The sequence below is a fragment of the Bacteroidales bacterium genome, from assembly GCA_021648725.1.
GTDB lineage: Bacteria > Bacteroidota > Bacteroidia > Bacteroidales > JAADGE01 > JAADGE01.
This window is the reverse complement of the sequence record JAKISF010000014.1, coordinates 1-57,671: the sequence shown is the minus strand read 5'-3', so window position 1 is coordinate 57,671 and position 57,671 is coordinate 1. Positions and strand designations below refer to the sequence as shown.

General features: G+C 31.4%; 45 protein-coding genes (1 of these 45 running past the window's edge). 25 read left to right on the top strand and 20 right to left on the bottom strand.

The features are described from left to right. Together L3J35_07065 and L3J35_07060 are read left to right on the top strand one after the other, a co-directional pair. On the top strand, nt 1–1,006 hold the 3' portion of the coding sequence (locus L3J35_07065) for an SLC13 family permease (GenBank protein MCF6365950.1). 506 nt of this gene lie to the left of the window's left edge; the window shows 1,006 of its 1,512 coding nt (coding positions 507–1,512); the start codon falls outside the window, past its left edge; the stop codon is at nt 1,004–1,006. 114 nt (nt 1,007–1,120) lie between these two features. Continuing rightward, nucleotides 1,121–4,045 (top strand): DEAD/DEAH box helicase, encoded by a 2,925-nt coding sequence (locus tag L3J35_07060; protein MCF6365949.1) that lies wholly within the window; start codon nt 1,121–1,123, stop codon nt 4,043–4,045. 26 nt (nt 4,046–4,071) lie between these two features. Here L3J35_07060 and L3J35_07055 read toward each other — a convergent pair whose 3' ends face one another. Next, a complete protein-coding gene (locus L3J35_07055) occupies nt 4,072–4,428 on the bottom strand; it encodes a CoA-binding protein (GenBank protein ID MCF6365948.1) in 357 nt (118 codons plus the stop codon). Nucleotides 4,429–4,529: 101 nt separating this feature from the next. Here L3J35_07055 and L3J35_07050 point away from each other — a divergent pair, with 101 nt between their 5' ends. Beyond that, nucleotides 4,530–5,033: a peptidylprolyl isomerase gene (locus tag L3J35_07050; GenBank protein ID MCF6365947.1), complete on the top strand. Its 504-nt coding sequence runs from the start codon at nt 4,530–4,532 to the stop codon at nt 5,031–5,033. Between the two features lie 521 nt (nt 5,034–5,554). Here the strand turns inward: L3J35_07050 and L3J35_07045 are convergent. Then, entirely contained in the window at nt 5,555–8,005 is a 2,451-nt protein-coding gene (locus L3J35_07045; GenBank protein ID MCF6365946.1) for a TonB-dependent receptor, read from the bottom strand. A gap of 333 nt (nt 8,006–8,338) precedes the next feature. Beyond that, nucleotides 8,339–9,277 (bottom strand): aminodeoxychorismate synthase component I, encoded by a 939-nt coding sequence (locus tag L3J35_07040; GenBank protein ID MCF6365945.1) that lies wholly within the window; start codon nt 9,275–9,277, stop codon nt 8,339–8,341. 36 nt (nt 9,278–9,313) lie between these two features. Here L3J35_07040 and L3J35_07035 point away from each other — a divergent pair, with 36 nt between their 5' ends. Further along, the gene (locus L3J35_07035) at nt 9,314–9,886 is read left to right on the top strand and encodes an aminodeoxychorismate/anthranilate synthase component II (GenBank protein ID MCF6365944.1); all 573 of its coding nucleotides are present in this window, start codon (nt 9,314–9,316) and stop codon (nt 9,884–9,886) included. A gap of 208 nt (nt 9,887–10,094) precedes the next feature. Then, the gene (gene dnaN, locus L3J35_07030) at nt 10,095–11,225 is read left to right on the top strand and encodes a DNA polymerase III subunit beta (GenBank protein ID MCF6365943.1); all 1,131 of its coding nucleotides are present in this window, start codon (nt 10,095–10,097) and stop codon (nt 11,223–11,225) included. 76 nt (nt 11,226–11,301) lie between these two features. Here dnaN and L3J35_07025 read toward each other — a convergent pair whose 3' ends face one another. The 5 genes from L3J35_07025 to L3J35_07005 form a co-directional block, all read right to left on the bottom strand. Beyond that, nucleotides 11,302–12,453: a DUF1573 domain-containing protein gene (locus tag L3J35_07025; GenBank protein ID MCF6365942.1), complete on the bottom strand. Its 1,152-nt coding sequence runs from the start codon at nt 12,451–12,453 to the stop codon at nt 11,302–11,304. A gap of 238 nt (nt 12,454–12,691) precedes the next feature. Further along, complete coding sequence (locus tag L3J35_07020; protein ID MCF6365941.1) at nt 12,692–13,696, bottom strand: iron ABC transporter permease; 1,005 nt, start codon at nt 13,694–13,696, stop codon at nt 12,692–12,694. An 18-nt stretch (nt 13,697–13,714) separates the two neighbouring features. Further along, entirely contained in the window at nt 13,715–13,918 is a 204-nt protein-coding gene (locus tag L3J35_07015) for a hypothetical protein (protein MCF6365940.1), read from the bottom strand. Between the two features lies 1 nt (nt 13,919). Next, nucleotides 13,920–15,038, bottom strand: a complete 1,119-nt coding sequence (locus L3J35_07010; GenBank protein MCF6365939.1) for a tetratricopeptide repeat protein — start codon at nt 15,036–15,038, stop codon at nt 13,920–13,922. An 82-nt stretch (nt 15,039–15,120) separates the two neighbouring features. Then, nucleotides 15,121–16,017 carry a DMT family transporter gene (locus L3J35_07005; protein MCF6365938.1) on the bottom strand — a complete coding sequence of 299 codons (897 nt, stop codon included), beginning with the start codon at nt 16,015–16,017 and terminating at the stop codon, nt 15,121–15,123. Between the two features lie 140 nt (nt 16,018–16,157). Between L3J35_07005 and L3J35_07000 the strand changes: the two genes are divergently transcribed. Together L3J35_07000 and L3J35_06995 are read left to right on the top strand one after the other, a co-directional pair. After that, nucleotides 16,158–16,886 carry a hypothetical protein gene (locus L3J35_07000; GenBank protein ID MCF6365937.1) on the top strand — a complete coding sequence of 243 codons (729 nt, stop codon included), beginning with the start codon at nt 16,158–16,160 and terminating at the stop codon, nt 16,884–16,886. A gap of 1 nt (nt 16,887) precedes the next feature. Beyond that, a complete protein-coding gene (locus L3J35_06995) occupies nt 16,888–17,493 on the top strand; it encodes a ribonuclease HII (GenBank protein MCF6365936.1) in 606 nt (201 codons plus the stop codon). Here the strand turns inward: L3J35_06995 and L3J35_06990 are convergent. The 3 genes from L3J35_06990 to L3J35_06980 all read right to left on the bottom strand — a co-directional run bounded on the left by L3J35_06990 (nt 17,486) and on the right by L3J35_06980 (nt 20,752). Further along, nucleotides 17,486–18,268: an immunity 53 family protein gene (locus L3J35_06990; GenBank protein ID MCF6365935.1), complete on the bottom strand. Its 783-nt coding sequence runs from the start codon at nt 18,266–18,268 to the stop codon at nt 17,486–17,488. The genes L3J35_06995 and L3J35_06990 overlap by 8 nt on opposite strands. Before the next feature lie 76 nt (nt 18,269–18,344). Continuing rightward, nucleotides 18,345–19,346, bottom strand: coding sequence for a hypothetical protein (locus L3J35_06985; protein MCF6365934.1), 1,002 nt, complete (start codon nt 19,344–19,346; stop codon nt 18,345–18,347). Nucleotides 19,347–19,360: 14 nt separating this feature from the next. Continuing rightward, nucleotides 19,361–20,752, bottom strand: coding sequence for an ATP-binding protein (locus tag L3J35_06980; GenBank protein MCF6365933.1), 1,392 nt, complete (start codon nt 20,750–20,752; stop codon nt 19,361–19,363). A 158-nt stretch (nt 20,753–20,910) separates the two neighbouring features. On the opposite strand from L3J35_06980, the gene L3J35_06975 reads away from it, so the two are divergent. Beyond that, a complete protein-coding gene (locus tag L3J35_06975) occupies nt 20,911–23,094 on the top strand; it encodes a tetratricopeptide repeat protein (GenBank protein MCF6365932.1) in 2,184 nt (727 codons plus the stop codon). A 32-nt stretch (nt 23,095–23,126) separates the two neighbouring features. Here L3J35_06975 and L3J35_06970 read toward each other — a convergent pair whose 3' ends face one another. The 3 genes from L3J35_06970 to L3J35_06960 are packed head-to-tail and all read right to left on the bottom strand — an operon-like array spanning nt 23,127 to nt 25,403. After that, entirely contained in the window at nt 23,127–23,759 is a 633-nt protein-coding gene (locus L3J35_06970; GenBank protein ID MCF6365931.1) for an ATP-binding protein, read from the bottom strand. 39 nt (nt 23,760–23,798) lie between these two features. Next, complete coding sequence (locus L3J35_06965; protein MCF6365930.1) at nt 23,799–24,554, bottom strand: NAD-dependent deacylase; 756 nt, start codon at nt 24,552–24,554, stop codon at nt 23,799–23,801. Nucleotides 24,555–24,581: 27 nt separating this feature from the next. Continuing rightward, nucleotides 24,582–25,403 carry a hypothetical protein gene (locus L3J35_06960; GenBank protein ID MCF6365929.1) on the bottom strand — a complete coding sequence of 274 codons (822 nt, stop codon included), beginning with the start codon at nt 25,401–25,403 and terminating at the stop codon, nt 24,582–24,584. A gap of 206 nt (nt 25,404–25,609) precedes the next feature. On the opposite strand from L3J35_06960, the gene L3J35_06955 reads away from it, so the two are divergent. From L3J35_06955 to L3J35_06945, 3 genes are all read left to right on the top strand, one after another. Continuing rightward, nucleotides 25,610–28,195: an AAA family ATPase gene (locus tag L3J35_06955; GenBank protein ID MCF6365928.1), complete on the top strand. Its 2,586-nt coding sequence runs from the start codon at nt 25,610–25,612 to the stop codon at nt 28,193–28,195. A 48-nt stretch (nt 28,196–28,243) separates the two neighbouring features. Further along, nucleotides 28,244–29,098, top strand: a complete 855-nt coding sequence (locus tag L3J35_06950; GenBank protein MCF6365927.1) for an RNA polymerase sigma factor RpoD/SigA — start codon at nt 28,244–28,246, stop codon at nt 29,096–29,098. Nucleotides 29,099–29,247: 149 nt separating this feature from the next. Further along, the gene (locus L3J35_06945; GenBank protein MCF6365926.1) at nt 29,248–30,360 is read left to right on the top strand and encodes an SPFH domain-containing protein; all 1,113 of its coding nucleotides are present in this window, start codon (nt 29,248–29,250) and stop codon (nt 30,358–30,360) included. Nucleotides 30,361–30,436: 76 nt separating this feature from the next. On the opposite strand, the gene L3J35_06940 is transcribed toward L3J35_06945, so the two are convergent. Further along, nucleotides 30,437–33,445, bottom strand: coding sequence for a putative Ig domain-containing protein (locus L3J35_06940; GenBank protein MCF6365925.1), 3,009 nt, complete (start codon nt 33,443–33,445; stop codon nt 30,437–30,439). A 308-nt stretch (nt 33,446–33,753) separates the two neighbouring features. Between L3J35_06940 and L3J35_06935 the strand changes: the two genes are divergently transcribed. Both L3J35_06935 and L3J35_06930 read left to right on the top strand, forming a co-directional pair. Continuing rightward, complete coding sequence (locus tag L3J35_06935; protein ID MCF6365924.1) at nt 33,754–35,913, top strand: elongation factor G; 2,160 nt, start codon at nt 33,754–33,756, stop codon at nt 35,911–35,913. Between the two features lie 153 nt (nt 35,914–36,066). Beyond that, on the top strand, nt 36,067–37,143 hold the full coding sequence (locus tag L3J35_06930; protein ID MCF6365923.1) for an LptF/LptG family permease: 1,077 nt from the start codon (nt 36,067–36,069) through the stop codon (nt 37,141–37,143). A gap of 1 nt (nt 37,144) precedes the next feature. Here the strand turns inward: L3J35_06930 and eno are convergent, their stop codons facing one another. The 4 genes from eno to tgt all read right to left on the bottom strand — a co-directional run bounded on the left by eno (nt 37,145) and on the right by tgt (nt 41,932). Beyond that, nucleotides 37,145–38,413: a phosphopyruvate hydratase gene (gene eno, locus L3J35_06925; protein MCF6365922.1), complete on the bottom strand. Its 1,269-nt coding sequence runs from the start codon at nt 38,411–38,413 to the stop codon at nt 37,145–37,147. 42 nt (nt 38,414–38,455) lie between these two features. After that, nucleotides 38,456–39,157 (bottom strand): response regulator transcription factor, encoded by a 702-nt coding sequence (locus L3J35_06920; protein MCF6365921.1) that lies wholly within the window; start codon nt 39,155–39,157, stop codon nt 38,456–38,458. Nucleotides 39,158–39,250: 93 nt separating this feature from the next. Continuing rightward, nucleotides 39,251–40,777: a HAMP domain-containing histidine kinase gene (locus L3J35_06915; protein ID MCF6365920.1), complete on the bottom strand. Its 1,527-nt coding sequence runs from the start codon at nt 40,775–40,777 to the stop codon at nt 39,251–39,253. Nucleotides 40,778–40,801: 24 nt separating this feature from the next. Then, entirely contained in the window at nt 40,802–41,932 is a 1,131-nt protein-coding gene (gene tgt, locus L3J35_06910) for a tRNA guanosine(34) transglycosylase Tgt (GenBank protein ID MCF6365919.1), read from the bottom strand. 57 nt (nt 41,933–41,989) lie between these two features. On the opposite strand from tgt, the gene L3J35_06905 reads away from it, so the two are divergent. Further along, nucleotides 41,990–42,670 (top strand): rhomboid family intramembrane serine protease, encoded by a 681-nt coding sequence (locus L3J35_06905; protein MCF6365918.1) that lies wholly within the window; start codon nt 41,990–41,992, stop codon nt 42,668–42,670. 47 nt (nt 42,671–42,717) lie between these two features. Here L3J35_06905 and L3J35_06900 read toward each other — a convergent pair whose 3' ends face one another. Next, entirely contained in the window at nt 42,718–44,817 is a 2,100-nt protein-coding gene (locus L3J35_06900) for a SurA N-terminal domain-containing protein (GenBank protein ID MCF6365917.1), read from the bottom strand. Between the two features lie 139 nt (nt 44,818–44,956). On the opposite strand from L3J35_06900, the gene L3J35_06895 reads away from it, so the two are divergent. The 11 genes from L3J35_06895 (at nt 44,957) to L3J35_06845 (ending at nt 57,281) form a co-directional block, all read left to right on the top strand. After that, on the top strand, nt 44,957–45,715 hold the full coding sequence (locus L3J35_06895; protein MCF6365916.1) for an MBL fold metallo-hydrolase: 759 nt from the start codon (nt 44,957–44,959) through the stop codon (nt 45,713–45,715). 139 nt (nt 45,716–45,854) lie between these two features. Further along, nucleotides 45,855–46,274 (top strand): transcriptional repressor, encoded by a 420-nt coding sequence (locus L3J35_06890; GenBank protein ID MCF6365915.1) that lies wholly within the window; start codon nt 45,855–45,857, stop codon nt 46,272–46,274. A gap of 12 nt (nt 46,275–46,286) precedes the next feature. Then, the gene (locus L3J35_06885) at nt 46,287–46,946 is read left to right on the top strand and encodes a flavin reductase (GenBank protein MCF6365914.1); all 660 of its coding nucleotides are present in this window, start codon (nt 46,287–46,289) and stop codon (nt 46,944–46,946) included. Nucleotides 46,947–46,976: 30 nt separating this feature from the next. Next, nucleotides 46,977–47,552: a rubrerythrin family protein gene (locus tag L3J35_06880; GenBank protein MCF6365913.1), complete on the top strand. Its 576-nt coding sequence runs from the start codon at nt 46,977–46,979 to the stop codon at nt 47,550–47,552. Between the two features lie 118 nt (nt 47,553–47,670). After that, entirely contained in the window at nt 47,671–52,011 is a 4,341-nt protein-coding gene (locus L3J35_06875; protein MCF6365912.1) for a CusA/CzcA family heavy metal efflux RND transporter, read from the top strand. Between the two features lie 12 nt (nt 52,012–52,023). After that, complete coding sequence (locus L3J35_06870) at nt 52,024–53,157, top strand: efflux RND transporter periplasmic adaptor subunit (GenBank protein MCF6365911.1); 1,134 nt, start codon at nt 52,024–52,026, stop codon at nt 53,155–53,157. A 53-nt stretch (nt 53,158–53,210) separates the two neighbouring features. Then, entirely contained in the window at nt 53,211–54,203 is a 993-nt protein-coding gene (locus L3J35_06865) for an acyltransferase (protein MCF6365910.1), read from the top strand. Nucleotides 54,204–54,250: 47 nt separating this feature from the next. Next, a complete protein-coding gene (locus L3J35_06860) occupies nt 54,251–55,030 on the top strand; it encodes an enoyl-CoA hydratase-related protein (protein ID MCF6365909.1) in 780 nt (259 codons plus the stop codon). Between the two features lie 240 nt (nt 55,031–55,270). After that, a complete protein-coding gene (locus L3J35_06855) occupies nt 55,271–56,050 on the top strand; it encodes a radical SAM protein (protein MCF6365908.1) in 780 nt (259 codons plus the stop codon). 65 nt (nt 56,051–56,115) lie between these two features. Continuing rightward, the gene (locus L3J35_06850) at nt 56,116–56,853 is read left to right on the top strand and encodes a hypothetical protein (GenBank protein MCF6365907.1); all 738 of its coding nucleotides are present in this window, start codon (nt 56,116–56,118) and stop codon (nt 56,851–56,853) included. After that, nucleotides 56,850–57,281: a hypothetical protein gene (locus tag L3J35_06845; protein MCF6365906.1), complete on the top strand. Its 432-nt coding sequence runs from the start codon at nt 56,850–56,852 to the stop codon at nt 57,279–57,281. The genes L3J35_06850 and L3J35_06845 overlap by 4 nt, the downstream gene beginning before the upstream one ends. The last annotated feature ends 390 nt before the right edge of the window (nt 57,282–57,671 follow it).

Here is a 57,671-nt window from a genome sequence, read left to right as displayed (position 1 = left end):
TTCTTTAAGTTTGTTGCTCGGTATTGCTTATGCAGCATCAGTCGGCGGAATTGCAACACTAATAGGTACACCGCCGAATTTATCATTTTCAAGAATTTTTGCGATTATTTTCCCGAATGCACCCGAAATTTCATTTTCGCAATGGTTTGTGTTTGCTTTGCCTGTAAGTTTGTTTATGCTTTTTGCTGCATGGTCGGTTTTATATTTAATGTATCGAACAAGTTCGAAATCAATAAATATTGGAAAAGATTTTTTCAGAAAACAATACAAAGAACTCGGAAAAGCAAGCTTTGAGGAAAATGTTGTTTTTACAGCATTTGTTACATTAGCATTATTGTGGATTTTTCGCTCAGGAATAACAATTGAAAGTTTTACGATTCCCGGATGGTCATCACTTTTTAAAAATCCGAAGTTTATAAATGACGGAACGGTTGCAATAGTAATTGCTGTTATTTTGTTTATAGTTCCTTCAAAATCAAAAAAAGGAGAAAGGATATTAGAGGCAGATTCTATACGAAAACTGCCTTGGCATATTGTTTTGCTTTTCGGCGGCGGATTTGCTTTGGCACAAGGTTTTGCCGAGAGCGGTTTTGCTGTTTGGTTCGGTGAGCAAATGAAAGGATTGGCAGAAGTTCATCCCTTAATTTTAATATTGTCGATAACATTTTTTATGTCATTTTTAACTGAGTTGACTTCAAATACAGCAACTACGGAAATGATTTTACCTATTCTTGCAGGCTTAGCTATGTCAGTTAAAATAAATCCTTTAATTTTTATGATTCCTGCAACAATGGCTGCATCTTTAGCTTTTATGCTGCCGGTTGCAACGCCTCCCAATGCTATTGTTTTCGGCACAAACAAAATCCGCATTAAAGATATGATGCGAACCGGATTTATTCTGAACATAATAGGTGTAATAATCGTTACGCTTGCAATGTATTACTGGGGGCAATCTGTTTTTGATATTGACATGAATGTTTTTCCGGAATGGGCAGATGCTAATTAAGTTGTTTTTTTAGCTCAATTGCAATTATGAAAAAAATGAAAATAAGCTTGATTTTTTCTGCTTTGATTTATAAACTTTCTTTAACTTTACCGGTTAAATTTGTCAAAAAACATAATGTCTGAATTGATAATACTTTTAAGAGAACATTATACTTTCGGGTTTGTGTTTTCTGCCCATTTTACGGAAAAGAAAAATAAACATTTTATCGAAATTGCCGAAAATGTATCTTTTCCTGATGTTGAACGCCAGCCTGAACGATATACGGAAGAAGAAAAAGGGATAATTAAAACAATTGAAAGTTATTCAGATCAGAATCTTGCAAGAATTTTTTCAAAAAAGAAAAAGGCTTTAGAATTTGTTAAGTCAGTTTCAAAATACGATATTGAAAAACGCATAAGACCGTTTATTGAAAAGCGTTTGATAACAATTATTGAGAAGTTAAGCGAGGCAGATATTCCTATGTATCTGAAAAAAGATAAATTCAATACATTATATAAGGAAGATTTAATTACCATACAAAAAGAGCCTGCGAAAACGGTTTTTAATATTGAAAAAGAAGAAGCAGGAACAAAATATTTTTTATCTGTAAAACATGAGGAAAAAGAAATTAATTTGTTCGGTAAATCAGTTGTGATAATAAGTAATGAGCCGTGTAATTTGATTTTAGACAGTAAGTTATATTCTTTTGCCGATATTGACGGAAAAAAACTGAAACCTTTTTTTGACAAAACGCATATAAGCATTCCGAAATCGGCAGAAAGAAAGTGGTTTGAAGCCTTCGGAATAAATGCAATTAAAAAATTTGAAGTCAGTTCTAAAGGTTTTTTGATAAAAGAAAAAAGAATTGATGCAACCGCAGAACTTGTTCTTGAAAAAGATTGGAAAGGAGATTTAGCTTTTATGCTTTATTTTCATTATGAAAATGAAACCTTCCATTCAGGAAAAAAATTTGAAACCAAATTAGAGTTTGACGAAATAAACTTTGAATTCACAAAACTCAGCAGAAATGAAAGTTGGGAGAAAAAGATTATAAAAAAAATACAAAATACAGGATTAATATTGCAAGCTGATAATAACTTCAAAGTTAATGCAAAAACCAAAGCAAGAGAATTGCAATATCAAGAAACTGTTGAATGGCTGAGTGAGAATAAGCACAAATTTACAGAAATCGGAGTAAGTTTTAAGCAAGATTTATACAGAAAAGAGTATTTCATTCAGAAAATTTCATCAAATATTAAAATAAGCAAGAAAAAAGACTGGTTTGATATCTACGGAACAGTATCTTTCGGTAAATTTGAGATTCCCTTTATAAATCTAAGAAATCACATTCTAAAAGAGAAAAGAGAATTTGTTTTGCCCGATAAAACAATTGCAATAATTCCTGATGAATGGTTTGCAAAATATTCTGAAATATTTATGTTTGGTGAAAAAAATTCGGATAAATTAAAACTCGGGAAAACACATTTTGACGCACTTAAAAAATCAGAAATAAAAGGAATTGACAAGCAGTTTAAAAAAAGCATTTCAAAATTAATTCACTTTAATGAATTTGAAACGGAAGTTCCGGAAGATATAAAAGCAGAATTACGACCTTATCAAAAAGACGGCTTAAAGTGGATGTATTTTTTACAGGAAAACAACTTCGGAGGTTGCCTTGCCGATGATATGGGCTTGGGAAAAACATTGCAAACAATAACTTTGCTGCAAAAAACAATAAACAGCAGAATTAAAGAATCGATTGAAACCAAACAGCAATCTCAATTAAATCTTTTCGTAGAGAAGGCTTCTGAACCTGCTGAATTTCAGAGAAAAGCAAGTTTAATTGTAATGCCGATTTCATTAATCCATAATTGGAAAAATGAAATAAAAAAGTTTGCTCCGAAGTTAAAAGTTTTAGTTTATAAAGGCAGCAACAGGCATCGAAACATTAATCGTTTTAATGAATATGATATAATACTTGCCGGCTATGCATTAATTCGAAATGATATTGATTTATTAAAGAATCATGAATTTTTATATGTGGTTTTAGACGAAAGTCAATTTATAAAAAATTCTAATTCAAAAACTTACAAGGCTGTTTTGGAATTAGACTCGGAATACAGATTAGTTTTAACCGGCACACCGATAGAAAACTCTCTGACAGATTTATGGTCGCAAATGAACTTTATAAACAACGGAATGTTGGGGAATGAAAACTTTTTTAATCAAACTTTTATAAAGCCGATTGAAAAACAAGCTAATGAAATTCAAGAGGAAAAGTTAAAAAGAATTATTAATCCTTTTTTATTAAGACGTACAAAAAACGAAGTTGCAAAAGACTTGCCTCCGCTTACGGAACAAACAATTTATTGCAAGCAAGATGAGGAACAAAAAAGTTATTACGAGAAAGAAAAATCAAAAATAAGAAATAAAATTATCGGACTGATTGAAAGCGGAGAAAAAAAATCACTTTCGGTTGAGGTTTTGGGTGCATTAACAAAGTTAAGGCAAATTTCAAATCATCCGGTTTTAGTTGATGAAAAATATGAAGGGGAATCCGGGAAGTTTAATGAAATTATCAGAAATATTGAAAGTTTAACTTCCGAAAATCATAAAGTATTAATTTTTTCATCGTTTGTAAAGCATTTAGATTTATTAGCCGCTTATTTTGAAAAAAACAATATAAAATATTCAAAGCTTACGGGGCAAACAAAAAAAAGAGAAGAAGTTATTTCAGAATTTCAAGATAATACTGATAATCGTGTTTTTCTTATATCAATAAAAGCAGGCGGAACAGGCTTAAACTTAACTGAAGCCGATTATGTTTTTATTATCGACCCATGGTGGAATCCGGCAGTAGAAAAACAAGCCGTTAACAGGGCACACAGGATAGGACAAGACAAAAAAGTTATGGTTTACAGGTATATTAGCGAAAATACGATTGAAGAAAAAATTTCAAAATTGCAAGAGAAAAAAAGCAAACTTGCCGATACTTTTATTAACAACAACAATCCTTTAAAGAATATGACAAAAACAAATATTTTGGAACTTTTTAAATAATTCAGATTATAAAGTTGATATTATTTTCAAAATAAACCTGAATTAAGCATTACTAAAGTACAATTTACGACAGTTTTAATATCATTTTCTTTTGCAATTTTTATAAATTCTTCATTTTCGGTTCCCGGATTAAAAATTATTCTTTCAGGTTTTAAAGATAAAATATAATCGTAATAATCTGCTTGTTTTTCCGCACCTACATATAATGTTACTGTGTGAATATCTGCGATTTGTGGCTTTCCTAAAGTAATTTCTTGATTTTCAATTTCCCCTTTTTTTATACCTACGGGAACAACTTTATGGTTATACATTTTTAATAATCTTACTGCTTTGTAAGAATACCTTGAAGGATTCGGGCTTGCTCCCAATACTAATGTTTTCATCTTCTTTTTTTCCCAATAATACAATAAATTTATGAATATTTTCCTGTTTCTGCACACCTTAAATAAAAAAACTATATTTGCCGCTTATAAAAATTAAAAATATGAAAACAGAAAAAAATAAAGTAGTAGCAGTAAGTTACGAATTAAGGATTGAGGAAAAAAGTGAAGAAATTATTGATTTAGCTTATGAAGAAAAACCCTTAGAATTTTTATTCGGAAACGGAATGATGCTTCAAAAGTTTGAAGATAATTTAGCAGGATTATCAATAGGCGATACTTTTAACTTTAAATTAACAAGTGAAGAAGGGTACGGAGTAAGAAATGAAGAAAATATATCTGAAATACCCAAAAATGTATTTGAACAAAACGGAAAAATTGAAGCCGGTTTATTGGATATAGGAAATGTTATTCCGCTTCAAGATGATAAAGGAAACCGGTTTAACGGACAAGTTATTTCGGTAACCGGCGAACTTGTAAAATTAGATTTCAACCATCCGCTTGCAGGAGAAGACCTGTTCTTTACAGGAAAAATTGTAAATATAAGAGAAGCAACCGAGCAAGAGCTGGAACACAAACACGTTCATTCTCACGGACACGATCATTAAACTTCCCGGAATATAATTTTTACTGAAAAGTCATTAAATTGCCTATTTGTACCAACCTGCATTTAGCTGCTTAGTGACTTTTTATAGTTTTCACAATAAGGAAACAATTAATCGCCCGATAAAACTTATGAAATTTAAGGTTTAATGGTCAAAAATATTAAACTTCTCGGAGGAAAAATACATCTTAGGGCTTGCTGAAAAACGCTAAACGTACTGCAATTCAATACTTTATGCTTGTGTTTTTTTGATAAAGTGCAAGGTTTCTGAATGAAACACCTTGAACCCCTTGCACTTATTTTAATAAAACTACCAAATTTTTGCTGCTCAGTTGCACATCTCTTTTGTATTTTGTTCAATTTGAAGTATTTATATACATCTACTTCTCACAAAATCCAAAATAGACGCACATCTGAGCTTTTCAGCAAGCCCCAACTTAAATCCGAAAAAGGTAAAGGCTCAAGCTTTACCTTTGAAGTTCCGGTTACAATGGTGTAATTTATATCGAAATCAGATTATCAAGTTTACATTCCGCCTTCATTCATTTCTTCCGTGTCTCCTCTGTTCCCGCGTTTTTGTTTATAATTATTTATTTTGTAACTCAAGCTTAAAGTAAAAACGGGAGCTTCTCGCAACATTTCATCATGTGAAGAAAAACCTACACCTTCCGAATCAAAAATATAATTTGCGGTTTTGAACATATCTCGAACATTAAAAGTAACGGATAACTTTCTTTTGAAAAATTCATGCTTGTAAGCAGCTCCGAAATAATAAAAACCGTCACGTGTTCCCTGCGATGTAACGCTTGGTGCATTATACATTCCGGTTATTTGCAATCTGCTGTTTTTGGCAAACATAAATGTTGAGTTTATACGAAAATCATAATTTGTACTTTTTGTGCCTGTTTCAATTCCTGCAATTTCTCCTTCGAGGTTGTACCTGTAAATATTTGCATTTGCATACAGCATCCACCAACTAAAAAAATTAATATTACCTGAAAGCTCAGAACCGTATGCAAACTCTTTATCCAAATTATCAAAAGTATTTAATATTCTTCCGTCATTCATAAGTTCCTGCACACGATTAATTTTGTTATTTGTTTGTCTGAAGTATGCTTCAATATTGAAAAACGACTTTTTAATTCGTTTATTGAACGATAATTCATAAGAATCAATATACTCCGGAAGCAATGCCGGATTTCCGACTCTTTCGGAATAAGCATCTGAATATCCGGGAAAAGGATTCATGTACCAATGTCTCGGGCGATTTACTCGTTTGCTGTATGATGCCTGAATTTGTTGGGTTTTTGAAAGTTCTTTTGTTAAATGAACGCTCGGAAAAAAATCAAATCGTTGCAAAGGGTAACTTTCGCCGCTTGTAATTTGTTCAATTAATCGGTCGGTATATTCGCCCCTTAATCCTAACATATATTGTAATCCGAGAAGTTCTCCCGACAAAGAAGAATATAAAGAATGAATATTTCTTGTAAAAATTAATTCGTTGCTGTAAGTTTCATCTAAAACCCAATCTCCCGAAATATAATCTTCAAGTATGTAATTCCCGGATGCATCTCTTATTCTTGATTGGTAGCCGGTTTCAAATTTCATTTTTTCATTAACCGGGTATGTATAATCTACCTTTAAGGTTAATACATTTCGCCCTCTGTCTTGGAAGGTTTTATATTTTTCGTAACTAAATGTATTTGTAAAATCTTCATTAGTGGCATTCTCAATAACAATATTTTCAATTCCGCCGCTTCTTGATGAATATTGTGTTAATACGGTAATTTCATGACCTTTTTTGTTGAATTTATGAGTATAATCAAAATTTAAACTGTAAAAGTCACCGCCTATCGTAAAAGTTCCTTCGTTAAACGAATAAATATTTTCGGAAACAGGAAAAGTATAATCATAATTTTTTGAATTTCTTTCCATTCCGAAACCGAAATACCCGTATTTGCCGGAAAATGAAACAGTGTTTTTATCGTTTAAAAATAAATCAACACCGCCTTTAACCGAATAATAATTTCTTTGATGGCTTCTTTCGGAAACGGAACTTAAAAAGTATGTTGAATCATTTAAATATGTTTCACGCAAAGAACTTCCGGTTCCTGAAAAAGTTCGGTCGCCGTAATTTGCTCCTATATAATAATTTACTTTTTTTGCTCTGTAATTAAACAGAAAATCAGCTGAATATTTATCGCCTGTTCCTACGGAAGTATTAACAACACCGCTGAAACCGCTTTTCTTGCCTTTTTTCATTATAATGTTAATAATGCCGGTTGTACCGTCGGGGTCATATTTTACGGAAGGGTTTGTAATAATCTCAATATTCTCTACCGAAGAGGCAGGAATTTGGCGTAAAATATCATTTGCATCTAAAACGGTAGGTTTTCCGTCAATTAATACTATGAAATTTGAACTTCCTCGCATTGTAACATTTCCGTCAATATCAACTTGTATTGAAGGTGCATTTTCCAAAGCTTCAATAATTGTTTCTCCGGTTGCGTTTATATTTTTGCTGATATTTAAAACTTTTCTGTCAATTTTATACTCAACAAAATTACGTTCTCCTATTATTTCAACTTCTTCAATGTTTTCGGCAGATTGTTTCAATAAAACTGTTCCTAAATCGCTTGTTTTATTTCTCGGATGAACTTTCAAATCTGAAATTGTTTTTTTATAATAGCCGATAAAGTCAACAATTAAATAATATCTTCCGTATTTAAGTTCGCTCAATTCAAAATTTCCTTCTTCATCACAAACAGCTCCTGCAACAACCGAAGAATCACGCATACTGAATAATGCGGCATTCGCAAATTTTACTGATTTATTTGTTTGCTCATCAACAACTTTTCCTCTGATAATTCCGTCATTAGGCATATCTCCTCTGTTCATTCCTCCTCCGGGATGCCCGCCTTGTGCAAATATTTGTGTTATTTGAAAAAAGAATACTAGTATTAATATTTGTTTCATGTGTGTTTTTTATTGTTTTTAATTATCACATAGGAACACCAGCGTGTGGGCATTTTGTCATTCTGAAAGGTTCTGTTTGTGCATTAGGTCAACCTCGTGTGTTAAAATTTAGAATGGTGTTTCATGTGTTTACTTTTAAATACTGTTCGACTTATAAAAACCGAAAAGGTTTAAATAAAATTTTGTCGAAATTATTTAAATATTGCAATTAATCGGGGAGTTTAGTCCGAACAACGTTTAATTAATTACAAAATACAAGTTATTGCAGTTTTTAATTTACTTATCCGTAAATATTCGTAAGTGTCCTTATAAAGTTGCTGAAATGCTGAATTATTACACCGGAATATAAATCTTATCAATCATCTCTCTGTACTCTGATTTAAGTTTACTCATACTCGTAATTCCGCCTCCGCTTTTAAAGAATAATTCATTTCCTTGCTTTTCTATAAATCTTATCATTACAAAACTGTCTAAATTTTTTCCGTCGAAATAACCGGCAATACCGGTATAAAAATTTCGGCTGTAATTTTCTACATATTTTATAATTTCAATTGTTTTCTTTTTCGGAGCACCGCTTATTGAACCTGCAGGCAGTAACTTCTCAAATATATTTCCGATTTGCTCATTATAATTTTCGGGTAAATTACCGCTGATTTCAGAACTTACTTGCAATAAATTTTTCTGATTAGTTTGTATCTTATCAATATAACGAAATTTTTCAACTTTTACATTTTTTGCAATCATATTCAAGTCATTACGGATTAAATCTACAATTGTATTGTGCTCGGCTGATTCTTTTCTGTCGCTTAAAATTTTCAGTTCGGCATTCGGAATATCGGCATCAATTGTTCCTTTCATCGGATACGAAAATATTTTATTGTTTTGTATTTTAATAAATGTTTCGGGCGAAAAAACAACAAATTCCCCATTAAAATATAGTTTATACTTAGCTTTGCTGTGACGGAAAATATCTTTTAGTCCAAGATTTGTTTCTATTTTTGCGGGAAAGGATAAATTAAGAAGATAAGTGTTGCCTGCATTTATTTCTTTTTGTACTTTATCGTAAGCAATTTGGAAATTGTATAATGATGTCGGGAATTTCTTAAAATCGATATTCTTTTTTTTAATTTTTTGTTTGCTGTTTGAAAATTTGTTAAAAGAAAACTTAATTTTGTAAGGGTCTAAAAAATCTTTTGTCAGAATAACAGCGTTATTAAATTCAAAATCAATAATGAATAAAAAAGCTTCTTGGTTTTTTCCGAGCTTATTCATTAGATTTACGGCACTATTTCTGTCAATTGTTTTAATATGAAAAAAGTTTTATTAATAGACAATTACGATTCATTTACTTATAATTTAGCACAATTGCTTGATGAGAGTACTATGTGTAACTTTCAAATAATAAAAAATGATATTGTAAAAATAGGAGAAATTTCCGAATTTGATAAAATTTTAATTTCTCCCGGTCCGGGTTTACCCGAAAATGCAGGGAAACTTCCGGAAATAATTGCAAAATATCATAAAACTAAATCAATTCTCGGAATATGTTTGGGAATGCAAGGGATTGCCGAGTTTTTCGGTGCCGAACTTTATAATCTTGAAAAAGTATATCACGGTATTAAAGCCAATGCACATATAATTGACAGCGATGAAGTTATTTTCACGGGTTTGCCCGAAAGAATCGAAGTCGGGCTGTATCATTCTTGGGCAGTTTATAAAGATTTAAAAGATACAGATTTAAAAATTACCGCAATTTCTCAAAGAAATATAATAATGGGAATAAGTCATAAAGAATATGATATTAAAGGTATTCAGTTTCATCCGGAATCAATTATGACAAAATACGGACAAAATATTATTGAAAATTGGCTTTCCTGTTAAGTTACTTTTTCATTTAAAAACACTGTTTTCGACAAATTATACCAGAGATTGTTAAATAGATGTTAGTATCATGTTAAATAACTGTTAAGAAGTAAATTATTAAATGTCAATAAGAAAAATTAAAAAAAGCTTTGCGGTCATATTGTTTTGTAATATAAAATTGTCTATTTTAGCGGACTATTCAAAAGATTAATAAAAAACTATATCAATGAAATTTATTGTTTCCAGTTCAGAATTATTATCACACCTTCAAAGTGTAAGCAAAGCAATAAGCGGAAAATCTACGATTCCGATATTAGACAGCTTTTTATTTGACCTAAAAAGCAGAGAATTAACGATTACGGCTTCAGACTTAGAATCGACTTTAATAACAAGTCTTTCGCTTGAAAACAGCGACGGAGACGGAAGAGTTGCTTTGGAGGCAAAAAGATTATTAGATATTTTAAGAGAATTTCCGGAACAACCTCTTACATTTGAGTTTGATTTAGAAAGTTTGGCGGTTACAATTTTATCGGAAAACGGTAAGTTTAGTATTGTCGGCTCTCCGGCAGATGAATATCCTCAATTTCCTGAGTTAGTAAAAGACGCAACAATTAAGTTTGTTATAAAATCTGATATTTTAGACACAGGAATAAGCAAAACAATTTTTGCAACGGCAAATGACGAACTTCGCCCCGTAATGAACGGTATTTATTTTTCAATGACAGATAAAGACATAACTTTTGTTGCTTCGGATTCGCATAAATTAGTAAGATACAAAAGAACAGATGCAAATGCAGACGGTGAATCATCTTTTATTCTTCCTAAAAAACCTGCAAATTTATTAAAGGGTTTATTGTCCGGCATTGACGAAGATGTTACTGTTGAATTTGATGAAAAAAATGCAGTTTTTACATTTTTAGGATTTAAATTAATTTGTAGATTAACAGAGGGCAAATTTCCGAATTACGAATCGGTAATTCCTACGGAAAACCCGAATAAATTAATTATAAACAGAGCAGATTTGTATAATACCGTAAAAAGAGTTTCGGTATTCTCAAACCAAGCAAGTAATTTAATAAAACTGCATTTAACAGCTAATGAAATTACGGTTTCAGCACAAGATATCGATTTTTCTATTTCGGCACATGAACGTTTAACATGTCAATATGAAGGTGATGATATGGAGATAGGATTTAAATCTGTGTTTCTTTCTGAAATTATTGCAAATATGGGGTCGCAAGAAGTTGTTCTTGAAATGTCTGATCCTTCAAAAGCAGGGATTATGTTGCCTTTCGAATCTGATTCGGAGCACGAAGATGTTTTAATGCTGTTAATGCCGATGATGATTAATTCCTAGCCGGCATAAATTCAAATAAAAAAAACCTGCTTAAATTTTTAAGCAGGTTTTTTTAGTATGGTATTTTATTAAAGACTTACTTATTTTTTACACCTTTTTTTACTGTATTGTTATTTCCTGTTTCCGGAACTTCGATAATTCCTTTTACCATTAAAATAATTTGAGATCTTTTCGGTTGTCCTTCAACATCCGGAATATTCGTAGTAACAGTTATTGATTTATGTTGATTTCCTCTTTTTCCTCTTGAATTAAATATTGCTTTAATGCTGCTTTCTTCTCCCGGTTTCACGACTTTATCTCCGAGTTGGACAGCTGTGCACCCGCAACTTGCTTTTGTTTTTCTTATAATCAAATCATTTTTACCTGTATTTTTAAATGTAAAAATATGTTCAACTGTTTCCCCTTGTTTAATTTTCCCGAAATCATAAGTTTTATTACCTATAGGGGTAAAAACAGGAGGATTGTCAATCATATCTTGGCTGAATTTTTCTTTGATTATTGCACTTACGTTCATTCGATTTTTGGAATCATTATTACCGTTAAAGTTCAAATAAATTCTGTCATAAACATATCCCCAATCGTTTTTTTTAGAAGCATCATAAGTGAAAAATATAACACCTTTTTGGTTCGGAGCTAATGTTTCGGGTTTGCAAATAACCGTAAGGTGTGCAGGCATTCTTCTTTTTTCGTTAAATCCTATTTTTACGGTTTCTTTGCTTACGTTAATAATTTCAATTTTATCTTTCTTTGTTTCGGTATTATAAATTTCAGAAAAATGGACATTGTTCTTTTTCAATTTAACGGGCCCGATTTGGTAGCGGTATTCATCAGCAATATCTTGTGATTTAGGAATTACTTCTCCTGAAATATGTAAAGTTACCGGGCTGTTTTTTGCGTTTGAATTAACAGTTACAGATTTGTGAAAAACTCCGGGGCGGTTATAAGGATTAAAAACAGTTTTAATATAACCTTTCTCCCCGGGTGCAATCGGTTTTTTGCTCCACGAAGGAGTTGTGCAGCCGCATGTTGATTTAACGTCATTAATAACAATAGGTTTCGAACCTAAATTAGTAAAAGTGAATTGAAATTCTACATTTCCGCCTGATTCTTTTATTTTTCCGAAATCATGTTTTTCGGTTTCAAAAGTCATATTCGGTTCAACGGTTTGAGCAAAAATACTGCTTGTAAATATGAATATGAATGAAAAAAGTAAATTGATTTTATTCATCTGTCTGATTTTTGTAGTTAAATAAATTGAAAAAAATGAAGTTTTGTTATATTATATCTGTTTTATTACTGAATAAACGCAACTTACAAATATAATCATTTTACAATAGTTGGGTCGGCTTTACTTAATTTATCACGGATTATTCATAATTTATTTTTTGTGATAACTATTAAACGATGCAAACTTACTATTATTTTAAGGATTTCAAAAAATATGGAAAAGTTAAAAAACACTTTTATTATATTTTATTTTTAATAATGATATATATTACAACAGGGATTCCCATAATTGCCGTTACGGAATTAATAGGTAAAGTTCCGCTGTGTGCAGGAAGTTGTGAAATTATATCGCTTATAAGTATTAAAATTGCACCTATTACGGCTGAGCCCGGAATTAAAAATTTATGATCGGCAGTTTTAAAAAGCATTCGAGTAATATGAGGAACAATTATACCGATAAATCCTATCGGTCCGCAAAATGCGGTAACCGAGCCTGCTAATATTCCCGTACTTGTAAATATCAGTATTCTTGCAGCTGTCAAGTTCAGCCCTGAGCTTTTTGCATAGTTTTCGCCAAGTAATAAAATGTTTAAAATTCTGTATGAAAAGATTGTAATTAATAACCCGATCATTACGGAAGGTAAAAGAACAATTAACTGATTATTTGTAACTCCGCTTAAACTTCCCATTGTCCAAACAATAAAAGTTTTTAATTGTGCTTGGTCTCCGAAGTATTGTAAAATACTGACCAAAGCACTTACTGCACTTCCGAATAAAACACCTATTATTAAAATTGTCATTACATCTTTTACACGAAGCGATACGATAAAAATTAATATTAAAACCAAGCCGGCACCTGTCCAAGCCGATATGCTTGTAAACCAACTCATTCCGATACCGGAGTTAAACATAAAAGGTATAGGACTTAATAATAATAAAGCTACTCCTAAGCTTGCACCCGAACTTATGCCGAGAACATAAGGACCTGCAAGAGGGTTTCTGAAAATTGTTTGCATTTGGAGTCCTGCAACAGATAAAGCAAATCCTGCAATAATTGCGGTAATTACTTTCGGGATTCTAAATTCTGTAATAATTGTTTTATACTCAGGCTTAATTGTATTTCCGGAAAAAAAACTGAAAAAATCTTTAACAGGAATGGAAACTGAACCTATTAAAATATCAGCAATAATGAAAACAATTAAAATGATAACAGAAAAAGTAAGCAACAAAGATTTATTACGCATATAACTCTTTTTCTTATTTTATGATTGAGGCGAGAAAAGGAAATTTGAAAATAAATAATATGCGACCAAAAAAACTATTGCAAGAAATATCCAAAATAAAATACCTTTTCCCGTAATGCCGTCTTTTTCTTTAACGTACAGGTCACTTCTTGATTTGCGATTATGATGCTTGCCGTAATTTTCAAGAAATTCTTTATCACTTATTCTTTTTTGTTTTCCCATATTATTTTTTCAGTTTTTTTATTTTATCTATGACCTTATTAAAATAAATGCTTTTAATACTTGCAACAGACTGATATTGTTGATAGTAATCTAATGCGTCTTTTTTAAGTCCTAATTTTTCATAGCATTCACCTATTCGAAACAGCACATTATAACTGTCTTTATCTAATTCATATACTTTTTTAAAATCTTTTAATGCCTCATTATATTTGCCTGACAGAAATAAGCAATCTCCTCTGTTCCATAGAGAACGAGAGTTCTTATTGTTGAGCAAAAATGCTGTATTGTATAATTCTATTGCTTCTTTGTATCGTTTTTGTTTTTGATAAATATATCCTTTGTTGTTGTATGCTAAATCGTATTTAGGGTAAATTTCTATAACTTTATCATAATATAAAATTGCAGAATCATTTTCATTTAAGTAACTGTATGTAAGCCCGAGATTAACTAAACCGTATTTATGCTCAGGTTCTATATTTAACAGTTTAGTATAATAATATTTTGCCCGATTGAAGCTGTCAAGATTAAAAGCTAAATAACCGGCTTTAAACCATGCATCTGAATATAACGAGTCGTATTTTACTGCTGTTTCAACAGATTGCAGAGCAACCTCTAACTGCTTGTTTTGTTCATAGCACAAAGATAAATAATAATATGGCTTTGCATTTTCAGAATTAAGCTCCGTTGAGAAGAATAAATCATTAATAGCTTCACTGTAATAGCCTTGTTCATATTCAACTATTCCTTTATCAAGATATGCTTTGTCATTTTTTGCATCTAAGTCAATAGCTGTATTTAAATACTCAAGTGCATTATAGTAATCTTCCTGCATTAAATAGGTATGACCAATATAATAATTGCTTTCACTGTTATCATTTTCGTCAAGTGCGTCAAAGAAAGCATCTAAAGCACTGTCGTATTCTTCTGCTTCCAAGTAATATTTACCCGTTTCTATATTTGTTTTCTCAGGTGCTTCGCTTTCGGTTTTCGGGGTGTTTAATTTTTGAATAAGAAAATCAAAATCAAAAATTTTCTCATATCCGTTTTTTTTACCGGTTGTATAAAAGGCTGTTAAGTATGCGAAGAAAACGGTCAATAAAAAAAGTATAAATTTTTTCATCCGATGAATAAAAATAAGGTTAAAAAAAGTAATTTAACAAATATAAGAAAGTCTGAGCAGAATAGGAAGGAATAAAAAAGTTTTATTTTGAAATTTTCTGTTTTTTCTTGTTAACAAGAAAAATGCCTGCAAATATTAAAAACATAAATAACATTTGTACTATAGTGATTACTTCTCCGTCAAAAATTCCCCAAAAAATAGCAAAAACGGGTATAATGTATGTTGTTAATGAAGCAAAAACAACATCAACATAATCCATAAGCAAATAAAATAAAGTAACTGAAACAGCAGAGCCTCCCAAAGCCAATAAAACAATATATCCTAAGTTTTCAAGATAATCAGGTGTAGCAGTTGCACTTGAAAAGTCTGAAAACAATAAATATACTCCGGAAACCGGACCTATAATCATAAAAGCAAAAACAGTAATGCTTACTCCGTCAATTTCTGCCAAATTATATTTAATTTCATTAATACTAAAGGCATAAAAAACAACGGCAAGGAATATATATAAAGAATAATTGTTATTTCCGGTAAAATCAGAGTCTCCGGATAATACAATTCCGATTGTGCCGAGTAAGCCGATTACAATGCCTAAAATTCTGTGTTTTTCTGTTTTTATTCCGTAAAAAAGTGCCCCTATAATCAATGCAATAATAGGAAACATTGTATTCAGCATTCCGCTTAACGAACTGCTTATTTCTGTTTGAGCTAAAGCAAATAAAATTGCAGGCAACAGATTTCCGATAAATGCAACAATCAGCAGAGACTTAATATGCTTCTTTGGAAATTTCTTAAATCGTTTGATAAATAAAGGTAAGAGAAAAAGAAAAGCAAAGAAAATACGCAAAGTTCCTACCTGAATTGATGAGAATGACTCTAAACTGCGTTTCATTAAAATAAAAGATGCTCCCCAAATAAAGGAAACAAAAAGCAGTAAAGCCCATTGCCAAAAACGCTTATGTAAATTAAAAAACTTCATATTTGTAACAGTCGGCGAATATAGAATTATTTATCTGTTTGTTATTTGTTTCGTAAGTAGATTTTTTTTAAAATATTCGATAAAAATTATGACAAATTAAACTATAGTATCTAATTTTATATAGATTATTCATATACATTATGAAAAAGAAACCCTCAATAATTACCGAATTTATAAATCGTTTTAAAGAGTACGATGAAAACCGAAAAGTAATTTCTTATTATGCAATGCGTCGAAATATCGGCATTCTGGGAATGGCTTTGCCTTTTGTGTTAATTGTCGGGTCGGTTATTTTTTATAAATGTAATGTGTTGCAAATATCAATAAGTCAATACTATCATACAGGAATGAGAGATTTTCTTGTCGGAATTTTGTCGTTTGTTGCAATGTTTTTATTTGCATACAGAGGTCATTCAAAAGTTGACAGAATTGCCGGAGTTATTGCCGGAACGGGAGCTTTGGGTGTTGCATTTTTTCCGCCTGAGATTATAGAAGTTGCAAAGTTGTGCAATGTTGAGTGTGTAAAATCAAACGAATGGAAAACTATTGTTCATTTGCTGTCTGCATTATTGTTTTTTGTTACATTGTCATTCATTTCAATATTTTTATTTACAAGAACATACAGAGGCAAAGGTTCTGTTATGTCAAAAGAAAAAATTAACAGAAACAGAATCTACAGAATAAGCGGAATTTTAATTCTGCTGTGTTTATTATTCATTATTTTATATCGTGAATTTTTAATGGGAAAATATTCGTTTATTGATGAATTGAAACCGATGTTTTGGTTAGAAACCGTTGCTTTATTTGCATTCGGAACATCTTGGTTGGTAAAAGGGCAAGTAATATTTAAAGATAAAGTACCAAAATAAATTGCTAAAGTCTTATTTACATAAGAAATTGATTGAAGCAGGTTGCGATGAAGCCGGCAGAGGTTGTCTTGCAGGACCGGTTTATGCTGCTGCCGTAATTTTCCCGAAAAATTATAAAAATAAATTGCTGAATGATTCTAAAAAACTTTCAGAAAAACAAAGATATATTTTAAGGGAGCAAATTATAAAAGAATCTGTTGAATGGGCAGTTGCATCGGTTAATAACGAAGAAATTGATAAAATAAATATTTTAAACGCATCAATAAAAGCAATGCAACTTGCAATAGGTAAATTGAAGAATATTCCCGAGCACATACTTATTGACGGAAACCGTTTTAAACCATATAAAAACATTCCGCATACATGTATTATTAAAGGTGACGGAAAATTTTTGTCGATTGCTGCGGCTTCTGTTTTGGCAAAAACATTTCGAGATGATTATATGATTGAGATTCATAAAGAATACCCTTTTTATGATTGGGAAAACAATAAAGCATACCCGACAAAGAAACATCGGCAAGGTATTGTTGAACACGGCATTACAAAATATCACAGAAAAAGTTTCAGGCTTCTTCCTTGTTCCGGATGTGATAAAAAAGCTAAATAAATGACTTAAATAAGTCTGAATCAAAACCGCTGTTAAATTCAGCATTTTTTACTATTTGACCCGATGAATAGTTTATGTAACCTTTAATAAACTTATGATGCAGGGTGTAAGTTTTTTCGTTAAACTCATCTTCATAAACAGGTTTTTCCGACAATACCTCTTCAACTTTTAACTCTTTTTTGCCTGCATTATTAACAAGTTGATTGTATTTTGAGTGCAATTTTTTTTGAATTGAAATAACGACAACAAATTTCCCGAACGGTTTTCTTATAAGATGATTATAATTTATGTCGATTTTGTCGTTTTTAATTAATGTTGTTGTTTTATCAAATGATGTTTGGTATCTAAAACCTTCTTTTAATATTTTATCTGCTGTTTCTTTTTCGGAAGTATAATGAAGAAATATTAGTTCATTTTTTTCGTTTTCAAAAATGAAGTTTTGAATATCCGGATTTAAAAACATGTCGTTTTCATGTGAATGAAAATCTGTTTCACCTAAATATGCTCTGAATTTACCGATTAAAAAATCCAATTTCGTAAAATCACCTTCACCGCTAAATATTTTTTCTTTCGCATTAATCAAAAAATAATTGTAATCTGAAACCTTTTTAGATTCTGATAATCCGTTCAAGTGCTTATAATTTGCAGAACTAAAATCAACAAATAACCTCCAGCCCAAGTTGTTCTTATTTTCAATTTTTACGGTGATATCTTCTTTATAATGTTCAATTACGTGCTTAGAATACCACTTTTCAAACCATTTGAAATTTTCCATTTTATTAAATTTAATGAAATTTACGATAATTCTCAGAATTTTGATAAATAATTCGGATTACAAAATAAAAAGTTTTTTACAACCGTACTAAAAAATTAAGAGTATCAATATTGTCGGCATAATCCCAAAGCATCGGTTTTTGGCTTTTGCCGAACGGTATTGCATCCGAAATTATTTTGCTGTCGGCAACAATACATTGAATTTTGTTTTTTTCAAGTTCAAGCCTTTGTTTTACGGTTTCTATTTTAGAATAATATTCATAATACACAACAGAAACAGGCGATGCCAAATTTACATCTTCCTTCATCAGCATTACTCCGTTGTCTTTAAACTCGATTAAATTCATCATGTAAATTGCTCTGTTATAATCGTAATTATTTGCGTATTTATTGTGGTTTATTATTTCTTTATGTTTTAATGAATTTTTGAATATGTTGTCTAAATTGTAGTTGTCGGGTAAAAATAATTTAGATACAGATCGGCATCCTAAACCGAAATGCAGAAAAATATCATCAGACAGAAGTTGTAATTCTTTGTCTGTTTCGTTTCCTGTTAAAACGGCAACCGAATTTCTGTTTTTTCGAATAATATGCGGGTATTTTCCGAAATAGTATTCAAAATATCTTGCAGAATTATTACTTCCGGTAGCAATTACGGCATCAAAGTTTTCTAATTTATTTTCAGAAATCCGGATATAGTTTTTAAAATTAGGCTCAATTTCAATTAGCAGATTAATTATTTCCGGTAATAATTTATCATTTTTTGAAGACAGCTTACCTTTAAACTTGTGTCCGCTTATAAGTACCGATAAAAAGTCGTGAAATCCGACTAACGGAATATTCCCGGCAGTTATTACGCCTATTGTTTTTGCGTCTTTTTCAGCTTGTAAGTCAGGATATTTTTCAGTCCACGTTTCAAGATTTTTTTGGTTTAAAGATTGTCCGATTTCTGTCAGAGCATATTCCAAATTGCTTTCGGTAAACCAAGGGTTGTGTTTTTTTTGTTTTAGTTTTTCTTTATTTTCAATTATAGCCTTTCCGAGGTTTGAGAAAGCATTTATTTTTTGTTGTAAATTCATTAAAATAACTGTATTTATACAAAAGGTTTATACGGAATTGTAAAGTAAAAAGTTGAGCCTTCGTCTTTTTCTGATATTGCCCATATTTTGCCTCCGAGAAGTTCTGTACAGGCTTTTGATATTGCCAAACCTAATCCCGTTCCTCCGAATTTTTTTGTTGTTGTTTCGTCTGCTTGTCGGAAACGTTCAAATATAATAGGTAATTGTTCTTGGCTTATTCCTATTCCTGTATCTTTAATCGAAAACAGCAGTTCGTTGTCAGATTGTTTTGTGTATGCAATATTTATTGAACCCGACATTGTAAATTTAATTGCATTACCCGTAAGGTTTATTAAAATTTGCCGGAGCCTTGTTGTGTCTGTTAATATTATATCTTCTCCTTTTTCTAAACCCAAACTTTTTGTTATTTTTAAGTTTGTTTTATGATCTTTATGCAAAGACAGTTCAAAGAAAGTAACCATCTCTTCTATAAAATGATTTAAGTTGCATTTTGATTCTTCAATTTTAAGCTGGTTAGATTCAAGTTTTGAAATGTCAATGATATCGTTTATCAGTTCTAATAAATGTTTTCCGCTGTTTTCAATTATTTTTATGTATTCTGCTTGTTTCTCGTCTAATTTTGTCCCTGTTAGTATTTCCGTAAATCCAAGAATTGCATTCATTGGTGTTCTTATTTCATGCGACATATTTGCAAGAAAGGTAGATTTAAGTTTATCACTTTCTTCTGCCTTTTTTTTCGCCTTTTCTAACTCCTCTTTCTGTTTCGATAAAATGTCGGAATGTTTTTTCAGTTGAATATTTTTTTCATCTGCATCATCTGCATGGTCTGATATTTCTTTAATTGCAGTATGTATTATGTTAGTATATAAATAGCTGAAAATAAATATAAGAAGTATAACAAATATATATACACTTAACCCAAATTTAAGTTCACTAATAATTTCAGGAGGGAAATCATCTTTTTTGTATATAAATGCCGTAATTGATGTTGCTATTACTAATACTGTATTTAACCCTAAAACAAATCTTGACGCAAACATTGCCGTAAAAAGAAGAAAAGACAAAAGAATGTAAAACTCATCAACAAAGAAGTTAAAAGCAGCAGCACCTGAGAAGTTTAAAAAAACAGAAAGAATCTCAACCAAAATTATAATTATTGCAAGACTGTTTTCTACGATTTGTTGATTGCCTCTTTTTATAAAAAATAATGATAAAAGAATCAGAAATACAAAAGATGCTTGCACGGGCAAAGAACTGCAGTTTCCGGATACACCTGTTTTAATCATAAAAGCTATCAACAAAAGTAAGCCTGACAACAGAAACAATAAAAATGATTTTGTTCTTATGCTTTCTATATTAGAATTAAATTTGTACGCTTTTAAAAAGTACTTTAATATTGATTTCATTGTTTTGTCAGGCTATAAAGCTTTTGTATCAATTACTTATTTTAAACCTCAAATATATAAAAATATAACAAAATATTTATACAAAAACTGTCTTATTGACATAATTTACTTATTTGTATTGTTTTTGTGTATAATTATCTGTAATTAAAACAAAAATAATGCTGTATAAAAAATTCAGAACAATATATAAGAAAATATGCAATTACATAACCGAAAAAAAACTTGCAGACGCATTTTTATTAATTGAAGAAAACATTAGCCGGACCAATAATCTTGAGTTAATTCATAACTTTGAAAAACAAAAAGAAACGTATGGTTATTTGTTAGAATATACTTTTAAAGGAATCGACGATCCGCAAAAACCGGCTATATACAAACGTATTCAAACTGTTTTGGAGGAAACGGCAGAGCAATTGAACGATTATTATTTTTTGAACGATACAAATAACAGGCTAAGTGCAGAGAAAAGAGTATTAAATGTTGATATTATTAAAAATAAGACTACTGTTGAAAGTGAGATTAACCAATTATTAAGTATTAAGAAAGGTGCCGAAAATAATGAAAGAAAGTCTGCTTTGTATAAACTCTTCTTTTTTATTTGGCTGAGTAACGGCATTACTGACAACGATTTAGATTCGCTTCGAAAACTTTCTCGTTCAAAAAAAATATTATTTCATGAAAAAAGTATTATTGTAAGTGCTCTCACAATAAGCTTAATAAGAAGGTTTGACGAAAAAAAATTGATTTCTTTATTTGATTTTTACGATGCTGATGAAAATGCAGTTTGGAACAGAGCATTAGTTGGGATTGTTATTTCTTTTTATGTGTATAATAAAAGAATGTATTTGCACGATGATTTAATAAAAAAGTTAAAACAAATAAAAAAAGATGACGGAATTGAAAAACATATTGAAGATATTATTTTGCAATTTATCAGAACAAAAGAAACTGAGAAAATTTCAAAAAAATTAAGAGATGAAATTATTCCTGAGATGCAGAAGTTCAGACCGAAAATTGAAGAAAAACTGAATTTAGACGATATTCTTTCCGATAACTTAATAGAAGATAAAAACCCTGACTGGGAAGAACTTTTTGATGATGCTCCCGAATTACTCGGGAAAATGGCAGACTTTTCAAAAATGCAATTAGAAGGTTCCGATGTTTTTATGAGTGCGTTTGCAATGTTTAAAAACTTCCCTTTTTTCAAGCAACCGGCAAATTGGTTTATGCCGTTTTATGCCGAAAACGAAGAAGTAAAAAACGCATTTTCAGATTTTGACGAAAACTTTGATGCAGAAGCTTTTGCAAAAGGTTTGGAACGTTCCGCTTTTATGTGCAATTCTGATAAATATTCGTTTTGCATGAATGTTCAAATGATGCCGAAAGCTCAAAGAAGTATGATCGTAGAATTGTTTAAAACAGAGATGCAGCAAATGAAAGAAATAAGTGATGATGACGAGTTACTGAACAAAGGAAAGAAAGACAAACAAATTTTCACAAGATATATTCAAGATTTATATCGTTTTTTTAAACTGCACCCTTTACACAAAGAGTTTGATGATTTTTTTGATTCAAGTTTTGATATTTATAATACTTTACTTTTTGATACGATAATTAAAGATAACAAGACTCTGAAAATAATTTCGGAACTTTATTTTAAAAAAGGATTTTATAACGAAGCAATTGACGCACTTTCTAAATTAAAACTAAAAGGAAAAGCTGCTCAAAAGAATTTTGAAAAACTCGGGTTTGCCTGGCAAAAATTAAAAAATTACGATAAAGCATCTGAACATTATAAAAAAGCTGAATTATTCGGAGAAGCATCTTTATGGCTTACAAAAAAGATAGCCTTTTGTTACCGTAAAAATCGTAATTATGAAGAAGCATTAAAATATTATCAAAAAGCAGAAAAAGAAGAAGATAATAATTTACATATCCAAGCAAATATCGGGCATTGTTATTTATCGATGGAAAACCACGAAGAAGCATTGAAAAAATATTTTAAAGTGGAATATTATGAGCCTGATAATCTTATGGTTAAGCGACCGATAGCTTGGTGCTCTTTTGTTTTAGGAAAGTTTGATATTTCTGTGAAATACTATAGTAAATTGTTGGAGAATAAACCGACCGTTTTTGATTATATTAATTTTGGTCATGTTTTATTTTGTAAAGGCGATAAGATGAAAGCTGTTGAAATGTATTTAAAGGCAATTAAAATGAAAGATTTAAAAACATTTGAAAACAGTATCAAAGAAGATAAAGAAATGTTATTGAAACACGGTTCGGAACAAACCGATATTGATTTATTAATGGATTATGTTAAAACTAAAATGTTACAATAAGCTTTGAAACTTTAAATTTAGAGTCTTAAAGTTTAATCTTTCAACCTGTAACAGATTAAACTTTCAGAAATAGCAATCTCAATAATATCTAAAAGTATAAAATCAATCAGAATTTTTTCAGCATAAGCTTTTTCAATTTCAGCAAGTTTTATGAATTTTGAAAAAGTAACGTAATCATTTTCAGTTAAATATTTTAAAATATACTTTTCTGCCTCATTATAATGAATTTTTACGCCTGCCTCGTTTTTTTCTTGCTCCCACACTTTTAGTAATAAACCGTTAGCTAACAAGTTTTGGTCATTTACTCGCACAAAGGCTTTCATTCTACCTTTTTCATCCGGAGCACTATGAGGTCTGATATTACTTTTATTAATTATCACTTCCAAAACCTGTTTCCCTTCTATTGAATGCTTAACGGTTTCAAATTCTACTTTTGGTTGTGTGTATAATTCAGATGCAGCTTCAATCATGTAATATTCTTCTTCGCTTTTTACTCCTGCAATTTTTCCGTTATCTTTTACTCCTATCAATAATTTCCCTCCGTCGGTATTTGCAAAAGCCGACAGAGAGCGAGCAATTTTTTTGGAATCGTTTACGGCAAATTTAAAGTCTAACTTTTGGTGTTCACCTTCTTCAATCAATCTTATTATAGGATGTTTTTGCATTTTTAATCCGATCAATAAAAAAACAAATGAACATAAAAGCTATTTTTCAAAAATCAATTCTCTGAGTTTATTCATAACTTCTCCTGCTTTTCCGGGTAAGAAGATGTCTGTTATTTCTTCCGTAAAAGCAGTTCTTTCCGGATTTATTTCAATAATTGTTGCACCGTTTTGTTTTGCTTTAACAGGAATTGATGCTGCAGGTTGCACTAAGCCTGTTGTTCCTATTAAAAGAAACACATCTGCTTTTTCAGCTTCGGCAAAAGAATTTTTATATGCATCTTGCGGAATTCCCTCTCCGAAGAAAATAAAATCAGGTTTTAATAAAGCTTCGCAAACACTACATTTTGGCGGAAGTTTTTCTAAATTTATTTGTTCTGCTTTGTACTTTTTTGAACATTTTGTACAAAGCATTACTTTTGAGTTCCCGTGAAATTCAAAAACAGTTTTACTTCCGGCCTCAAAATGTAAGTTGTCAATATTTTGTGTAATAATTGCTTTTAGCTGAGCTTTTTTTTCCATTTCTGCAAGAGCAAAATGGGCAGCATTAGGTTTTGCATTACCGAAATATTCATAGAAAATTTTTCTGATAGTTTCCCATGCCTCTTTCGGATTATTATAAAAATAGTTCAATTCAAGGACTTTTGTGTCGTATTTTGTCCATAATCCGCCTTCGCCTCTGTATGAGGGTATTCCGCTTTCAACAGAGATGCCGGCACCCGTAAAGGCTGTTATATGTTTAGCTTTGCTGAGAACTTCAACAGCTTTTTCAAGATTTATTTCTAAAATATCCAGCATTTTTCTGTGAATTAACTGATGAATAATTTATTTCTTAATATATATTGTTCCTTTTTTTTCAAATTTATTGACAATATCACCAAGAATGCCTTCATGTTTGCCGACTATCAGAGCTCCGCCGGTAAATAATGAATCATAAAAAAGCTTGAAAATCTTATTTTGAAGATGATGATTAAAATAAATCAATACATTTCGGCAAAAAATTATGTTATATTTTACTGCAAAGGGATTTGTTAAAGCTGTTAAATCATGCTTTTTATATTGAACTTTGTTCAGTAAGTTAGATTTAACCTTAATTAAATTCCTGTTTCTTGATATTTTAAAATAATCATTAATATCATACTCATTTGATGAGTCGTATGTTTCATTAAAATTGTTAATATACTCATCAATTTCTCGATATTTATATTTTCCTGCCTCAGCTACGTCTAAAACATCAGTATTCAAATCAGAAGCATAAACTCTTGCTTTTTCAAATAATCCGTGTTGTTTCAAAAGAATAAGCATCGTGTAAACTTCTTGTCCTGTTGATGAGCCTGCATGCCAAATATTTATACGAAGTTCATCTTTTAGGGAAGGTATAATTTCTTGCTTTATTTTTTTCCATATTTCAGGATCCCTAAAAATTTCAGTTGTATTAACGGTTATATGTTTTACTGTTTGTTCAAGAAAAACACTGTTTTCAGAAACTTTTTTTATTAATCCGTGAATATCAGTTTTGTTATCTGCAATAATCTTTTGTATTCTTCTTGTAAATGATTTAATCGAATACTCCGAAAAGTTATAGTCAGACTTACTTTGTATAGCATTAATAAACAATTGTATGTCTTTTGGATCAATATCTGTCATAATTTGGTTTCCAAAATTATAAAATATCTTTAAAAAAATGAATTTTAAAATGTATTTCTGAAATAATTTTATGTATTAAACAGATTTTAATTTAAACCGAAATTGTCTGAAATTGTTAAAAATCTTGAATAAAATTGTTATGTCTGTGGTTTAAACTTTTTTAATTATAAAATTTCTGATTATTTTTGTCACTGAGAAACTTAACTATGGCAGAAAAAATATATAAATATAAGTCATTAAAAATATTTTCATCATCCGAATGGATGGTTGATTCTACAAAAAAATACCGTCGGGTTTATGATAAATCTGAGATTACCTATTTAAGAACAGAACTGTCATTCTATAATAAAAAATTTGATGAGGAAGACTGGAAAACAAAGATAACGATTAAAGCTTTTGATATTTCCGAAAAGAAAAGAAAAGAGATATGTAGCTTAGACAAAAACATTACAGTTAAAAAAACTGACAATATTGTTAACGTTTATGAAAGTTGGGGTGTAGAAACTCCCGGAGGATATTGGAAAGCCGGAAAATATATTTGCGAAGCATATATAGATGATAAAAAAATAGGGACTCAGGAATTTTTTATATACGATGTAGGTATTGTAACACAGGAGGATAACCCGTATTTTGATATTGTTACTTTAAAGTTGTACGAAGGAGGGTTTGACGGATGGAATCAAAAAGACAGGAAATATCTGAAAGAATTCAGTAAAAGTAAAGCTCGATATATTTGGATTGAATTTTCAATAAAAGTAAAAACAAATAAAGCGTTTAACTTAGAATACTTTATTAACTTCTACGATGATGCAGGGCAATACAAAGCAAAAGTTGATACATTAAAAGAAGTCGAAAACGGAAACAAAGACAAAATATTAACTTTTGAAAGAGGCTGGGGGAATACGGCACCCGGTTCTTGGAAAGATGATAAATATTCAGTTGAGCTTGTTTTTATGGATACCTTGGTTGCATCGGCAACTTTTACTATGGGCGAAAATGATGTTGAAGGCGAGTTAACAGTTTCAAAAACATCAAGAACTGACGGAGATGCAATTATCGGAGAAGAAACAGAAACATTAGAGGATTTATTAAAGAACTTCAACAGTTTAATAGGTTTAAATACAATAAAGCAAAAAGTTAAAGATCACATAACATATATTGATTTCTTAAAGCTGAGAAAAGAAAGAGGATTTAAAGATACGGAAGATATAAGTCTTCACAGTGTTTTTACCGGAAACCCCGGAACAGGAAAAACAACTGTTGTTAAATTACTCGGAAAAATATATCAGAAAAAAGGTTTACTGTCAAAAGGGCATGTGCATGAAGTTGACAGAGCAGAACTTGTCGGGGAATTTATCGGACAAACAGCACCTAAAGTAAAAGATGCAATAAAAGAAGCAAGAGGAGGAATCTTATTTATTGATGAGGCTTATATGTTGGTTCGTTCTAAAGAGGATAAAAAAGATTTCGGAAAAGAAGTTATTGAAGTTCTTGTAAAAGAAATGAGCGACGGAGAAGGAGATATTGCAATAATGATGGCAGGTTACCCGAAAGAAACAATGTTTATGATTAATTCTAACCCCGGGTTAAAATCCAGAATAAAATATTTCTTTCATTTTGATGATTATACCCCCGATGAATTGCATGAAATAGCATATTATGCAGCCGATAAACGGAACATTAAATTGACAGATGATGCTGCAGAATTGTTAAAGAAAATTTTAACCGAAGCATACAGAAACAGAGATCATACATTCGGGAATGCACGTTTTGCGTATTCTCTTATTGACGAAGGTAAAATGAATATGGGACTCCGGGTAATGAGAAATGCTGAAATTGACCTTCTTACCGAAGATGAATTATCAACTGTAACTCCGGAGGACATTAATAAAATTGAAAGCGTAAAATCAAAAAGTATTGTTAAAATCCCTATAGATAATGAATTGCTCAAAGAAGCATTAGACGAGATGAATTCTTTAGTAGGAATGAATGATATTAAAACCGAAGTTAATGAACTTATTAAATTAGTTAAATTCTATAAAGAAACAGGAAAAGATGTTCTTAACAAGTTCTCTTTACATGCGATTTTCAGCGGAAATCCCGGAACCGGTAAAACAACTTTAGCAAGAATATTCGGTAAAATTTATAAAGCCCTCGGTTTGTTGGAAAGAGGTCATATTATCGAAACCGGAAAAGATGGTTTAGTTGCCGGTTATGTCGGTCAAACAGCATTAAAAACTAAAGAGAAAATTGACAAGGCACTCGGAGGTGTTCTTTTTATAGACGAAGCCTATGCTCTTGCCGGTACAGGACAATATAACTACGGAAATGAAGCTATTGAAGTTATCTTGAAAAATATGGAAGATAACAGAGGAAAATTTGCCGTAATTGTTGCAGGCTATCCCGGAAATATGGAAACATTCCTAAAAATGAACCCGGGTTTAAAATCAAGATTTGATAAAACATTAGTTTTTAAAGACTATAAACCCGAAACTTTATACGAAATTTTATTGCAAATGCTTGTAGGTGAAGATTTAACGCCCGATAAAAAAGCAGAAAAACATTTAAAAGAATATATTAAAAAACTTTATAACAGAAGAGATAAATATTTCGGAAATGCAAGAACTGTCAGAAAAATTGTTGAAGAATCAATAAGAAAACAAAATTTAAGAATGGCATCTGTTCCTGCAAGAGAAAGAACAAAAGAAGCCTTAAAAACAATAATAACAGAAGATGTGATTAATATTGAAGTAAATAAAGCATTAGGCTTATCCGATAATATAGGTTTTTAATAATTAAATTATTATATTTATCGAAAATTTGTTGTAAATCATTCATTTATGAAGCAACTTAAAATCACTAAGCAAGTTACAAACCGAGAATCATTGTCTCTGGATAAATACCTGCATGAGATTAGTAAGTATGAATTGATTACAGCAGAAGAAGAAGCTAAATTAGCAGAGAAAATAAGAAAAGATGATTTTAATGCACTTGACAGACTCATTAAAGCAAATTTAAGATTTGTAGTTTCCGTTGCTAAACAATATCAAAACCAAGGATTAACTTTACCCGACCTTATTAATGAAGGAAATATAGGACTTATAAAAGCAGCAAAAAGATTTGACGAAACCAAAGGGTTTAAATTTATTTCTTATGCAGTGTGGTGGATTAGACAATCTATTTTACAATCACTTGCCGAACATTCAAGAATTGTCCGCTTGCCGCTGAATAAAATAACAACAGCAAATAAAGTAAACAGAACATTTTATGAGCTTCTGCAAAGATACCACAGAGAACCGTCAATAAAAGAAATTGCGGACGAACTGAGAATTGCCCCTAAAGATGTACAAAAAGTAATAGCAGGTAATAATAAAAACATTTCAATGGATGCTCCCATCAATGATGATGAGAAAATGAATTTGTACAACATAATTATCAATGACAGTTCAGATTCGCCTGAAAAAGAAATGATCAAGCAGTCCTTAACCGCAGAATTGAAAAGAGTATTAGCAACATTGCCGTATCGAGAAGCAGAAATTATTAAACAATATTACGGTATTGAAATGCAACACCCTCTTACCCTTGAAGAAATAGGCTTAAATTTTGACATTACAAGAGAACGTGTAAGACAACTTAAAAGCCGCACTTTAAAAATTCTTAAAAGGAAAAGCAAAATCTTAAAAAAATATCTGTAAAATTTTTATAACTTTGAAAATCTAAATTATTCAAAAATAAATTAGTGTAATTAATAAATAAATCTTTGAAATTTGGTATAATGTTTATACTTTCAAAGCCGAAACGAAAAATAATATTATTAAAAATCTAAAATTAAACTAAAAAAAATATGGGATTATTCAGTAAACTTAAAGGTGAATTAATTGATATCATTGAATGGTTAGATGACAGTAATGATACAATTTCATGGAGATATGACAGATACGGCAATGAAATAAAAAACGGAGCACAACTGACAGTAAGAGAGTCACAAGTTGCCGTTTTTATTAACGAAGGTAAATTAGCAGATGTTTTTCCTCCGGGAAGATATGAATTAACAACACAAAACCTTCCCATACTTTCAACATTAAAAGGATGGGTACACGGATTTAACAGCCCTTTTAAAGCAGAAGTATATTTTTTAAATACTAAAAGGTTTACAAATCAGAAATGGGGAACACCCAACATCTTTTATTTAAGAGATGCCGATTTCGGACGTGTAAGTTTAAGAGCATTCGGAACTTACACAATGAAAGTTGCAGACCCGGTTAAATTTATTCAGGAAGTTGCCGGAACCAGCGGAGATTTCTCTACAAGTGAAATAAGCTCAGAATTAAGAAGTTTGATTGTAACACAATTTATTGATGCAATAGGAGAGAGTAAAATTCCTTTGCTTGATATGGCTCAGAATTATAAAGACATATCTGTTTTCTGCCAAAAAGCTCTGGGGGACGAATTTTTAGAATACGGTATTGAAATTACAAAATTTTTAGTGTCAAGTATAAGTTTGCCTGAGGCACTTCAAGCAAAACTTGATGAAGGAACAGGAATGAATATGCTGGGCGATATGAATAAATATGCTCAAATGAAAGCTGCCGACTCTATGGAAAAAGCTGCCGGAAATACCGGAACGGGAGGAGGAATGGAAGGAATGATGGGAATGGCAATGATGCAACAGATGATGAATCAAAATAATATGATGCAGAATCAACAAACACAACAAAATCAACAGTCTGCTCCGCCGCCCCCACCTGTTATACAATATTTTGTTTCAGTAAACGGGCAGCAACAAGGACCTTTTAATACCGAAGTATTACAACAAATGATAGCACAAGGGCAACTTAAAAAAGAAACATTTGTTTGGAAGCAAGGAATGGCAGGCTGGAAAGCTGCCGGTGAAGTTCCCGAAGTTTCAGGTTTATTCGGAGGAACTCCTCCTCCGCCACCGCCTCCTCCGATGTAGGGCGTGTTTTTTTGTCGGATTTTGATATAAAAAAAAGCGTCTGATTTTTTCAGACGCTTTTTTGTTATCTTGAAATTTACTCAATTATCAATTTCCTGAGAAAACTTTTGTTTAAATTTGAAATTTTAAGAAAATATATTCCTCCGGAAATATCGGAAACATCTATTTCATGAATTTTGTTATTTCCGGGTTGAATATTTCTTATTTCTTTCCCTTCTATATTTATTATTTCTATTTTATTAATTGTTTCCCTATTTTCAATATAGAAAAAATGTGATGCAGGATTAGGATAAATTAAGATAGATTCGGACATTGATATATGACCGTTAATATCTAAAATAAATTTGTCGGATATACTTGCACCTTTTAAGTCTGTTGCTGTTACAGAAACTTCAAAGCTCTCAATATTTGACGGTGTTCCTGAAAAAGTTCTTGTGTCAGAATTGAAACTAAGCCATTCCGGCAAGGGATTTCCGTTTGTCAAATTTGCCGAATAAGATAAAATATCTCCGGCATCAATATCTGAAAAAACGTTTTCGGCAAAAGAATAGTTAAATAATTCATTTGTGTAGGTTTCTTGGTCTGACAATTCGCTTTGCATAATCGGAGCATCGTTTGTGTTAGCTACCGTTATTGTAAAAGTTTGGTCAATATCAACAGTTCCGTCGTTAACTCTCAGTATAACATTGTAAGTTCCTACATCTTCATTCAGCGGAGTTCCGGATAAAATACCTGTTGCTTCATCAAAACTTAACCATGCGGGAATTTCAACTGCTGATAAAGTTAAAATGTCAGGAACGGGGTCTTCATCTGTTGCTGTGAATGTGTATGTATATTGAATATCTTCTGTTGCTGATTCAACAGCTGTTGAAGTAATAACCGGAGCATCGTTTGTATTTACAACAGTTATTGTAAATGCTTGAATTGTTTCGTCAAGTTCATCTTTTACTTTTACCGATACATTAAATATTCCTACATCTTCATTTAACGGAGTTCCTGAAAATTCACCTGTTGAGGCATTAAAATTTAACCAAGCGGGTTTTTCAATAAACTCATAAGTTAAAACATTCCATTCATTCTCATCAGTTGCCGAAAGTGTGTATGTATAAACTTCATCCTCATTAACGCTTGTTACGGGAGCAGAAGTAAACACAGGTGCAAAGTTTATAACTTCGTGATAAAACCAGGCATAAGATTCAGGGGTTATTTGCACATGATCTTGGTTTTCATTTGGGTAGTACAACTTATCAAAAGGCGTAGTAAGTGTATTTATGTTATTATTAATATTGAAATACGGATCAACAGTGTTTTGAATGCACATTGAGCTTATAACAGGAATAAAACTGTGAGAATTATGAAATGCTATAATGTCACCGTAACCTCCGGTATCAGTTTGGTCTAATTCTAAAAATGTATTTCGTTTTCCTCCGGGAGCTCCGTCGTAGGGAAGTGTATTGTTTACATAAATATCTTCGTAAGAATCGGGAAGTGGCCAAATTTTATTTAATGCACCTTGAAATATCCTTTGATATGATTGGTTCGGAACAGCCCAAATATTTCCCTCAATGTCAACCAAAAAACTTGCGTAAGAATATTTAACAACTTGGTCTCCCGGTCCGAACCCTTGATTTGCACTATATCCGCTTCCGTTTGCTATTGCAACAATTCTGGTTTGTTCGGGAAATCCCATAGCATTTAATTCGTTATAGAATGTTGAATATAAACCGTTGCTGTTTGCAGTATTTCCTACTGTTGCAGTGTAGTGATAAATTAGCATTTGCTTTGCTGCAGGTCCTGATAGTGCTACTTTTGCATCAATAGCTCCTTGCACATCGCCTTCGTCTGCAAAAAACCTTACCCAATGTTGTAATCCGAGAGGAATGCTTGCTCCTTTCATCGGAGAGTCAAATGCAACCCAGTTTCTGACGTTGTGGTTTTGTCCGTTTTGCTCCATGTTCCTTATTGCATATCTGGTTATTAAACCTCCCATACTGGGACCTATAACAACAATTTGGTTTGCATCTTTCATGGTTCCTGCTGCTGTCATTCTTGTATTAATTTCTTGAATAACTTTTTTAACAAGTAGTGCATTTCTTTGTATGTAATCATCTCCGCCAAAGAAATTTACGATAATAAAATCATAACCTTCGGCAATTAAATTATCCGCCATGTTTTGTTGATTTGCAATATCCCATAATCCTGCAATATCTCTTGTATCTCCGGGGTCAAATCCGTCAACAATTATTACGGGTCTTGTAAAATCAGTATTACCGCTACCGAAAAACACACCGACTTCTCCTTGTGCAAATACTCCGAGATAGGACTCATTTGCTGTGTAGTTTGACCATGTTTCGCTCGGAGCGGGCATTTTAGGAGAACTTATTTTTATTTTAAATTTTGAAACATAAGAAGTGCCGTTCTCAAAATTTGCCTTTATATGTATTATTTTATCTCCTTCTTCAGTATATTTAATTTTTACTTTTTCGTTTAAATAAACTTTCCTGAAAGAATTGCCGTTATCAAAATCAATATCGAGATATGTTATTTTATTTTCTGAGTTTGAATAATAATATTCTTTTGAAAAATCAAAAACAGGCGTTAATCCTGTATATTGTTTAGAAATAATTACAGATGTTGCAAAAACATGATGTGTATCGTAAATGTTACCTTTTTCGGCAAAATATTTATTGTTTTTAATTGTAACCAAACCTGATTTAACGGCATTTTCTTTAAATTCATTGTATGAATAATTTATTATACCTACAGGAAATATATTTTGTCTTATTTTCGATTTAGTTTCCTGTTTTACAGATTGGTAGTCCCTTATATTTTTAATTAATGATGAGTAATAAAGCTCAGAATAAATATCTCTCCATTTTACAGGATTAAGTATTTGTATTTTTGAAGTACCGTTATAATTTTTTATTTGTGAAACCGGAATCTTCACTTTGTTGTATAGTAATCCTGTTGATATTTTAGTCTTATCTAATTCTGAAAACGGGTCATTTTTAGTTTGAGAGTTTACATTGAAAAAACTGAAAAGAAATAAAGTTATAACAGCTGTGGAGGTAAAAAATCTTTGCATATTAAAAGTTTTTGTGTTTTACAACAGGCAAATATATTAATATTCTGAAAATATGCAAGAAAACGTATATGTGATTATTTAAAATACTGCACATATATAACAAAAATCACGTATTAACGGTAATAGCAATTATTTGTTTATATTCTTGACTTTTATATATAATATCTAAAAGAATAAGTGTACGGTAATTAAATACAAAAAAACTGTAAAGAAATAAAATACAAGTATTGGAAACTTCTATAATTTTTATATTTTTGCGTGCAATTTTTTGCAATTAAACAATTTATTTACTATTAACATAAGATCCAATGAAAGTTTATAACACAGGAGAAATTAGAAATATTGCTCTTGCAGGAAATGCGGGAAGCGGAAAAACAACTTTAGCCGAGAACTTTGCACTTGAAGGCGGAAAAATAAATAGAAGAGGTACAATTGATACAAATACTACAATATCAGATTACAGACCTGTTGAACATGAACAATCAGGCTCTGTGTATTCTTCTGTTCTTCATGCTGAGTGGGACGGAATTAAAATAAATATTCTTGATGCTCCGGGTGCATTAGATTTTATTGGTGGTGCCGTATCATCTATTGCTGTTGCAGATACAACTTTAATCATTTTAAATTCCCAGAACGGTGTTGAAGTGGGAGCAGAAATACATTGGAGGCTTACGGAAAAATTTAATAAACCTGTCGTAATAATTGCAAACCACTTAGATCACGATAAAACAAATTTTGAAAAGACTGTTGAGCAAGCAAAAGAACAATTGTCAAACGGAGTAACAATAGTACAATATCCCGTAAATCCGGGGGTTGGGTTTAATTCAATAATTGACCTTATTACAATGAAAATGTATAAATGGTCAACAGAAGGCAGTAACCCTGAAGTGCTTGATATTCCTGATTCGGAAAAAGAAAAAGCAGATGAGTTAAGAATGGAACTTATTGAAGCAGCGGCAGAAAATGATGATTCTTTAATGGAAATATTCTTCGAAAATGATACATTAACAGAAGATGAGATGAGATCAGGAATACTAAAAGGTATTCTTAACAGAGGCTTATTCCCTGTTTTATGTACAGCAGCAAAAAATAATATGGGAACAAGACGTTTAATGGATTTCATTAAAAATGCTTTACCTTCACCAAAGGATATGCCGGCTCCTGTTACAACAGACGGAAAAGAAGTTAAATTTGACGCTTCCGGTCCTAAATCTGTATTTGTTTACAAAACAAGTGTAGAAGAACATCTCGGCGAAGTTATTTATTTCAAAGTTATGTCCGGAGAAATAAATGAAAGTGATGATTTAATTAATGAATCAAATAATAACAAAGAACGCATTTCTCAAATATTTGCCGTTAACGGTAAAGGTAAAGAAAACTTAACGAAAATTGTTGCAGGAGATTTAGGAGCAACCGTTAAACTTAAAACAACATCGAATGATGATACTTTAAGTGAAAAAGGAACAGATTATAAGTTTGAAGGAATTAAATATCCTAACCCTAAATACAGAAAAGCAATAAAAGCCCTGAGTGAATCGGATGAAGAAAAATTAGGCGAATATCTTCACAGATTACACGATGAAGATCCTACTTATATACTGGAATATTCAAAAGAATTAAAGCAGTTAATAATTCACGGACAAGGAGACCATCATTTAAATACTTTAAAGTGGCATTTAGATACAATTTACAAAATTGAAACAGAATTTCTTGCTCCTAAAATTCCTTACAGAGAAACAATTACTAAAGCTGCACAAGCTGATTACAGGCATAAAAAACAATCAGGCGGTTCAGGTCAATTCGGTGAGGTACACATGATTATTGAGCCTTTTGAAGAAGGAAAAGTAAAGCCTTCGTCATTCAAAATTGCAGGAAAAGAATATACTGTTACTGTAAGAGATGAAGATACAATTGATTTGAAATGGGGCGGCAAATTAGTTTTTTATAACTGTATTGTCGGCGGTGTTATTGAAAAGAACTATATGCCTGCCATTATAAAAGGTTTAATGGATAAATTAGAAAACGGTCCGTTAACCGGAAGTTATGCAAGAGATATTCGAGTAAGTGTTTATGACGGTAAAATGCATGATGTTGATTCAAATGAAATTTCATTTAAAATTGCCGGGGCAAAAGCATTTTCAGAAGCATTTAAAAATGCAGGACCAAAAATTCTTGAACCGATTTATAACTTAGATGTTATGGTTCCGTCAGAAAATATGGGTGATGTTATGAGTGACTTACAAGGACGGCGTGCCATTATTCAAGGAATGAGCAGTGCAAAAGGTTTTGAAGTAATAAAAGCAAAAGTTCCTTTGGCGGAAATTTCAAAATATGCAACTGCATTAAGCTCTATATCTGGCGGAAGGGCAACGTTTGAAATGGAATTTGCCGGTTATGAACCTGTGCCGGGAGATATTCAAAACGATTTAATTAAAGCTTATGCAGATGAGCAAGGTGATGAAGATTAAGTACTAAACTATTAATAAAAGTTAAAAGCACTCTTAATACGGGTGCTTTTTCTTTTTATAAATAAATTTCGTTTAATTTTGTTTTCTTATGAACACAATTTATTTATTGTTTTGTTGTTTTGAAAATAATTTAGTTACAGAAAAGATTTATTAATGAAAATTATTGACAGATACATAATAAGAAAATTCTTAGGAACATTTGTATTTTCAATTATTTTGATAATAAGCCTTGCAATTGTTATTGATTTAACGGAAAAGTTAGACTCTTTTATTGAAAAGCAAATTCCGATTAAGAATATTATTTTTGATCATTACATGAATTTCATTCCTTATTACACAAATCTTTTTCTGTTCTTGTTTGTTTTTATTTCTGTTGTTTTTTTTACCTCTAAGATGGCAGGAAATTCGGAGATCATTTCAATTATAGGAAGCGGAATAAGTTTTAAGCGAATGATGTATCCGTATTTTGTCTCTGCATTAGTATTAGCTGTAGCATCTTTTGTTTTGAGCAATTTTGTAATTCCTCCGGCAAATCGGGTAAGGCTCGATTTTGAAAATACATATATTAACGGCACATATTATAACAGTGAGCGTAATATGCACAAACAAGTAAGCCCGGGTGTGTTTTTGTATATGGAAAGTTTTAATACTTCAACAAATATAGGTAATAAATTTTCAATAGAACATTTTGAAGGTAATGAGTTAAAATCGAAATTAATTGCCCAAAGGGTAAAATGGGACAGTACTAAAAATAAGTGGACAGCTATTAATTATTACATCCGAGATATTGGCAAAAATAAAGAGAAAATTACCAAAGGAAACGAAATTGATACAGCCTTAAATATTTCGCCTATAGATTTTAAAAGAAGAGATACAGAAAAGTCAACAATGGATTTTTTTGAACTGAACACTTATATTGAAGAGAAAAGGTTAAGAGGAGAATCAAATATTAATACTTATTTACTTGAGAAATATCAACGAACTGCTTTTCCGTTTTCTACGTTTATTCTTACATTAATCGGGGTATCTTTAGCATCAAGAAAAAGCAAAGGAGGAACAGGAATAAAAGTAGGAATAGGCTTGCTTATAAGTTTTATGTATATTTTTTTAATGAGAATAACAGAACAGTTTTCGGTAAAAGGAGGCTTACCGCCTTTTGTTGCTGCATGGATTCCTAACTTTATTTTTTTAATAATTTCGGTATTTTTGTATCGGGTTGCTCCGAAGTAAACTACACAATCCCAAATCTTGCAGAATTACCCAGAGCTTCCTCAATTCTAAGTAATTGATTGTATTTTGCAATTCTGTCAGTTCGAGATGCCGAGCCGGTTTTTATTAATCCGGTATTAAAAGCAACTGCCAATTCGGCAATAGTCGTATCTTCCGTTTCTCCTGACCGATGACTTATAATTGTGTTAAAACCGCTTTTTTTTGCAAGGTCAACTGTATTAATTGTTTCGGTAAGTGTTCCTATTTGATTTAATTTTATAAGAATTGAATTTGCGGCATATTCGTTAATTCCTTTAATTAAACGCTCAGGGTTTGTAACAAATAAATCATCACCCACGATTTGAATTTTATCTCCGATTTTTTCAGTTAATAATTTCCAAGCATCCCAATCGTCTTCGTGCAAACCGTCTTCTATTGAAGCTATGGGATATTTATCCGTGAGTTTGTCCCAGTAATCTACTAATTCTTCTGACGATAAATACTTTTTTATAGATTTGAAATGATATTTTTTCTTTTTTTCGTTATAAAATTCAGATGCAGCAGCATCAAGAGCCAAAACAATATCTTCGCCTGCTTTATATCCTGCTTTTTCAACAGCTTCTAAAATTAGTTCAATAGCTTCGTCATGAGATTTTAAATTAGGAGCAAAACCTCCTTCATCTCCTACATTTGTAGAAAAATTTCCTTTTTTCAATACAGCTTTTAAATGATGAAATACTTCTGTTCCCATTCTTAAAGCATCACTAAAATTATTTGTGCCGACCGGCATAATCATAAATTCTTGAATATCCAAGCTGTTATCGGCATGAGAACCGCCGTTTAAAATATTCATCATAGGAATAGGAAGTGTGTTTGCATTTACACCGCCTATGTATCTGTAAAGCGATTGCCCGGAAGAATGTGCAGCTGCTTTTGCAACCGCAAGAGAAACACTTAGAATTGCATTTGCACCCAGATTAGATTTGTTTTTTGTTCCGTCAATTTGAATCATAGCGGCATCAATTCCGCTTTGGTCGAAAATATTTGCTCCTTTAAGTTCTTCGTTTAAAACTTTATTAACATTTGAAACAGCCCTGAGAACACCTTTGCCGAGGAACAGTCCTTTATCTTTATCGCGAAGTTCCACAGCTTCATATTTTCCTGTTGAGGCCCCGGAGGGAACGGATGCTCTACCTAAAACTCCTCTTGTTGTAATAACATCGGTTTCTATTGTAGGGTTTCCTCTTGAGTCTAAAATTTGACGTGATTTGATTTGAGCTATTTGTGACATATTCTAATTAAATTTAAAATTTCAGATTATATTTTTTTAATTTTATTCTTCTTCAACAATAAGTTTGTAACCTTCACCGTGTTTGTTGATTATTTTTACTCTGGGATCTATCTGTAACAGTTTTCTCAGTTTGGTAATATATACATCCATACTTCTGGCATTGAAATAGTTATCTCCGCTCCAAATTACTTTTAAAGCATAATCTCTTCGCATTAATGTATCTTCGTGTTTGCAAAGAAGTTTTAATAATTCTGACTCTTTAGAAGTAAGTTTTGCTGTTTTTTTATCACTGCTGTCAGTTCGTAATGTTTGTGTGTTTGAGTCAAAAATAATATGCCCTATTGTAAATATTTTACGATTGTCAGTCATTTCTCTTCCGGCTCTTCTTAATACGGCTTCAATACGGTAAAGTAATTCTTCCATATTAAAGGGTTTTGTAATATAATCATCGGCACCTATTTTAAAGCCTTTTAATACATCCTCTTTTAAAACTTTTGCCGTTAAAAAAATTACGGGAATATCTTTATTTAAAGATCTTATGTTTTTTGCAAGTTCAAAACCGTCCTTTTTGGGCATCATTACGTCAAGAATACAAATATCGAATTCTTTTTTCATGTATCCTTTGTATGCTTCTTCACCATCGGAAAATAAATCAGTTTCAAAATTTTTTGCTTCGAGGTATTGTTTTAAAAGAGAACCGAGGTTTAAATCGTCTTCGGCTAACAGTACTTTTATTTTGTCCATGTTTTTATTAGTTTTGTTTAAAACTTTATTGATAACCGTCTTTAATGCATAATATTACTAAAAAAATGTTAAATAATGTTTATTTTGTTTAAATTATTCTTGCGGAAAAAATATTACAAAATTTGCACCCTTACCGGCTTCGCTTTTTATTGATATTGTTCCTTTGTGTTCTTCAACTATTCTTTTTACATAACTTAATCCTAAGCCGAAGCCTTTAACATCATGAACATTTCCGGTAGGAACTCTGAAAAATTTATTAAAAATTTTCCTTTGACTTTCTTTGCTTATTCCTATTCCGTTATCTTTTATTTCTATTTGTATTCCTTCTTCGGTGTTTGAAGTTATAACTTCGATTTTTGGCGGCACATCTTTTTTTGAATATTTTACGGCATTATCTAACAGGTTGAATAAGATATTGGTTAAGTGCAATTTATCTCCTTTAAAGTTATAATGTTCAGCTTTTAGATTGAAAATAATTTCTCCGCCTTTATTCTTTGCTTTAATATCCGTATTTAAAACAGCAAGCTTTATAATGTCGTGTATGTCAACATCTTGTATGTTAAAGTGAATGTTGCCTTTTTCAAATAGTGAAATTTGTAATACTTTTTCTATTTGAAATTCTAATCGTTTGCTTTCATCTTTAATAATTTTTGTAACAGACTTTTGTTTCTTTTTATCAATTTCAATTGATGCATCACTTAACATTTGAGATGCCAGAGAAATTGTTGAAACAGGTGTTTTCAACTCGTGTGTCATGTTATTTATAAAGTCATTCTTTAATTCTGACAGTTTTCGTTGTTTTAAAATAAGATAAATAATGAATGCAAAAGTTATTGTAATAATTAATGTAATAATAAACGAAACAATCATTTCGCGAGGCATCTTTTTCGGAATAATCCTATTTTTGTTTTTGAAATAAACGACTAAGAAATATTTTGAAGCTAAAACATCATTTGGGAAAATCAAAATTTCGTATGTTTCTTTTACATAATCTAAGCTGAAATTTTGTGATTTTAATTTATATTCGTTTTTTTCATCTTTGACACCGAAATAATAAGGGTGCGGAATGTTATTGGTTTTAAAAACTTTTGAAATTATTTGTTTAAATTGAACGGCGGCAAGTCTTTCTTCAATTTTAGTTTCTCCTGCGATTAACCTGTTCAAAACATTTTGTATGAATATAGTTTTTTTACTTATGTTTCCTATAATTCTTTCTTTTAAGTCTTTTTGTGTAAATTCAACATAATTTCCGAGAGAATCTTGTGTGCCGGCTTCTATCCGATAAAGAGAATCTCCTTGTAAATAGTAAATGCTTTGTTTTTTTTTGGTTGTATCTCTTTCGTCTTTTTTGTCTTCAATAAAGTTTTCTTCAAATAAAAAACTGCCGGGTGTTTCGGTGCTGTCTTTGCTGAAAGGAACTGATGATTCGGAAATTTGCAAAATTGCTTCTCTTTCTTCTGTTAATTTAACAACTTCAAATAATGCTTTATTTACGCTTTCTCTGAATTCTTGTTCCTCAATAATCAGGGCTTTTTCAATCCATGCAGCTTGCACCAAAATAAGGAGTATTACGGTAGCTGTCATAATTATTGCCAGAAGCCTGATGTATCTTTTTCGCATATTTCTTAATTGAAAATATTTTAATTATAACCTTTGAGCAAGTTGTTTAACCATTTTATTTTTCCAATCTGCAAATGTTCCATCATTAATTTTTTGTCTTGCAATACGAACTAATTCTAAATAAAAGGCCAAATTATGAATGCTTGCAATTTGTGCAGCTAAACGTTCTTGCACTTTCATCAAATGCCTTAAATATGCTTTTGAATAAAAAGAATCGACAAATGAAGTGCCGAATTCGTCGATTGGAGAAAAATCGTGCTCCCACTTTTTATTTTTTATGTTAATTCTGCCCTGCCAAGTAAAAAGCATTCCGTTTCTTCCGTTTCTTGTCGGCATAACACAATCAAACATATCAGTTCCGAGAGCAATTCCCTCCAATATATTTTCCGGTGTGCCTACTCCCATTAGATACCTCGGTTTGTCTTCGGGAAGAATATTATTTACGATTTCTAACATTTCATACATTTCTTCTGTGGGTTCTCCTACAGACAAACCTCCTATTGCATTTCCTTCTCTTTCAAATGAAGCAATGGTTTCGGCAGATTGTATTCTTAAATCTTTGTATGTGCTTCCTTGTACAATAGGAAAATATGCTTGTTTGTACCCGTATAAACTTTCTGTTTCGTCAAATCTCTTAATGCCTCTTTTTAACCACCTGTGTGTTAAATTCATTGAATCTTTTGCATATTTATAATCAGAAGGGTAAGGAGGACATTCATCTAATGCCATAATAATATCCGCACCGATGCTTCTTTCTGTATCAACCACATTCTCAGGTGTAAACAGGTGTTTTGAGCCGTCAATATGAGAACGAAACGTTACTCCCTCTTCTTTAATTTTTCTTATATCTGATAAAGAAAAAACTTGATAACCTCCGCTGTCTGTTAATATAGGTTTGTTCCAATTCATAAATTTATGTAACCCTCCTGCTTTTTCTAAAGTTTCTGTTCCGGGTCTTAAATATAAATGATATGTATTTCCGAGAATTATTTGAGCTTTAATATCTTCGTCTAACTCTCTTTGATGAACACTTTTAACGGAGCCGACAGTTCCTACGGGCATAAAAATAGGAGTTTCGATTATGCCGTGTGCAGTATATATTTTTCCTGTTTTTGCTTTTGTTTTTGTATCTTTCGTCAGTATTTCAAACTTCATATTATAATTGTTGTTTTCAACTTGGATTATTAATATTTTTGCATAAAGGTAAAATTAATGAATAAAAGCGAGAAAAAAAGATTAAGATTCAGCTTAATACTTCCGGTATTTTTCTTACTTATTATGTGGAGTGTTAAAATAATTGAATATTCGTTGAATTTACATTTGTATAAATACGGCATATTTCCGTTAAAATTTGAAAATTTAACGGGTATATTGTTTGCACCTTTTATTCACGGAGATTTTGACCATTTGTTTTCAAATACTTTTCCTTTTTTATTTCTCGGAACAGCGTTGTTTTATTTTTACAGAGAATATGCTCTTAAAGTTTTTCTTTTAATTTATTTTTTCTCCGGATTTTGGGTGTGGTTAGCTGCACGCTCAGCATATCATATAGGAGCAAGCGGGATTATATACGGACTTGCATCTTTTCTCTTTTTTTCAGGGATTATTCATAAAAACCGTGCTTTAAGTGCCGTTTCTTTAATCGTTGTTTTTATATACGGAAGCATGGTTTGGGGAATCTTACCCATTAAACCGGAGATTTCTTGGGAAGGACATTTGTTCGGTGCGGTAACAGGCTTTATTTTAACATTAGCCTTTGCTAAAAAAATACCTGAAGAATATATTGTTGAGCCTGAAACAAATGATGATTTATCTGAGTTTTCTGCCCCAGACCTTAGTGATGATTATTATTCGGAAGTTAAGTATCATATAAAAAAGGAAGATGAGGAATAAAAAAAGAGATGTTTTTTTAACATCTCTTTTTTTATCATAAATTATATTTATATAAATTTATATCTATTATCTGTAAGTTCAGCAGCTTCTTTTATTGCTTCAAAAGCTTCACGAGAAATTCTGAAATCAATTCTTCTTTGAGAGTTTAATTTATCGTTTGTAACATCGATTTCATCAAGGTTTTCAATACCTGTTTTTGAAACTACTTTTAAAACATAAACTCCGTTTTCTCCGATAATTGGATTTGTAACTTTGTCTTTCTCAGAATAAACTGCTGTCGCAATTACTTTATATTCAATTCCGTCATCATTTAATCTGGCAGAAGAAAAACTAATGTTCTTTGCTGTTTTAACAAGATTTGTTTCTCCTGTCATTTCTTTTACAAATTGTTCCGCTTTTTTCTCTTTAACAACTTTAGCCGTAATTTCATCTTTAATTTGTTCTAAAGGAGCAATTCCCTCTTCTCTTATTTCTGTAACAATTGCTACAATAAACATATCTCCGTCTTGAAAAGCCTGAGATACAGATTCTTTTTCTGTATCGTCTTTGAATATCCAGTTTATAATAGAGCTTGGATTCTCAATTCCTGCAATAACTTCAGTTTCATAATTTACATCATTTAAAATACGTTTAATATATCCGTTTTTTTCAACAAGCTCATCAAATTTTTCGATGTTGTTATCAGAATTTACCGAAAAATCTCTCGCTGTTGAAAATGCGTCACTTACGGTATTATTTCCGGGTCTTACAATTTGTGAAACAACTGCTAATCTTACTCTTTCCTTTTTGTCTCCACCCAGTCCTGTTATTTCTGTAATATGAACTCCGTACCCTGTTTCAATAATTTTAAGTTCTCCTACTTTAGACTTAAAAACTTCGTCGCTGAATTCTAAACCTAACTGATTAAGAATCATATCTTCCGTAAACATACCTAAATCGCCGCCTTTTTGTGCAGAAACTTGATAAGCAGAATTATCTTTTGCAATTTGGGCAAAATCAGAACCGCTTTTTATTAAAGTCATCAAACTGTCGGCTATTTCTTTTGCTCTGTCAATATCTTTAATAACTTGTCCGTCAACTTGAATTAATATATGTCGTGCTTCTATTGAGTCGGGTGTATTTACCCTGTCGAAAACTCTTTTCATGGTATAAGCACCATTCTCAAACACAAGACCGAAAACTGTATCGGAACTTGCATAAAATAGTGCGGAATCATTCAGTTCTTCAAATGATAAATGTGGGTATGAAAATTTAGTTTCAGAGTTTGCATTAACATAATTAATTAATTCTTCTTGCGTTGAATCTATGCTTATTTCTGCGAACTCATTTTTATAATACTCAAGTTCTTCTCTTGTTACTTTTTTATCTTCTTCGGAAGGAACAACATTGAATGTTATATAAGCAATGTCTCTGGTATGTTCTTGTTCGTATTCTTCTTTATGTTCTTTATAATATGCCTCAAGTTCTGTATCACTTACATTTATGGTGCTGTCGGCAACTGTATTATATCTTTTAACTGCATAATCAAAATCAACAAGTTCAGTACGTTCTCTGTATAATTGTTTAGCTTCAAAACCTGTAATATTAATACCTTTTGAAATAAGGGACATATATTTTGTATATTTTCGGTTGTCTTTCATTTCTTCCTCTAAGAATCTTGCAACACCGGCTCCGTCTTCTGTTTCACTTGCATTTGAAAAGAAGTTGACAGCATTTTGTGCGTTAAAATTACCGTTTTGGTCAGAAAAAACTTGTCTTGTTAAAGGATCAAGACCGTTTTGAATATTTTCACCGCTTATAATTTTTGCCAGTTCCATACCGCTGACATCAATACCGAGTTCTTCATAAGTATCTGATAAAGCATAATTTTTTACGATTTTATCCCATACTTGACTTTCAACATATTTTTGATTTTCGGTAGTTAAAGAGGTTTGTCCTGTTAATAATTTTAAACCTTGTTCGTAGTTATTATATCTGGCTTGATACTCTTGAAGAGATACCTCAGTTCCGTTTATTTCGGCAATACTCATGTCGTTTCCCGATGAAAATATTTTATTTACATCCCCTAATAAAAACGCTAATAATGCAATACCTATAACTATAGCAATTAATGGTCCTTTGTTTCTGATTTTCTGTAATGTTGCCATTTTTGAATGATTAATTTTTTTTAGTTCAAAATTTTGAGTTTGCAAATATATAAAAAAACTTATTATAATGAATTTTAATATTTGAAATAATATGCAACATTTTCAAATAGAATATATTTCTTTGCAACAAATTAAAAATATGATTGAAATTTGTGCATTAGCTTCCGGAAGCAACGGAAATTGTTATTATATCGGGAACGAAGAAAACGCAGTACTAATAGATGCCGGTATTTATTATAAGAGGTTGATTGAAAGGCTTGATGATGCCGGTTTAGATAAGAATAAAATAAAAGCAATTTTTATAAGTCATGAGCACACAGACCATATCCAAGGTGCACGCTCAACAAGTAATAAACTCGGAATACCTGTTTATTACACAAAAAAAACATTTCATAAAAGCTATAATAAAAACAAAGCACAAAATTTCATATTTTTTGAACCAGGTACACCTCATATTATTGGTAACATAAAAGTATATTCTTTTAAAAAAAATCATGATGCAATAGATCCGTGCAGTTTCAGAATAGAAATTGATAATAAAAACATCGGAGTAATGACCGATATAGGGAAAGTTGACGAAATTTTACAAACCGAATTCTCAAAATGCGATGCAGTTTTTCTTGAATCAAATTATGACGAAGATATGCTGCAAAACGGATTATATCCATATCATTTAAAACAAAGAGTAAGTTCTTATGATGGACATTTGTCTAATATTCAAGCTTTGGAATTGGTTAAAAATTATGCATCTCCCAAATTGAAAGCAATTTTATTGTCACATATTTCAGCGGCAAATAACACTCATGAAACTGTATCGGAGGTTTTTTCCGGGCTTAACGGTAAATACGATATAAAATTAACTTCAAGGCAAAAGATATCGGAAGTTGTAGAGTTATAATCCAAAACCTCACACAACTCCTATTTGCCTGACATTTAGACACATCTATTGTAACATAAAAGATATTCCGGACTTTCTTGCATTATTAAATTATTTATTGTAAATTTGTAACGTTTTTAGAGTTGTAATAATTACAAATATGGAGAGAGTACAAAATATAAATAATGAATTACTTAAAGCAGGTATAAAACCGTCGTATCAAAGAATGAAAATATATGAGTTTTTAGTAAACAATAATATTCATCCTACGGTTGACATTATTTATAAGAAATTATCAAAAGAAATTCCTACATTATCAAAAACAACCGTTTATAACACATTAAAACTATTTGAAAACCGGAATCTTATTATAAATGTGAATATCGAAGAAAGTGAAATAAGATATGATGCACAAAAACATATTCACGGTCATTTTAAGTGTGAAAGTTGCGGTAAAATTTTCGACTTTGACTACAATTACAACGATTTAAAATTTTCCGGTTTGGATGATTTTGTTTTAAACAAAACAGATGTTATGATAAAAGGAATTTGTAAAGAATGCATAATAAAAAACTCTTAAATTTAAAAAAATATGAATGTTGAAGCATTATATAATATTTCTTACGGGCTTTACATTGTAAGTTCAGGAAGTAAAAAAGAGGGCAATGCTTATATTGCCAATACCGTTTTTCAAATTACCTCCGAACCGCCATTGTTTGCAGTAAGTTGTAATAAGAAAAATTTTACAAGCGAGTTTATTAAAAAGTTTAAAACATTTTCGGTTTCAATTTTAAATCAAAATGCAAAAGCCGAAACAATTGGTAATTTCGGTTTTAGAACCGGAAGAAAAATCAATAAATTTGAAAATTTTGATGTCAGATTCGGAAAAACAAGTGTTCCGATTGTTATCAATGACAGTATTGCATACATGGAATTCAAATTAACCGATGAAATTAATCTGGGAACACACATATTATTTATAGGCGAGTTGGTTGATGCTCAACTGATTGCCGAAGGACAACCTTTAACCTATGATTATTACAGAAAAATAAAAAAAGGCTTTACACCAAAAAATGCACCTTCGTATATCAAAAAAGAAAAAAAACAAAAATCCGAAGGTAAAATTTATAAATGCAATGTATGCGGGCATATATACGACAATAATATCGAAAAAATAAAATTCGAAGACTTACCCGACAACTGGACTTGTCCGACCTGCGGAGTAGGTAAAGAGGAATTTTCTGAAATATAAACAAATCTTATTAATTAAAAATTAATCATTATGAACAGTATTAAAGGAACAAAAACAGAACAAAATTTATTAAAAGCATTTGCCGGAGAATCGCAAGCTAGAATGCGTTACGATTATTTTGCAAAACAAGCAAAAAAGGAAGGTTTGGAACAAATTGCAGCTTTATTTGATGAAACCGCAATAAATGAAAAAGCACATGCAAAACGCTTTTTTAAATTTTTGGAAGGCGGTGCTGTTGAAATTACGGCAATGTATCCTGCAGGAAAAATAGGAACTACATTAGAAAATTTAAAAGCAGCAGCAGACGGCGAAAATGAAGAATGGACAGAACTTTACCCCGAATTTGCAAAAATAGCAGATGAAGAAGGTTTCAAAGAAGTTGCCGTGGCTTTCAGAATGATTGCAAAAGTTGAAAAAGAACACGAAGAAAGATACAGAACACTATACAATAACCTGGAAGCAGGAAAAGTATTTGAAAGAAACAATAAAATTTATTGGAAATGCAGAAACTGCGGTTATGTACACGAAGGCGAAAAAGCTCCGAAACTGTGTCCTGCATGTTTGCACCCGCAATCTTATTTTGAAATTAAAGAAACAAATTATTAATAATTAAATTTAAAAGATTATGAATCAGGGAAGCATAATTCAACTTCCCTGATTAAATTTATTTGCAAATTATTATCTATTACATATTTTAATCTAAGAACTCTTTTTTAAAACTCTAATGATAAAGTCAATTATCAGTTTCAGCATAAAGTATAAGTTAATTATTTTTCTTTTCACGGCAACGGTCACAGCTTTCGGTATTTTTGCACTGTCACGGATACCTGTCGGAGCTGTTCCCGACATAACAAATAATCAAGTTCAGGTAATTACGGTGTCAACCAATTTATCAACACAGGATATAGAGCAATTTATAACATACCCTATTGAACTTGAAATGGCAAATTTACCGGGTGTTCAAGAAATAAGGTCGGTTTCTAAATTTGGTTTGTCGGTTGTTACTATTGTTTTTGATGAATCTATGGGAACATATCTGCCACGTCAACTTATAGAGGAAAAAATAAAAGCGGCAAAAGAAAATATCCCTGAAGATTTCGGAATGCCTACTCTCGGGCCGATTACAACCGGTTTAGGCGAAATTTATCAATATACTTTGGATGTAAAACCCGGCTACGAAGACAAGTACGATGCAATGAAGCTCAGAACTATCCAAGATTGGTTAGTAAAAAGAAATTTGTCAGGTATTCCCGGTGTTGTCGAAATTAATTCTTGGGGCGGATATCTGAAACAATTCGAAGTTTCCGTTAATCCTCAAAAACTCTTTAATTATAACATCAGTTTAGCCGAAGTTTTTAACGCCTTAGAGAACAGCAACTCCATTGCAGGCGGTGCATACATCGAAAAAGGTAACAGAAGCTTCTTTATTCGAGGAAACGGCTTACTTAAAGATATAGAAGACATAAAACTTATTGTTGTTAAAAAAAACAGCAAGAAACCTATTTTAATAAAAGATATTGCTGAAGTGAAAACGGGTTATGCCAATCGGTTCGGGGCAATAACAGCAAACGGCGAAGGCGAAAAAGTTTTGGGGCAAATTATGATGCTTAAAGGAGCAAATTCCCAGGACGTAATAAATGCAGTTCATAAAAAAATAGATGAACTTCAAAAAATATTGCCCGAAGGTGTTTACATAAATCCAATTTTAGACAGAAGTGAATTGCTTGCAAAAACAAGTTTTACAATAGTTGAAAATCTTTTGCTCGGAAGTATTATAGTAATCTTTGTAGTTATGTTATTGCTCGGTGATGCTCGTTCGGCATTGATAATTGCCTCAATCATTCCTTTGGCTCTGTTGTTTACTATCTCATTGATGTATATTTTCGGAATTGACGCTAACCTAATGAGCCTCGGAGCATTAGACTTCGGTATAATCATTGACGGAGCCGTAATTCTGGTTGAGTTTATAATGTTTAGTCTAATCTTGAACAGAGATAAAATTAAAAACACTCCCAAAGAGGAACGCAAAAGCTTATACGACAAAATAACAGCCGAAGGAGCCGGCAAAATGATGAGCTCTGCTGTTTTCGGACAAGTAATAATCTTAATAATCTTAGTTCCTATATTATCTTTAACAGGAGTTGAAGGAAAAATGTTCAGGCCGATGGCATTAACATTCAGTTTTGCAATAATCGGAGCCATGATATTTGGTTTTACATGGTTGCCTGTTGCTTCAAGTTTATTTTTAAAACCTAAAAAACTTTCAAAGCGAAATCCGTCGGTTATTTTAATGAATATTATAACTAAATCATATAAGCCTGTCTTAAAATGGTCATATTCTCATAAAAAAATCGTACTCGGAGCGGCATTAGCTTCATTAATTTTCACAGGCATTATTTTTACAAGAATGGGCGGAGAATTTATTCCCACGCTTGACGAAGGAGATTTTGTTATTCAACCCGTACTGAAAACCGGTACTTCTTTATCCGAAACCGTGAAAATGATGACAGAAATGGAAAAAGAACTTATGGCAAAATTTTCCGAAATTGACCAAATAGTTTGTCGAATAGGTGCAGCGGAAGTTCCTACCGACCCTATGTCAATGGAAGAAACAGATATGATTATCAGGCTTAAACCGAAAAACGAATGGGTAAATGCCGATACCAAAGAAGAACTTGCTGATAAAATTAAAGAAACATTATCTGTATTTCCGGGTATTGAATATGAATTTACGCAACCGATAGAAATGCGTTTTAATGAACTGATTACAGGCGTACGTGCCGATATTGCCGTGAAAATTTACGGTGAAGATTTAGATTACCTGAATAAAAAAGCAATTGAAATAAAAAAGCTAATAGAAGAGGTACAGGGTGCTGCCGATATTATCATCGAAAAAACTGCGGGACTTCCGCAAATCGGAATAACATATAAAACTCAAAAAATTGCTCGCTTCGGAATGAATATTAAAGAAATTAATAATACTTTAACTACTGCCTTTGCAGGAAATATTGCAGGAAGTGTATTTGAAGGAGAAAAACGTTTTGATTTGGTTTTGCGTTATAATAATTATTTCAGGAAGAACATTGAAAACATAAAAAATATGCCATTGAGAACTTCCGATGGTAAACTGATACGTTTAAGCGAAGTTGCAGATGTGTTTTATACTTACGGACCGGCAAAAATATCTCGCGATAATACGCATCGTAGGGTTGTTGTAAGCATTAATGTAAGAAACCGAGATTTACAATCGGTGGTTGAGGATATTCAGGTAGAAATAGATAAAAATCTTAAGCTCAAAGCAGGATATTACGTTACATACGGCGGACAATTTGAGAATTTACAAAATGCAACACGCCGTTTGTTCATTGTTGTCCCGATTGCATTGCTTTTGATTTTCATATTTTTACACTTCGCTTTTAAATCAATTAAAGATGTATTGCTTATATACACTGCTGTTCCTTTATCTGCCGTAGGAGGTGTTACATTTTTGTGGATAAGAGGAATGCCGTTCAGTGTTTCGGCAGGAATAGGGTTTATTGCTCTCTTCGGTATTGCTGTACTCAACGGAATAGTTCTGCTCGAACACTTTAAAGAGTTGAAAAAAGAAGGCAAATATACAATAAGAGAACTTATATTTAAAGGAACGCAAGACCGTTTAAGAGCCGTGCTTTTAACAGCTTCTGCAGCAGCTTTGGGATTTTTGCCTATGGCAATTTCTTCATCTGCCGGAGCAGAAGTGCAAAGACCATTGGCTACCGTTGTAATTGGCGGGCTTGTTACCTCTACTCTGCTGACTATGATCGCATTACCCCTGCTTTATGCTATTTTTGAAGAACCTGAAAAATTAAAAAAGAAGATGAAATTTAAAAAACTGTTTTTCTTTATCGGAATATTTTTATTAGTTCCCGCAACTTTGCAGGCACAAACATCAAAAAAACAAATAACACTTGAAAAAGCCGTTGAAATTGCACTTAAAAATAATCCGGAAATAAAACAATCAAAACTGACAGTTGACAGAGAAAATGCTTTAATCCGTTCGGCATTTGACATTGAAAAAACAGATATTTATTATGAATTTGATGAAAATAATATTGCCGAAAATAACCATCCTTTGAATATTTTCGGAGTAGAACAAAGTTTCAAATTCCCTACGATATATATTTCCGAAAAAAAATCGCAAAAAATCAGAAAGGAAATTGCGGAAACCAAATATGATATAAAAATAATGAAGGTCAAAAAAGATATTTCATTATTGTATTATAAAATTATATACCTGCAAAACAGCAAAAAGCTGATATTGAAAATCGACAGTCTTTACAAAGATTTTATAACGGCATCAGAGCTAAGATACAGAACAGGCGAAACAAATTCGTTATCGTACCTTAATGCAAAGGCAAAAGCTGATATGCTGAAAATTAGAAAAGAGAATATTGAAAAAGACATCGAAACAACTTACGACAGAATAAAAACATTATTGCAAACTGATTTTGATTTTAGTTTTCCGGATATTGATTTAATACCTCCCGAATCTAATTTTGTAATATCAGATTCTAACATTTATATTAAATTATTTGATAAAAATTCAGAATTGAAAAAATCCGTAATTAAAACCGAAAAAAGTAATTTCTTACCTTCGGTAACAATCGGACTTTTTAACGGAAATAACACTTATCCCGGTGCTGAAAATTATATCGGTTATCAGGCAGGTATATCTGTTCCGCTGTTTTTCGGAGCACAAAAATCGAAACTTAAAGCTGCAAAAATAAATTTAAATATTTCTTTAGAAGAAAAACAAATTGTAAAAATAAAAGTCGAAAATAAAATATCGTTGCTGAAAGCGGAAATTTCAAAACTACGGTCAAAAATTGATTATTATGAAAATGTCGGAAAAAAACTGTCTTCCGAAATTTTAAAATCTGCACAAATGAGCTACGAAAACGGTGATATTGACTATTTTAAGTTTATTTTCAGTGTCGAAAATGCACTAAACATTAAATACGAATACCTCAAAAATCTTAAAGAATATTCTGATGCTGTTCTGGAACTTAACTATTTAACTTTTTAAAACTCTTTAGTAATGAACAAAATAACAATATTTATCCTCGTATTAGCAGGCACAATCATGTTTCAAAGTTGTTCGCAGGATAAAAATGAAAACACAGAAGAAATAAGCACAAAGCAAACTAATAATCTGATTGTTGTAAGTCAAAAACAATTTGAAAGATCGGCAATGCAAACCGGAAAAATAAGGTTGAAAATATTTAAGGAGAAAATAAGAACAACCGGAAAAATTTCTACAAAACCGAAAGGCAAAGCTCTGATTAATTCTTTATTTCCCGGAATCGTCAAAAAAGTTTTTGTTGCCCCGGAGCAGAAAGTTGTAAAAGGACAAAAATTATGTTCAATTACCGGTATGGGAATTGTATCTTTACAGCAAGAATTTTCAGAAGTTGCTGCAAAACTCGATAATTTAAAGCAAAATTATTTACGAAAAAAAGAATTGCACGAAAATAAAGTTTTATCCGACAAAGAGTTTGAAACAGCAAAAAGTGAATATCTCGGTACTTTGGGAACTTATAACGGCCTAAAACAAAAAATCTTGATGATGAAACTTAGCCCCGGCAAAATTCTAAACGGAAATATATATTCTGAAATTTATTTAACCTCACCCATAAACGGATATATCAGTAATCATAATTGCCTTATCGGACAATCGGTAAATGCCGGCGATAATTTGTTTGAAGTTATAAATATTAAATCTTTGCAACTGGAATTTTTTGTTTTTGAAAAGGATATTTCTAAAATAAAAACCGGGCAGGGAATAATATTTTTCATGCCTGATAATGAAAATTTAAAATATGAAGGTAAAATTAAAGCAATCGGAAAGTCTGTTAATAACGAAACAAAAACCGTAACCTGTTATGCTGAAACAGACACAGAAACTTCCGAAAATTTAGCCGAAAATATGTTTATGAATGTTGATGTAATTTCCTCGGAATTTAAAAAATACGCCCTTCCGGAAAATGCAATTGTTTATTCCGAAACAGAAACTTATATTTTGAAACTTGAAGAAAAGGATGCCGATAATTATTATTTTGCAAAGAAAAACATTAAACCCGGGCAAACGTATAACGGTTTTACCGAAGTTATGTTAAACGATACCGCTGCTATATTTTTAGAAAAAGGAGCTTACAATTTATTAACGGAATAATATTTTTAAATACTTTTAAACCTCATTCGGCAGGTTTTTATATTTTCATGAAAATGCAAAATAAAAATATTACGGCAAAGAACATTTTTAGTATTAAAAATGAAGAGCAATTTAACGCAGCGGCTCTGGAAGTGTTTGAATATCAGCTTGGAGCCGATGGTGTTTACAGAAGTTACATAAAAAAACTTAATATAAATATTTCACAAATAAAGCACTATAAAGATATTCCTTTTTTGCCGATTGATTTTTTCAAAACACATAAAATTATTTCTTCCGAGAGAGAAATTCAAACAACATTTCGCAGCAGCGGAACTACCGGAATGTCAACAAGCGAACACCATATTCCCGACTTAAAAATTTACGAAGAAAGTTTTATAAAAACCTTTGAACTTTTTTACGGAAACCCCGAACAATACACTTTTTTGGCATTACTTCCGTCATATTCCGAAAGAAACGACTCTTCACTAATATATATGGTCGAAAAATTAATGCAAATAAGCAACAAAAAAGGTAATGAATACTATTTATACAACCATGAAGAACTTTTTGAAAAACTTTCGGAACTTGAAAACCGCAAACAAAAAACAATTTTATTCGGTGTAAGTTTTGCCCTTTTAGATTTCTTTGAGAAATTTAAAATTTCTTTAAAAAACACAACAATTATCGAAACCGGAGGTATGAAAGGGCGTAAAAAAGAAATCGTAAGGGAAGAATTACACCGCATAATTAAAAATGCAACCGGCTTAAAACAAATACATTCCGAATACGGTATGACAGAACTTCTGTCGCAAGCCTATGCAAAACAAGAAAATAAATATATTACTCCGCCTTGGATGAAAATTTTGATAAGAGATACAAATGACCCTTTCGATTTGCTTCCGCAAGGAAAATCCGGAGGCATAAATATCATTGATTTGGCAAATATTTATTCCTGCTCTTTTATCGAAACAAAAGATTTGGGTAAAATTCACAAAGACAACAGTTTTGAAGTTCTCGGAAGATTTGACAATTCTGATGTAAGAGGTTGTAATTTGATGGTAATTTGATAATAACTTTAAACTTTTTAACTTTACAAACTAAAAAACCAAATAAAATGAACTACGAAAATATTCAAACCGAAGTTAAAGACGGAATTTTAACAATTACCTTAAACCGTCCCAAACAACTAAATGCTCTTAACAAAGCAGTTTTTGCCGAATTAGAAAGCATTTTTACCGAAATTGCAACAAAAAACGAAGTAAAAAGCATTCTTATAACCGGTTCCGGAGAAAAAGCATTTGCCGCAGGTGCCGATATTAAAGAATTTGCAAACTTTTCCGTTGAAGAAGGTAAAGAACTTTCGGCAAACGGACAACGAATTTTCAAAATAATCGAAACATTCAAAAAACCTGTTATTGCAGCCGTAAACGGATTTGCCCTCGGCGGAGGTCTGGAACTTGCAATGGCTTGCCACATCAGAACAGCATCCGACAATGCACGTTTCGGTCAGCCGGAAGTCAGCCTCGGTGTTACACCCGGATATGCCGGGACACAACGACTTACACAACTTATCGGAAAAGGAAAAGCTACGGAACTTCTTATGACGGGAGCAATGATTAAAGCCGACGAAGCACTTAAACTCGGACTTGTAAATTACGTTTTCCCGCAGAATGAACTAATTGAAAAAACCGAAGAACTTCTGAAAACAATAATGAAACAATCACCCGTAGCAGTTGCCGGAGTAATTGCCTGCATTGATGCCTATTTTACCGCCGGTGTTGACGGTTTTAAAACCGAAATCGAAGAATTCGGAAAATGTTTCGGAACCGAAGATTTCAAAGAAGGAACCGATGCCTTTATGAATAAACGGAAAGCAAATTTCCCCGGAAAGTAAAAATTTAATCAGCTATATATTATTACTCGTCAAAAATTAATGCTCTTTCATCAAGTGAGCATTGAAAAATTGTTATAAAAACAGTTTTTGTCATACATTTGTACTAACAACAAACTAATATTATATTTCATAGGCAACATTTTAAAACTACTTATAACTTATTATGTCGAAAAAAGGAGGTACATTAAATTGTATCTCTTTTTTTTTATATAAATGTTTTTACTTTTGGCGAAAAAAAAGATGCCTGTATTTTTATTTGACGAAACTATATTCGGTCCCGTAAAAAGTCGCCGCCTTGGTGTATCTCTCGGTATTAACCTTTTACCGCTTGATTATAAATACTGCAATTTCGATTGTATTTATTGCGAATGCGGAAGAACACATAAAGAAAAATTTAAAGGAAAAAGATTTCACGACAGAAAAGATGTAAAAGAAAAATTAGAAAATGTTCTTTCTGAAATGAAAAAAAATAACAATTCGCCTGATGTAATAACTTTTGCAGGAAACGGTGAGCCTACAATACATCCTGATTTTGAAGGGATTATCGGCGACACAATAATAACTCGAAATAAATATTTCCCTAAAGCAAGAATCGCAGTACTGTCAAATGCAACTTTAATTCAAAAAAAATCTGTTTTTAACGCACTTCAAAAAGTTGATGACAACATTTTAAAATTAGATTCCGCTTTTGACGAAACCGTAAAGTTTATGAATAACCCTCCTGCCGAATTTACGGTTAAAAAATTAGTTGGAAATTTAAAAGCTTTCAAAGGCAATTTAATTATACAAACCATGTTTTTGTCAGGAACTTACAAAGGCAAATCTGCCGATAATACAAACAACAAAGAAGTTGAGGCATGGATAAAACTTTTAAAAGAAATAAAACCTAAACAGGTAATGATTTATACAATAGACAGAGATACGCCTTCCGAAAATTTAAAAAAAGTTTCTCCTGAAAAATTATACGAAATAGCCGAAAAAGTTAAAAATGAAGGTTTTGAAATACAGGTTTCGGTATAAGGTTGAAACTAACATCTGATTTTTCAACCTCTGCAAAAAAAATAATCATTCAAAAATAGTTTGTTATGAGATATTTATTTTCGGTCATATTTTTCTTCATGTTTTCGGCTTGTGCAACTCAATATATGCCTTCAGGAAGTTTTGTGCCTTTAATGCAACAAAAAAAAGATTTAAAAGCAAAAATATCTTTAAGTACAAATAGTTTTCAAACTGCTGTTGCCTATGCACCTTTTAAAAACATTGCTTTTAAAGCAGATGCACGATTTACATATAATTACATAACAGGTTTAGGGAGTGATGATTTTGGTTTTATAGACTGGTTTTTTGAAATTCCTTCGCTGGCTTACAATTCAAGTTTTGAAATTTCGGCAGGATATTTCAATAAAATAAATAACAAATTTATTTATGAAATTTATACCGGTGTAAAAACAGGAAACTCTAAAAGTCATTATAATGACGGGAAATATTACAGCCCGAATTTTAATTTTGTTTTTTCTACATCAGGTAAAAAAATGAATATCGGTTCGTATATTAAAATTTATCATAATAACTATAAAATCCCAAAAACATATTATTCCGGTGAAACTTTTATATATAATTTTAATTTTTTTTCTTTTGAACCCGGTATATTTTTAAAACTCGGAAAAAATCTTAAAACAGAATTTCAAATAGCAGGAATGTTCCCCGATAAAGATAAAATGATACTTATAGGTACAGATTATTTTGAAACTGTTGAATACTCAAAACTACATATATCAGTCGGCTTATCCTATAATTTTAACTATAAAAATAAAAAACAATGAAAAAACAATTTCTGATTACGCTTATGGTTTTATCGGTAATTACTTTTTCTTGCAAAAAAGGTCAAATTAAACCGGAAGCGGAAAGTATTAACACCGATTTGCTTACGACAAAAACACGGCACGTTGTTAAAGCGGTTCTTATTAATAAAAGCGGACTTGAGTCAAGTATTTCAGATGCATGGCAAGATTGTGCCTTTCAGTCAAGTTATAAATTTAACGAAGATTCAAGTTATTTTCAAAAAGATGCTTGTTTAAACGATTCTTTAATTTCTCATTGGGAGTTCAAAGAAAACAAAACAAAAATTTACATCTCTTACGATAACATTATTTCAGAATATCTTATTCTAAAATTAACGGAAGAAGAATTAAAACTTGAATTGTTAAGCGATAATATGGACGAATATCAAACAGTATATACTTATCAATAAAGTATTAGAGTTTAAATACCTACGGAAACAAAACAAACCTCACATACCAGTTCAGCGTAGGTATAAAATAAAAAGACAAAGCCGTTCTGCACAGCATTAACTTTTCTTGTAACACAATTAAAACCGGAAACAACAGCTTTTATTTCCGGCAAAAAATAACTATTATTGCATAAGCAAAAGCAAATAAGTTGCAAAAAAACTTTTATCCGGGATATTACAACCCTTATTCAATTTGGGGACTATAAAAATAACTAATTATGAAACAATGTCGTTTAGTTAATAATCTGTCATAACCTTTTGTAATTCATAGAATAAGGTTTCTTTTGCCGATGTTTTCGAATGTTTTTCCGATTAGGTCTTACAAGCTCCCGGGTGTTGTAAACAATTTTG

Bases quoted from the DNA above. Each gene is read 5' to 3' on its own strand.
- L3J35_06920 (MCF6365921.1), bottom strand. From the start codon at position 39,157: ATGGACAAAATAAAAGTACTGTTAGCCGAAGACGATTTAAACCTCGGT.
- L3J35_07000 (MCF6365937.1), top strand. From the start codon at position 16,158: ATGAAAAAGAAACCCTCAATAATTACCGAATTTATAAATCGTTTTAAA.
- L3J35_06975 (MCF6365932.1), top strand. From the start codon at position 20,911: ATGCTGTATAAAAAATTCAGAACAATATATAAGAAAATATGCAATTAC.
- L3J35_07045 (MCF6365946.1), bottom strand. From the start codon at position 8,005: ATGAAACAAATATTAATACTAGTATTCTTTTTTCAAATAACACAAATA.
- L3J35_06915 (MCF6365920.1), bottom strand. From the start codon at position 40,777: ATGCGAAAAAGATACATCAGGCTTCTGGCAATAATTATGACAGCTACC.
- L3J35_06870 (MCF6365911.1), top strand. From the start codon at position 52,024: ATGAACAAAATAACAATATTTATCCTCGTATTAGCAGGCACAATCATG.
- L3J35_06965 (MCF6365930.1), bottom strand. From the start codon at position 24,554: ATGCTGGATATTTTAGAAATAAATCTTGAAAAAGCTGTTGAAGTTCTC.
- L3J35_06940 (MCF6365925.1), bottom strand. From the start codon at position 33,445: ATGCAAAGATTTTTTACCTCCACAGCTGTTATAACTTTATTTCTTTTC.
- L3J35_07060 (MCF6365949.1), top strand. From the start codon at position 1,121: ATGTCTGAATTGATAATACTTTTAAGAGAACATTATACTTTCGGGTTT.
- L3J35_07035 (MCF6365944.1), top strand. From the start codon at position 9,314: ATGAAAAAAGTTTTATTAATAGACAATTACGATTCATTTACTTATAAT.
- L3J35_06865 (MCF6365910.1), top strand. From the start codon at position 53,211: ATGCAAAATAAAAATATTACGGCAAAGAACATTTTTAGTATTAAAAAT.
- L3J35_07050 (MCF6365947.1), top strand. From the start codon at position 4,530: ATGAAAACAGAAAAAAATAAAGTAGTAGCAGTAAGTTACGAATTAAGG.
- L3J35_07005 (MCF6365938.1), bottom strand. From the start codon at position 16,017: ATGAAGTTTTTTAATTTACATAAGCGTTTTTGGCAATGGGCTTTACTG.
- L3J35_06890 (MCF6365915.1), top strand. From the start codon at position 45,855: ATGGAGAGAGTACAAAATATAAATAATGAATTACTTAAAGCAGGTATA.
- L3J35_06880 (MCF6365913.1), top strand. From the start codon at position 46,977: ATGAACAGTATTAAAGGAACAAAAACAGAACAAAATTTATTAAAAGCA.
- L3J35_06990 (MCF6365935.1), bottom strand. From the start codon at position 18,268: ATGGAAAATTTCAAATGGTTTGAAAAGTGGTATTCTAAGCACGTAATT.
- dnaN (MCF6365943.1), top strand. From the start codon at position 10,095: ATGAAATTTATTGTTTCCAGTTCAGAATTATTATCACACCTTCAAAGT.
- L3J35_06875 (MCF6365912.1), top strand. From the start codon at position 47,671: ATGATAAAGTCAATTATCAGTTTCAGCATAAAGTATAAGTTAATTATT.
- L3J35_06885 (MCF6365914.1), top strand. From the start codon at position 46,287: ATGAATGTTGAAGCATTATATAATATTTCTTACGGGCTTTACATTGTA.
- L3J35_06960 (MCF6365929.1), bottom strand. From the start codon at position 25,403: ATGACAGATATTGATCCAAAAGACATACAATTGTTTATTAATGCTATA.
- L3J35_07055 (MCF6365948.1), bottom strand. From the start codon at position 4,428: ATGAAAACATTAGTATTGGGAGCAAGCCCGAATCCTTCAAGGTATTCT.
- L3J35_06845 (MCF6365906.1), top strand. From the start codon at position 56,850: ATGAAAAAACAATTTCTGATTACGCTTATGGTTTTATCGGTAATTACT.
- L3J35_06970 (MCF6365931.1), bottom strand. From the start codon at position 23,759: ATGCAAAAACATCCTATAATAAGATTGATTGAAGAAGGTGAACACCAA.
- L3J35_06900 (MCF6365917.1), bottom strand. From the start codon at position 44,817: ATGGCAACATTACAGAAAATCAGAAACAAAGGACCATTAATTGCTATA.
- L3J35_07025 (MCF6365942.1), bottom strand. From the start codon at position 12,453: ATGAATAAAATCAATTTACTTTTTTCATTCATATTCATATTTACAAGC.
- L3J35_06860 (MCF6365909.1), top strand. From the start codon at position 54,251: ATGAACTACGAAAATATTCAAACCGAAGTTAAAGACGGAATTTTAACA.
- tgt (MCF6365919.1), bottom strand. From the start codon at position 41,932: ATGAAGTTTGAAATACTGACGAAAGATACAAAAACAAAAGCAAAAACA.
- L3J35_06955 (MCF6365928.1), top strand. From the start codon at position 25,610: ATGGCAGAAAAAATATATAAATATAAGTCATTAAAAATATTTTCATCA.
- L3J35_06950 (MCF6365927.1), top strand. From the start codon at position 28,244: ATGAAGCAACTTAAAATCACTAAGCAAGTTACAAACCGAGAATCATTG.
- L3J35_06935 (MCF6365924.1), top strand. From the start codon at position 33,754: ATGAAAGTTTATAACACAGGAGAAATTAGAAATATTGCTCTTGCAGGA.
- L3J35_07040 (MCF6365945.1), bottom strand. From the start codon at position 9,277: ATGAATAAGCTCGGAAAAAACCAAGAAGCTTTTTTATTCATTATTGAT.
- L3J35_07020 (MCF6365941.1), bottom strand. From the start codon at position 13,696: ATGCGTAATAAATCTTTGTTGCTTACTTTTTCTGTTATCATTTTAATT.
- L3J35_06895 (MCF6365916.1), top strand. From the start codon at position 44,957: ATGATTGAAATTTGTGCATTAGCTTCCGGAAGCAACGGAAATTGTTAT.
- L3J35_06930 (MCF6365923.1), top strand. From the start codon at position 36,067: ATGAAAATTATTGACAGATACATAATAAGAAAATTCTTAGGAACATTT.
- L3J35_06850 (MCF6365907.1), top strand. From the start codon at position 56,116: ATGAGATATTTATTTTCGGTCATATTTTTCTTCATGTTTTCGGCTTGT.
- L3J35_06985 (MCF6365934.1), bottom strand. From the start codon at position 19,346: ATGAATTTACAACAAAAAATAAATGCTTTCTCAAACCTCGGAAAGGCT.
- L3J35_06905 (MCF6365918.1), top strand. From the start codon at position 41,990: ATGAATAAAAGCGAGAAAAAAAGATTAAGATTCAGCTTAATACTTCCG.
- eno (MCF6365922.1), bottom strand. From the start codon at position 38,413: ATGTCACAAATAGCTCAAATCAAATCACGTCAAATTTTAGACTCAAGA.
- L3J35_06945 (MCF6365926.1), top strand. From the start codon at position 29,248: ATGGGATTATTCAGTAAACTTAAAGGTGAATTAATTGATATCATTGAA.
- L3J35_06980 (MCF6365933.1), bottom strand. From the start codon at position 20,752: ATGAAATCAATATTAAAGTACTTTTTAAAAGCGTACAAATTTAATTCT.
- L3J35_07010 (MCF6365939.1), bottom strand. From the start codon at position 15,038: ATGAAAAAATTTATACTTTTTTTATTGACCGTTTTCTTCGCATACTTA.
- L3J35_07015 (MCF6365940.1), bottom strand. From the start codon at position 13,918: ATGGGAAAACAAAAAAGAATAAGTGATAAAGAATTTCTTGAAAATTAC.
- L3J35_06855 (MCF6365908.1), top strand. From the start codon at position 55,271: ATGCCTGTATTTTTATTTGACGAAACTATATTCGGTCCCGTAAAAAGT.